This window comes from Pseudomonas sp. UYIF39, assembly GCF_029963765.1.
GTDB lineage: Bacteria > Pseudomonadota > Gammaproteobacteria > Pseudomonadales > Pseudomonadaceae > Aquipseudomonas.
This window is the reverse complement of the sequence record NZ_JALBYU010000004.1, coordinates 115,344-171,141: the sequence shown is the minus strand read 5'-3', so window position 1 is coordinate 171,141 and position 55,798 is coordinate 115,344. Positions and strand designations below refer to the sequence as shown.

General features: G+C 59.7%; 55 protein-coding genes and 1 pseudogene (1 of these 56 running past the window's edge). 34 read left to right on the top strand and 22 right to left on the bottom strand.

The features are described from left to right. The first annotated feature begins 51 nt into the window (after positions 1–51). The 5 genes from kdgD to MO767_RS07360 all read left to right on the top strand — a co-directional run bounded on the left by kdgD (position 52) and on the right by MO767_RS07360 (position 6,710). On the top strand, positions 52–963 hold the full coding sequence (gene kdgD, locus MO767_RS07380; protein ID WP_046045831.1) for a 5-dehydro-4-deoxyglucarate dehydratase: 912 nt from the start codon (positions 52–54) through the stop codon (positions 961–963). Positions 964–1,037: 74 nt separating this feature from the next. Next, entirely contained in the window at positions 1,038–2,483 is a 1,446-nt protein-coding gene (locus MO767_RS07375; protein WP_282479991.1) for an aldehyde dehydrogenase family protein, read from the top strand. A 166-nt stretch (positions 2,484–2,649) separates the two neighbouring features. Next, a complete protein-coding gene (locus MO767_RS07370) occupies positions 2,650–4,017 on the top strand; it encodes an MFS transporter (protein WP_282479990.1) in 1,368 nt (455 codons plus the stop codon). Between the two features lie 11 nt (positions 4,018–4,028). Then, positions 4,029–5,582: a galactarate dehydratase gene (gene garD / locus MO767_RS07365; RefSeq protein ID WP_282479989.1), complete on the top strand. Its 1,554-nt coding sequence runs from the start codon at positions 4,029–4,031 to the stop codon at positions 5,580–5,582. 186 nt (positions 5,583–5,768) lie between these two features. Beyond that, on the top strand, positions 5,769–6,710 hold the full coding sequence (locus tag MO767_RS07360) for an AEC family transporter (protein ID WP_282479988.1): 942 nt from the start codon (positions 5,769–5,771) through the stop codon (positions 6,708–6,710). Here MO767_RS07360 and MO767_RS07355 read toward each other — a convergent pair. The 6 genes from MO767_RS07355 to gatC form a co-directional block, all read right to left on the bottom strand. Next, entirely contained in the window at positions 6,707–7,087 is a 381-nt protein-coding gene (locus MO767_RS07355) for a carboxymuconolactone decarboxylase family protein (RefSeq protein ID WP_149630540.1), read from the bottom strand. The genes MO767_RS07360 and MO767_RS07355 overlap by 4 nt on opposite strands. Next, positions 7,084–8,145 carry a calcium/sodium antiporter gene (locus MO767_RS07350; RefSeq protein ID WP_282479987.1) on the bottom strand — a complete coding sequence of 354 codons (1,062 nt, stop codon included), beginning with the start codon at positions 8,143–8,145 and terminating at the stop codon, positions 7,084–7,086. Before MO767_RS07350 ends, MO767_RS07355 begins: the two co-directional genes overlap by 4 nt. A gap of 50 nt (positions 8,146–8,195) precedes the next feature. Beyond that, positions 8,196–8,570: a septal ring lytic transglycosylase RlpA family protein gene (locus MO767_RS07345; RefSeq protein ID WP_134422013.1), complete on the bottom strand. Its 375-nt coding sequence runs from the start codon at positions 8,568–8,570 to the stop codon at positions 8,196–8,198. A 137-nt stretch (positions 8,571–8,707) separates the two neighbouring features. Beyond that, complete coding sequence (gatB, locus tag MO767_RS07340) at positions 8,708–10,153, bottom strand: Asp-tRNA(Asn)/Glu-tRNA(Gln) amidotransferase subunit GatB (RefSeq protein ID WP_282479986.1); 1,446 nt, start codon at positions 10,151–10,153, stop codon at positions 8,708–8,710. A gap of 10 nt (positions 10,154–10,163) precedes the next feature. Beyond that, a complete protein-coding gene (gene gatA, locus MO767_RS07335) occupies positions 10,164–11,615 on the bottom strand; it encodes an Asp-tRNA(Asn)/Glu-tRNA(Gln) amidotransferase subunit GatA (protein WP_282479985.1) in 1,452 nt (483 codons plus the stop codon). A 16-nt stretch (positions 11,616–11,631) separates the two neighbouring features. After that, positions 11,632–11,919, bottom strand: a complete 288-nt coding sequence (gene gatC / locus MO767_RS07330) for an Asp-tRNA(Asn)/Glu-tRNA(Gln) amidotransferase subunit GatC (RefSeq protein ID WP_008026876.1) — start codon at positions 11,917–11,919, stop codon at positions 11,632–11,634. A gap of 214 nt (positions 11,920–12,133) precedes the next feature. Here gatC and mreB point away from each other — a divergent pair, with 214 nt between their 5' ends. The 8 genes from mreB (at position 12,134) to tldD (ending at position 23,340) form a co-directional block, all read left to right on the top strand. Continuing rightward, positions 12,134–13,171 carry a rod shape-determining protein MreB gene (mreB, locus tag MO767_RS07325; protein ID WP_002555108.1) on the top strand — a complete coding sequence of 346 codons (1,038 nt, stop codon included), beginning with the start codon at positions 12,134–12,136 and terminating at the stop codon, positions 13,169–13,171. A 142-nt stretch (positions 13,172–13,313) separates the two neighbouring features. After that, complete coding sequence (mreC, locus tag MO767_RS07320; RefSeq protein ID WP_282480099.1) at positions 13,314–14,429, top strand: rod shape-determining protein MreC; 1,116 nt, start codon at positions 13,314–13,316, stop codon at positions 14,427–14,429. Continuing rightward, positions 14,429–14,920 (top strand): rod shape-determining protein MreD, encoded by a 492-nt coding sequence (gene mreD / locus MO767_RS07315; protein ID WP_282479984.1) that lies wholly within the window; start codon positions 14,429–14,431, stop codon positions 14,918–14,920. Before mreC ends, mreD begins: the two co-directional genes overlap by 1 nt. A 42-nt stretch (positions 14,921–14,962) precedes the next feature. Next, positions 14,963–15,559 carry a Maf family protein gene (locus MO767_RS07310; protein ID WP_282479983.1) on the top strand — a complete coding sequence of 199 codons (597 nt, stop codon included), beginning with the start codon at positions 14,963–14,965 and terminating at the stop codon, positions 15,557–15,559. A 57-nt stretch (positions 15,560–15,616) separates the two neighbouring features. Then, positions 15,617–17,074, top strand: a complete 1,458-nt coding sequence (rng, locus tag MO767_RS07305; RefSeq protein ID WP_033058026.1) for a ribonuclease G — start codon at positions 15,617–15,619, stop codon at positions 17,072–17,074. Positions 17,075–17,148: 74 nt separating this feature from the next. Continuing rightward, positions 17,149–20,952, top strand: coding sequence for a YhdP family protein (locus MO767_RS07300; protein WP_282479982.1), 3,804 nt, complete (start codon positions 17,149–17,151; stop codon positions 20,950–20,952). A gap of 78 nt (positions 20,953–21,030) precedes the next feature. Then, entirely contained in the window at positions 21,031–21,879 is an 849-nt protein-coding gene (locus MO767_RS07295; RefSeq protein ID WP_282479981.1) for a carbon-nitrogen hydrolase family protein, read from the top strand. Positions 21,880–21,897: 18 nt separating this feature from the next. Beyond that, positions 21,898–23,340 (top strand): metalloprotease TldD, encoded by a 1,443-nt coding sequence (gene tldD, locus MO767_RS07290; protein ID WP_282479980.1) that lies wholly within the window; start codon positions 21,898–21,900, stop codon positions 23,338–23,340. Positions 23,341–23,388: 48 nt separating this feature from the next. Here the strand turns inward: tldD and yjgA are convergent, their stop codons facing one another. Further along, the gene (yjgA, locus tag MO767_RS07285; protein ID WP_282479979.1) at positions 23,389–23,913 is read right to left on the bottom strand and encodes a ribosome biogenesis factor YjgA; all 525 of its coding nucleotides are present in this window, start codon (positions 23,911–23,913) and stop codon (positions 23,389–23,391) included. A 108-nt stretch (positions 23,914–24,021) separates the two neighbouring features. On the opposite strand from yjgA, the gene pmbA reads away from it, so the two are divergent. The 5 genes and pseudogenes from pmbA (at position 24,022) to MO767_RS07260 (ending at position 28,912) form a co-directional block, all read left to right on the top strand. Continuing rightward, complete coding sequence (gene pmbA / locus MO767_RS07280) at positions 24,022–25,368, top strand: metalloprotease PmbA (protein ID WP_134422008.1); 1,347 nt, start codon at positions 24,022–24,024, stop codon at positions 25,366–25,368. A 315-nt stretch (positions 25,369–25,683) separates the two neighbouring features. Continuing rightward, positions 25,684–26,919 (top strand): annotated as a pseudogene (locus tag MO767_RS07275) (class II fumarate hydratase); the annotation flags it as partial. A 27-nt stretch (positions 26,920–26,946) separates the two neighbouring features. Then, the gene (locus MO767_RS07270; protein ID WP_282479978.1) at positions 26,947–27,375 is read left to right on the top strand and encodes a hypothetical protein; all 429 of its coding nucleotides are present in this window, start codon (positions 26,947–26,949) and stop codon (positions 27,373–27,375) included. 1 nt (position 27,376) lies between these two features. Then, the gene (locus MO767_RS07265; protein ID WP_282479977.1) at positions 27,377–27,988 is read left to right on the top strand and encodes a superoxide dismutase; all 612 of its coding nucleotides are present in this window, start codon (positions 27,377–27,379) and stop codon (positions 27,986–27,988) included. A 30-nt stretch (positions 27,989–28,018) separates the two neighbouring features. Further along, a complete protein-coding gene (locus MO767_RS07260) occupies positions 28,019–28,912 on the top strand; it encodes a ZIP family metal transporter (RefSeq protein WP_282479976.1) in 894 nt (297 codons plus the stop codon). Between the two features lie 7 nt (positions 28,913–28,919). On the opposite strand, the gene MO767_RS07255 is transcribed toward MO767_RS07260, so the two are convergent. The 10 genes from MO767_RS07255 to MO767_RS07210 all read right to left on the bottom strand — a co-directional run bounded on the left by MO767_RS07255 (position 28,920) and on the right by MO767_RS07210 (position 35,947). Next, positions 28,920–29,195, bottom strand: a complete 276-nt coding sequence (locus tag MO767_RS07255) for an HPr family phosphocarrier protein (RefSeq protein ID WP_282479975.1) — start codon at positions 29,193–29,195, stop codon at positions 28,920–28,922. A gap of 15 nt (positions 29,196–29,210) precedes the next feature. After that, positions 29,211–30,068, bottom strand: a complete 858-nt coding sequence (gene rapZ, locus MO767_RS07250; RefSeq protein ID WP_282479974.1) for an RNase adapter RapZ — start codon at positions 30,066–30,068, stop codon at positions 29,211–29,213. 2 nt (positions 30,069–30,070) lie between these two features. Beyond that, a complete protein-coding gene (gene ptsN / locus MO767_RS07245; protein ID WP_282479973.1) occupies positions 30,071–30,535 on the bottom strand; it encodes a PTS IIA-like nitrogen regulatory protein PtsN in 465 nt (154 codons plus the stop codon). A gap of 12 nt (positions 30,536–30,547) precedes the next feature. Further along, positions 30,548–30,856, bottom strand: a complete 309-nt coding sequence (gene raiA, locus MO767_RS07240; protein WP_007941242.1) for a ribosome-associated translation inhibitor RaiA — start codon at positions 30,854–30,856, stop codon at positions 30,548–30,550. A 74-nt stretch (positions 30,857–30,930) separates the two neighbouring features. Further along, a complete protein-coding gene (locus MO767_RS07235) occupies positions 30,931–32,424 on the bottom strand; it encodes an RNA polymerase factor sigma-54 (protein ID WP_046045855.1) in 1,494 nt (497 codons plus the stop codon). 184 nt (positions 32,425–32,608) lie between these two features. Continuing rightward, on the bottom strand, positions 32,609–33,334 hold the full coding sequence (gene lptB, locus MO767_RS07230) for an LPS export ABC transporter ATP-binding protein (RefSeq protein ID WP_090175473.1): 726 nt from the start codon (positions 33,332–33,334) through the stop codon (positions 32,609–32,611). Then, complete coding sequence (lptA, locus tag MO767_RS07225; protein WP_282479972.1) at positions 33,334–33,882, bottom strand: lipopolysaccharide transport periplasmic protein LptA; 549 nt, start codon at positions 33,880–33,882, stop codon at positions 33,334–33,336. Before lptA ends, lptB begins: the two co-directional genes overlap by 1 nt. Beyond that, positions 33,869–34,441 carry an LPS export ABC transporter periplasmic protein LptC gene (gene lptC / locus MO767_RS07220; RefSeq protein ID WP_282480098.1) on the bottom strand — a complete coding sequence of 191 codons (573 nt, stop codon included), beginning with the start codon at positions 34,439–34,441 and terminating at the stop codon, positions 33,869–33,871. The genes lptA and lptC overlap by 14 nt, the downstream gene beginning before the upstream one ends. Before the next feature lie 7 nt (positions 34,442–34,448). Continuing rightward, entirely contained in the window at positions 34,449–34,973 is a 525-nt protein-coding gene (locus tag MO767_RS07215) for an HAD family hydrolase (protein ID WP_282479971.1), read from the bottom strand. After that, on the bottom strand, positions 34,973–35,947 hold the full coding sequence (locus tag MO767_RS07210; RefSeq protein WP_282479970.1) for a KpsF/GutQ family sugar-phosphate isomerase: 975 nt from the start codon (positions 35,945–35,947) through the stop codon (positions 34,973–34,975). The genes MO767_RS07215 and MO767_RS07210 overlap by 1 nt, the downstream gene beginning before the upstream one ends. 275 nt (positions 35,948–36,222) lie before the next feature. Here MO767_RS07210 and MO767_RS07205 point away from each other — a divergent pair, with 275 nt between their 5' ends. The 10 genes from MO767_RS07205 (at position 36,223) to hisC (ending at position 44,189) form a co-directional block, all read left to right on the top strand. Next, positions 36,223–37,032, top strand: coding sequence for an ATP-binding cassette domain-containing protein (locus MO767_RS07205; protein ID WP_282479969.1), 810 nt, complete (start codon positions 36,223–36,225; stop codon positions 37,030–37,032). After that, on the top strand, positions 37,032–37,829 hold the full coding sequence (gene mlaE / locus MO767_RS07200; protein WP_282479968.1) for a lipid asymmetry maintenance ABC transporter permease subunit MlaE: 798 nt from the start codon (positions 37,032–37,034) through the stop codon (positions 37,827–37,829). The genes MO767_RS07205 and mlaE overlap by 1 nt, the downstream gene beginning before the upstream one ends. Continuing rightward, the gene (mlaD, locus tag MO767_RS07195) at positions 37,829–38,296 is read left to right on the top strand and encodes an outer membrane lipid asymmetry maintenance protein MlaD (protein ID WP_046045861.1); all 468 of its coding nucleotides are present in this window, start codon (positions 37,829–37,831) and stop codon (positions 38,294–38,296) included. Before mlaE ends, mlaD begins: the two co-directional genes overlap by 1 nt. 11 nt (positions 38,297–38,307) lie before the next feature. After that, a complete protein-coding gene (locus MO767_RS07190; RefSeq protein WP_282479967.1) occupies positions 38,308–38,964 on the top strand; it encodes an ABC transporter substrate-binding protein in 657 nt (218 codons plus the stop codon). Continuing rightward, positions 38,961–39,266: an STAS domain-containing protein gene (locus MO767_RS07185; protein WP_282479966.1), complete on the top strand. Its 306-nt coding sequence runs from the start codon at positions 38,961–38,963 to the stop codon at positions 39,264–39,266. Before MO767_RS07190 ends, MO767_RS07185 begins: the two co-directional genes overlap by 4 nt. A gap of 114 nt (positions 39,267–39,380) precedes the next feature. After that, positions 39,381–39,620, top strand: coding sequence for a BolA family protein (locus MO767_RS07180; protein ID WP_007912386.1), 240 nt, complete (start codon positions 39,381–39,383; stop codon positions 39,618–39,620). Positions 39,621–39,642: 22 nt separating this feature from the next. Beyond that, positions 39,643–40,908, top strand: coding sequence for a UDP-N-acetylglucosamine 1-carboxyvinyltransferase (murA, locus tag MO767_RS07175; RefSeq protein WP_046045865.1), 1,266 nt, complete (start codon positions 39,643–39,645; stop codon positions 40,906–40,908). Positions 40,909–41,036: 128 nt separating this feature from the next. Further along, positions 41,037–41,672: an ATP phosphoribosyltransferase gene (gene hisG, locus MO767_RS07170; protein ID WP_007901570.1), complete on the top strand. Its 636-nt coding sequence runs from the start codon at positions 41,037–41,039 to the stop codon at positions 41,670–41,672. Between the two features lie 124 nt (positions 41,673–41,796). Next, complete coding sequence (gene hisD / locus MO767_RS07165; protein ID WP_282479965.1) at positions 41,797–43,134, top strand: histidinol dehydrogenase; 1,338 nt, start codon at positions 41,797–41,799, stop codon at positions 43,132–43,134. Between the two features lie 2 nt (positions 43,135–43,136). Next, complete coding sequence (hisC, locus tag MO767_RS07160) at positions 43,137–44,189, top strand: histidinol-phosphate transaminase (RefSeq protein ID WP_282479964.1); 1,053 nt, start codon at positions 43,137–43,139, stop codon at positions 44,187–44,189. A 57-nt stretch (positions 44,190–44,246) separates the two neighbouring features. On the opposite strand, the gene algW is transcribed toward hisC, so the two are convergent. After that, positions 44,247–45,407 carry a Do family serine endopeptidase AlgW gene (algW, locus tag MO767_RS07155; RefSeq protein WP_129438464.1) on the bottom strand — a complete coding sequence of 387 codons (1,161 nt, stop codon included), beginning with the start codon at positions 45,405–45,407 and terminating at the stop codon, positions 44,247–44,249. 102 nt (positions 45,408–45,509) lie between these two features. Between algW and MO767_RS07150 the strand changes: the two genes are divergently transcribed. The 3 genes from MO767_RS07150 to cysN all read left to right on the top strand — a co-directional run bounded on the left by MO767_RS07150 (position 45,510) and on the right by cysN (position 49,228). Next, positions 45,510–46,268 (top strand): Nif3-like dinuclear metal center hexameric protein, encoded by a 759-nt coding sequence (locus MO767_RS07150; RefSeq protein WP_282479963.1) that lies wholly within the window; start codon positions 45,510–45,512, stop codon positions 46,266–46,268. 134 nt (positions 46,269–46,402) lie between these two features. Then, positions 46,403–47,320, top strand: a complete 918-nt coding sequence (gene cysD / locus MO767_RS07145; RefSeq protein ID WP_131061189.1) for a sulfate adenylyltransferase subunit CysD — start codon at positions 46,403–46,405, stop codon at positions 47,318–47,320. A 9-nt stretch (positions 47,321–47,329) separates the two neighbouring features. Continuing rightward, positions 47,330–49,228 (top strand): sulfate adenylyltransferase subunit CysN, encoded by a 1,899-nt coding sequence (gene cysN / locus MO767_RS07140; protein ID WP_282479962.1) that lies wholly within the window; start codon positions 47,330–47,332, stop codon positions 49,226–49,228. Between the two features lie 148 nt (positions 49,229–49,376). On the opposite strand, the gene MO767_RS07135 is transcribed toward cysN, so the two are convergent. From MO767_RS07135 to MO767_RS07125, 3 genes are read right to left on the bottom strand one after another with little or no spacing between them, the layout of a single operon-like run. Beyond that, a complete protein-coding gene (locus tag MO767_RS07135) occupies positions 49,377–50,285 on the bottom strand; it encodes an acyltransferase (protein WP_282479961.1) in 909 nt (302 codons plus the stop codon). Further along, positions 50,286–52,385, bottom strand: a complete 2,100-nt coding sequence (pta, locus tag MO767_RS07130; protein WP_282479960.1) for a phosphate acetyltransferase — start codon at positions 52,383–52,385, stop codon at positions 50,286–50,288. It lies immediately after the preceding gene. 60 nt (positions 52,386–52,445) lie between these two features. After that, positions 52,446–52,784: a DUF3565 domain-containing protein gene (locus MO767_RS07125; RefSeq protein WP_140681526.1), complete on the bottom strand. Its 339-nt coding sequence runs from the start codon at positions 52,782–52,784 to the stop codon at positions 52,446–52,448. Here MO767_RS07125 and MO767_RS07120 point away from each other — a divergent pair. The 3 genes from MO767_RS07120 (at position 52,753) to MO767_RS07110 (ending at position 55,104) form a co-directional block, all read left to right on the top strand. Beyond that, positions 52,753–53,238, top strand: a complete 486-nt coding sequence (locus MO767_RS07120) for a peptidylprolyl isomerase (RefSeq protein ID WP_223516524.1) — start codon at positions 52,753–52,755, stop codon at positions 53,236–53,238. The genes MO767_RS07125 and MO767_RS07120 overlap by 32 nt on opposite strands. A gap of 124 nt (positions 53,239–53,362) precedes the next feature. Then, positions 53,363–53,845: a glutathione peroxidase gene (locus tag MO767_RS07115; protein WP_282479959.1), complete on the top strand. Its 483-nt coding sequence runs from the start codon at positions 53,363–53,365 to the stop codon at positions 53,843–53,845. A 155-nt stretch (positions 53,846–54,000) separates the two neighbouring features. Next, a complete protein-coding gene (locus MO767_RS07110; RefSeq protein ID WP_282479958.1) occupies positions 54,001–55,104 on the top strand; it encodes an NADH:flavin oxidoreductase in 1,104 nt (367 codons plus the stop codon). Here the strand turns inward: MO767_RS07110 and MO767_RS07105 are convergent. After that, on the bottom strand, positions 55,073–55,798 hold the 3' portion of the coding sequence (locus tag MO767_RS07105; protein WP_282479957.1) for a glycosyltransferase family 1 protein. The gene runs 498 nt beyond the window's last position; the window shows 726 of its 1,224 coding nt (coding positions 499–1,224); its start codon lies off the right edge, out of view; the stop codon is at positions 55,073–55,075. The genes MO767_RS07110 and MO767_RS07105 overlap by 32 nt on opposite strands.

Below are 55,798 nucleotides of genomic sequence, written 5' to 3'. Positions count from 1 at the left end.
CTGAACGGTTTTCTCACACACACATACGTCGCTACCCAGGGTGTTCGAATAATGAATCCACAAGAACTGAAGTCCATCCTCTCTTCCGGTCTGTTGTCTTTCCCGGTTACCGATTTCAATGCTCAGGGCGATTTCCACCGCGCTGGCTACATCAAACGTCTCGAATGGCTGGCCCCATACGGCGCCTCGGCATTGTTCGCCGCGGGCGGCACCGGTGAGTTCTTCTCTCTGGCGGCCAGCGAATATTCGGAAATCATCAAGACTGCCGTCGACACCTGTGAAACCAGCGTGCCGATTCTGGCCGGCGTTGGCGGCTCGACTCGTCAAGCCATCGAATACGCACAGGAAGCCGAGCGCCTGGGCGCCAAAGGCCTGTTGCTGCTGCCGCACTACCTGACCGAAGCCAGCCAGGACGGCGTTGCCGCCCACGTTGAAGCCGTGTGCAAATCGGTAAAAATCGGCGTGGTGGTTTACAACCGCAACGTCTGCCGCCTGACCGCGCCGCTGCTGGAACGTCTGGCCGAGCGCTGCCCGAACCTGATCGGCTACAAGGATGGCCTGGGCGATATCGAGTTGATGGTGTCGATCCGTCGCCGCCTCGGTGATCGCTTCAGCTACCTGGGCGGTTTGCCGACAGCTGAAGTCTACGCCGCGGCTTACAAGGCTTTGGGCGTGCCGGTTTACTCCTCGGCGGTGTTCAACTTCATCCCGAAAACCGCGATGGATTTCTACCACGCCATTGCCCGCGAAGATCACGCCACCGTCGGCAAGATCATCGACGACTTCTTCCTGCCGTACCTGGACATCCGTAACCGCAAAGCGGGCTACGCGGTGAGCATCGTCAAGGCCGGGGCAAAAATTGTCGGCTATGACGCAGGTCCTGTGCGTGCGCCGCTGACCGATCTGACGGGCGAAGAGTACGAAATGCTCGCCGCGCTGATCGACAAGCAAGGTGCGCAGTAACACACCCGATTAACAAGGCTGCTGAGTATTCAGCGGCCTTTTGCGTAAGGTCTTTTTGTTTTGAGGGACAGCCCGTGACAAATGCAAAGCGTTTTGATAACTACATCAATGGTGAATGGGTTGCGGGTAGCGATTACTCCACCAATATCAACCCGTCCGAATTGACCGACACCATTGGCGAATACGCCAAAGCCGATCTGGCTCAGGTTCACGCCGCCATCGACGCCGCTCGCGCCGCGTTCCCGGCGTGGTCCACTTCGGGCATTCAGGCGCGTCACGATTCCCTGGATAAAGTTGGCACTGAAATCCTTGCTCGCCGCGAAGAACTCGGCACCTTGCTGGCTCGGGAAGAGGGCAAGACCCTGCCCGAAGCCATCGGCGAAGTGACCCGCGCCGGGAACATCTTCAAGTTTTTCGCCGGTGAAACCCTGCGTCTGTCCGGCGATTACTTGCCGTCGGTACGTCCGGGTGTGAACGTCGAAGTGACTCGCGAAGCGCTGGGTGTGGTCGGTCTGATTACGCCATGGAACTTCCCGATCGCCATCCCTGCGTGGAAAATCGCCCCGGCTCTGGCCTACGGCAACTGCGTCGTGCTGAAACCGGCGGATCTGGTGCCGGGTTGCGCCTGGGCGCTGGCCGAAATCATCTCCCGCGCAGGCTTCCCCGCCGGCGTGTTCAACCTGGTGATGGGCAGCGGTCGTGTGGTTGGCGATGCGCTGGTGCAGAGCCCGAAAGTCGACGGCATCAGCTTCACCGGTTCCGTGGGCGTCGGTCGTCAGATCGCCGTCAGCTGCGTGTCGCGTCAGGCCAAGGTTCAGCTGGAAATGGGCGGCAAGAACCCGCAGATCATTCTCGACGACGCCGACCTCAAGCAAGCGGTCGAGCTGTCGGTACAGAGCGCGTTCTACTCCACCGGCCAGCGTTGCACGGCTTCGAGCCGCTTCATCGTCACTGCCGGTATTCACGACAAATTCGTCGAAGCCGTGGCTGAGCGCATGAAGTCGATCAAGGTCGGTCACGCGTTGAAAACCGGCACCGACATTGGTCCGGTCGTCTCGCAAGCGCAGCTTGAACAGGACATGAAGTACATCGACATCGGCCAGTCCGAGGGTGCACGTCTGGTCAGCGGCGGCGGTCTGGTGACCTGCGATACCGAAGGCTATTACCTCGCGCCAACCCTGTTTGCCGACAGCGAAGCTGCGATGCGCATCAGCCGCGAAGAGATCTTCGGCCCGGTGGCCAACGTGGTTCGCGTCGCGGATTACGAGGCCGCGCTGGCCATGGCCAACGACACCGAGTTCGGTCTGTCGGCGGGCATCGCCACCACGTCGTTGAAGTACGCCAACCACTTCAAACGCCACTCCCAGGCCGGGATGGTGATGGTCAACCTGCCGACGGCGGGCGTGGATTACCACGTTCCATTCGGTGGGCGTAAAGGTTCATCCTATGGGTCTCGCGAGCAAGGTCGCTACGCGCAAGAGTTCTACACCGTGGTGAAGACCTCCTACATCGGTTCCTGATACACCGCCGTACCTGTGGGAGCTGGCTTGCCTGCGATAGCATCACCGCGTTGATTCTGACACTGCGCGGCGCCTGCATCGCGGGCAAGCCCGGCTCCCACAAAAGCCAGATCCGGCAAGAAATTGTTATTACCCGCATAAAAATAATCAGTGGGAGTACATCTACATGCAAGCGACCAAGCCGACCCACGTCCGCTATTTGATTTTGCTCATGCTTTTTCTGGTGACCACGATCAACTACGCCGACCGGGCTACCATCGCCATCGCGGGCTCCAGCCTGCAAAAAGACCTCGGCATCGACGCGGTCACTCTCGGTTATATCTTCTCCGCATTCGGTTGGGCCTACGTGGCCGGGCAAATTCCCGGTGGCTGGCTGCTGGACCGTTTCGGCTCGAAAAAAATCTACGCGCTCAGCATCTTCACCTGGTCGCTGTTCACCGTGTTGCAGGGCTATGTCGGTGAGTTCGGCATGTCCACGGCGGTGGTTGCGCTGTTCATGCTGCGCTTCCTGGTGGGCCTGGCCGAAGCGCCATCCTTCCCCGGTAACGCGCGCATCGTTGCGGCCTGGTTCCCGACCGCCGAACGCGGTACGGCGTCTGCGATTTTCAACTCGGCGCAATACTTCGCCACGGTGCTGTTTGCGCCGCTGATGGGGTGGATCGTTTACAGCTTCGGCTGGCAGCACGTGTTCATCGTCATGGGCGTGATCGGCATCATCTTCTCGGGGATCTGGCTGAAGGTTATCCACAGCCCGCGTCAGCATCCGATGATCAATGACGCCGAGTTCAAACACATCGCCGACAACGGCGGCATGGTCGACATGGACCAGGACAAGGGCAAAGGCAAAAAGGTCGATGGACCGAAGTGGGATTACATCCGCCAGTTGCTGACCAACCGCATGATGCTTGGTGTGTATCTGGGCCAGTACTGCATCAACGGTATCACCTACTTCTTCCTGACCTGGTTCCCGGTGTACCTGGTGCAAGAACGCGGCATGACCATCCTCAAGGCGGGTTTCATTGCCTCGTTGCCGGCGATCTGCGGCTTTATCGGTGGTGTGCTCGGAGGCGTGATTTCCGACTACCTGCTGCGCAAGGGACATTCCCTAACTTTCGCCCGCAAGGCGCCGATCATTGCTGGCTTGTTGGTCTCCAGCAGCATCGTGGCCTGTAACTACGTGGACGTTGAATGGATGGTCGTCGGCTTCATGGCCCTCGCATTCTTCGGTAAAGGCGTTGGCGCACTGGGCTGGGCGGTGGTGTCCGACACCTCGCCGAAGCAGATCGCCGGTTTGAGTGGCGGCCTGTTCAACATGTTCGGCAACATCGCTTCCATCACTACGCCGATCGTCATCGGTTACATCATCAGTTCCACCGGCTCGTTCAAATGGGCGCTGGTGTTTGTCGGTTGCAACGCACTGGTCGCGGTGTTCAGCTACCTGGTAATCGTTGGTCCGATCAAACGTGTGGTACTCAAGGAGCCGCCAGTCGGCGGTCCTGAAACCAATAACAAATTGTCTCAAGCGCATTCCTGAGGAGCGGCGTCATGCAGTTGATTGAACATTCCGACTCGCCGCGCTACATCCGCCTGCACGAGCGGGACAACGTCGTGATCGTGGTCAATGACCAAGGCGTGCCGGCCGGTACCGAATTTCCGGACGGCCTGGTCACCGTGGACTTCGTGCCACAGAGCCACAAGGTCACCCTGGAAGACATTCCCGAAGGCGGCCAGGTGATTCGTTACGGCCAGACCATCGGCTACGCGTTGCAGCCGATTCCGCGCGGCAGCTGGGTCAAGGAAGATCAACTGCGCATGCCCACCGCGCCGCCGCTGGACAGCTTGCCGCTGTCCACCGAAGTGCCGGCGGCGCAGGCACCGCTGGAAGGCTTCACGTTCGAGGGTTATCGCAACGCCGACGGCACCGTCGGCACGCGCAACATTCTCGGGATTACCACGACGGTTCAGTGCGTCACCGGCGTGCTGGACCATGCGGTCAAGCGCATCAAGGACGAGTTGCTGCCCAAGTATCCGCACGTCGATGACGTGGTCGCGTTGACCCACAGCTACGGCTGTGGGGTGGCGATTACCGCGACTGACGCGTACATCCCGATTCGTACGGTGCGCAATCTGGCGCGCAACCCGAACCTGGGTGGCGAGGCCTTGGTCATCAGCCTGGGCTGCGAGAAATTGCAGGCCGGACAGGTGATGCACGAGAACGACAGCTCGGTGGATTTGAGCGATCCGTGGTTGTACCGCTTGCAGGATTCCAGTCACGGTTTCACCGAGATGATCGAGCAGATCATGGCGTTGGCCGAGACCCGTTTGAAGAAGCTCGATCTGCGTCGCCGGGAAACCGTGCCGGCGTCCGAGTTGATTCTCGGTATGCAGTGCGGCGGTAGCGATGCGTTTTCCGGCATCACCGCCAACCCTGCGTTGGGTTATGCATCGGACCTGTTATTGCGAGCCGGCGCGACGGTGATGTTTTCCGAAGTCACCGAAGTGCGCGATGCGATTTACCTGCTGACTTCACGTGCGGAAACAGAAGAAGTCGCTCAGGAACTGGTGCGCGAGATGGACTGGTACGACCGTTACCTGGCCAAGGGCGAAGCGGATCGCAGCGCCAACACCACGCCGGGCAACAAGAAGGGCGGGTTGTCGAACATTGTCGAGAAGTCCCTGGGCTCGATCGTCAAATCCGGCAGCAGCGCGATCAACGGGGTGCTGGGTCCTGGTGAGCGGTTCAAGCGCAAAGGGCTGATCTTCTGTGCGACCCCGGCCAGTGATTTTGTCTGCGGGACGTTGCAACTGGCGGCGGGGATGAATCTGCACGTGTTCACCACCGGACGTGGCACGCCGTATGGGTTGGCGATGGCGCCGGTGGTGAAGGTGTCGACCCGGACCGAGCTGGCGCAGCGATGGCCAGACCTGATCGACATCGATGCCGGACGGATTGCGACCGGGCGGGCGTCGATTGAGGACCTTGGCTGGGAGTTGTTTCACTACTACCTGGATGTGGCCAGCGGCAAGAAGCAAACCTGGGCCGAGAAACACAAGCTGCATAACGACATCACCTTGTTCAACCCGGCGCCGATTACGTAGACCGAGTCGCCTGCATCGCGAGCAAGCTCGCTCCCACAGGGGATCTTCTTTGTTGCACAAATTGCGTGGACATCGAAGATCCCCTGTGGGAGTGAGCCTGCTCGCGAAAGCGGTCTACCAGACGGCGGAGTCCCTAGTGGCTTATCATTAGCCCCCTAACGACGCTCACCCAAGGTTATCCCCGGCATGCTGGCAATTTTCCTCGAAACCCTGAACATCACCGCGCCGGTGTTTGCCATGCTGTTTCTGGGGGCGCTGCTCAAGCGCATTGACTGGATCAACGACAACTTCATCCACACTGCGTCGGCCCTGGTGTTTAACGTCACCATGCCGGCGTTGCTGTTTCTGGGCATCCTGCATGCCGACCTGCATGCCGCGTTGCAACCGGCGCTGCTCATTTACTTCTCGCTCGCCACTCTGGCGTGTTTCGCCATCGCCTGGGGTTGGGCGATCTGGAAGTGCCCGCGGGAAGACCGGGGGATCTACACCCAGGGCGCCTTTCGCGGCAACAACGGGGTGATCGGCCTCGCATTGGCGGCGAGCATGTACGGCGACTACGGGATATCCCTCGGGGCGATTCTCGCGGCGTTGGTCATCCTGTTTTACAACACGCTCTCGACCATTGTGCTGGCGGTGTACAGCCCGGTGATCAAGTCCGACCCTTGGAGCATCTGCAAAAGCGTGATGGTCAATCCGCTGATCATCAGCGTGTTTGCAGCGGCGCCGTTTGCCTACTTCAAGATCAGCTTGCCGGGATGGCTGGAGACGTCCGGCCGATATCTGGCGCAAACCACCTTGCCATTGGCGCTGATCTGCATCGGCGGCACGTTGTCGCTGGCAGCGCTGCGCAAAAGCGGCAACATGGCGCTCAGCTCAAGTCTGGTGAAAATGATCGGCCTGCCGGTTCTGGCGACGCTGGGTGCGTGGCTCTGGGGCTTTCGTGGTGCGGAGTTGGGGATTCTGTTCCTGTACTTCGGCAGCCCGACCGCCGCGGCCAGTTTTGTCATGGCCCGTCAGGCCAATGGCAATCACGAACTGGCGGCGGCGATCATCGTGATCACCACGTTGATGGCGGCGGTCACCACCAACCTCGGGATCTTCCTGTTGCAGTGGGGCGGCTGGATCTAGTCGGCTTTCTGGTAGCTGTCGATCACTTCCTGCGCCGCCCGAAACGCATCGATGGCCGCCGGGACACCGGCATACACCGCGCAATGCAGCAGCGCTTCACGAATCTCTTCCACGGTGCAGCCATTGTTCAGCGCGCCACGCACGTGACCTTTCAATTCCTGCGGGCACTTCAACGCGGTCAGCGCGGCGAGGGTGATCAGGCTGCGGGTTTTCAATGGCAAACCTTCACGGTTCCAGACGCTGCCCCAGGCGTGCTCGTTGACGAAATCCTGCAGCGGTTGCGTGAACTCGGTGGCATTGCCCAGCGCGCGGTCGACGAAGGCGTCGCCCATCACTTGGCGACGGACTTCAACCCCAGGCTTTTTATCATCGGTCATGGCAAATCCTTATTGTGGTGTTGGCGACGCCAGGCGCGCAGCGACGTGAACAGCAAAAACGCCATCAGCGCCGGCAGGACAAAAAACAGCATCAGGTGTTCAAGCTTGCCGGCCAGCGGCATGCCGGTGGTAAACGACACCACGTGCAGACCGTAAGCCAAATACAAACCCAAAAACACCAGACCTTCGGCGCGGGTCACCCGGTAACCGGAATAGAACACCGGCAGGCACAACGCCGCGACACCGAGCATCACCGGCAAGTCAAAATCCAGGGCGTTGGGCGATACCGACAGCGGCGACGGCGCGACCAACGCGGTGAAGCCCAGCACGCCCAGGAGATTGAACAGGTTGCTGCCGATCACGTTGCCCACGGCGATGTCGCGCTCACCACGCCAGGCGGCGATCAACGAGGTGGCCAGTTCCGGCAGGGAGGTGCTGACGGCGACGATGGTCAGGCCGATGATCCGCTCCGACAACCCCAGATCGGTCGCGACCGAAACCGCCGCGCCCAGCAGCAAGTGCCCGGCGTAGACCAGCATCGCCAATCCCGCGACGATCATCAGCAGACTGCTGATCCATGGCGCTTGCGGGACTTCGTGGGTCATCGTTTGCGGGCGGGTCGAGTGCCGCGACTGGCGCAGCAGCAGGCCCAGATACAGCACCAGTGCCGCCAGCAGCATCACGCCATCGGCGCGGGTCAGTTCTTCGTTCCACGCCAATACGAACACCAGCAGGCTGGCGCCGATCATCAGCGGGATATCCAGGCGCACCAGTTGCCGTGAAACCCGCAGCGGGATGATCAGCGCCGAGAGACCGAGGGTGACGAGGATGTTGAAGATGCTACTGCCGATCACGCTGCCGACGGCGATGTCGGCGTTCTGCGCCAGGGTCGCCTGCAGGCTGACCGCCATCTGCGGTGCGCTGCTGCCGAGGGCGACGATGGTCAGGCCGATAATCAGCGGTCGTACATGCAGGCGCGCGGCGAGGCGCACGGCGGCGCGCACCATCAACTCGGCGCCGGCGATCAGCAACAGCAAGCCGCTGAGCAATTCAATCACGCTGATCAGGGGTAAATCGGCAAGTCCGAAAATGGTCAGCGCTCCGTCTATCAGTCGTCGAGGGCTTGCACGCGAACCTTCGCGGTGCCGCTACTGAGCATACCCAGTTGTTCGGCCGCTTCATGTGAAACATCGATCAGACGCCCACGGGTGTGCGGCCCGCGATCGTTGATGCGAACCACGCAGGACTTGTCGTTGTTCAGATTGGTGACCTTCACTCGCGTGCCAAAGGGCAACTGGCGATGGGCGGCGGTCAGGGAGTTCTTGTTGAAACGCTCGCCACTGGCGGTGCGTTTACCTTGGTGTTTGGCGCCGTAATACGAGGCAACACCGGTCTTGTCATAGCCGTGTGGATCGATGGTGTCGGTGCTGGCGCAACCGGCCAGCAGAGAGAGCAGGGCACAGGTACTGAGGAAGCGTTTCATTCGAAGGTTTCCACATACAAATGTGGGAGCGGGGGGGGGGGGGGGGGGGGGGGGGGCCCCCCCCCCCCCCCCCCCCCCCCCCCCCCCCCCGCTCCCACAGGGATTAGAGCCAGGCTTTAAATCTGGCTCCATTCTCATCAGCCTTCGAGCTTGCTTTTCAGCAGTTCGTTGACCTGTTGCGGGTTGGCCTTGCCTTTGGAGGCTTTCATGGCCTGGCCGACGAAGAAGCCGAACATCTTGCCGCGTTTGGCTTCGTCTGCCGCGCGATACTGTTCAACTTGTTCGGCATTGGCCGCGAGCATTTCGTCCAACACTGCCGAGATCGCGCCCGTGTCGGTCACTTGCTTCAGGCCGCGCTTGTCGATGATCTCGTCCGCGCTGCCTTCGCCGTTGGCCATGGCTTCAAACACAACCTTGGCGATCTTGCCGGAGATGGTGTTGTCGGTGATGCGCAGCAGCATGCCGCCCAGTTGCTCGGCCGAGACCGGCGACTGGTCGATGTCCAGGCCCTGTTTGTTCAACAGGCTGCCCAATTCAACCATCACCCAGTTGGCCGCCAGCTTGGCGTCGCCGCCGATGCTCACGACTTTCTCGAAGTAATCGGCTTGCTCGCGGCTGGTGGCCAGGACGCTGGCGTCATAGACCGACAGACCGAACTGCGCCTGGAAGCGCTCGCGTTTCTGCGGTGGCAATTCCGGCAGGGTGGCGCGCACGTCGTCGAGGAACGAGTCTTCGATGACCACCGGCAGCAGGTCCGGATCGGGGAAGTAACGGTAGTCGTTGGCTTCCTCTTTGCTGCGCATCGGACGGGTTTCGTCCTTGTTTGGATCGTACAGACGAGTCTGCTGGATCACCTTGCCGCCGTCTTCGATCAGTTCGATCTGACGCTGCACTTCGGTGTTGATCGCCTTCTCGATGAAACGGAACGAGTTGACGTTCTTGATCTCGCAGCGCGTGCCGAATTCAACCTGGCCTTTTGGACGGATCGACACGTTGCAGTCGCAACGCAGCGAACCTTCGGCCATGTTGCCGTCGCAAATGCCCAGGTAACGCACCAGCGCGTGAACCGTCTTGACGTAGGCCACGGCTTCCTTGGCGCTGCGCATGTCCGGTTCGGACACGATTTCCAGCAGCGGCGTGCCGGCGCGGTTCAGGTCGATGCCGGTGGCACCGTTGAATTCTTCGTGCAGGCTTTTACCGGCGTCTTCTTCCAGGTGCGCACGGGTCACGCCGACACGTTTGATCGTGCCGTCTTCCATGGCGATGTCCAGGTGGCCTTTGCCGACGATCGGCAATTCCATCTGGCTGATCTGGTAGCCCTTCGGCAGGTCCGGGTAGAAATAGTTTTTACGGGCGAACACGTTGTGCTGGCCGATCTCGGCATCGATGGCGAGACCGAACATCACCGCCATGCGCACTGCTTCCTGGTTCAGCACCGGCAATACGCCGGGCATACCGAGGTCAACCAGGCTGGCCTGGGTGTTCGGCTCGGAACCGAAAGTGGTGGAGCTACCGGAAAAGATTTTCGACCGGGTGGTGAGCTGGGTGTGAATCTCCAGCCCGATCACGACTTCCCATTGCATGTGTTTCTCCTCAGAAGCCGGTTGGGGTGCGGGTGTGCCAGTCAGTGTTCAGCTGATACTGGTGGGCAACGTTCAACAGGCGACCTTCCTGGAAATACGGGGCGAGCAATTGCACGCCGACCGGCAGGCCGTCGACAAAACCTGCCGGCATGGACAAGCCCGGCAGACCGGCGAGGTTGGCGGTGATGGTGTAGACGTCTTCCAGGTACGCAGCAACCGGGTCGCTGCTCTTGGCGCCAAGTTTCCAGGCCGGGTTTGGCGTGGTTGGGCCGAGGATGATGTCGACCTCATTGAAGGCAGCCATGAAGTCGTTCTTCACCAGACGGCGAATCTTCTGCGCCTTCAGGTAGTAAGCGTCGTAGTAACCGGCGGACAACGCGTAGGCGCCAACCATGATCCGGCGCTGAACTTCCGGGCCGAAACCTTCGCCACGGGAACGCTTGTACAGGTCTTCGAGGTTTTTTGGATCTGCGCAGCGATAGCCGAAACGTACGCCGTCGAAACGCGACAGGTTGGAAGACGCTTCTGCCGGGGCGATCACGTAGTACGCAGGGATCGCGTGTTGCATGTTCGGCAGGCTGATTTCCTTGACCACGGCACCGAGCTTTTCCAGCGCCTTGACGCTGTTGTGGATTAGCTCGGCAATGCGCGGGTCGAGACCGGCGCTGAAATACTCTTTAGGAACGCCGATGCGCAGGCCTTGCAGCGAACCGTTGAGGCTGGCGCTGTAATCCGGCACGGGCTCGTCGATGCTGGTGGAGTCTTGCGGGTCGAAACCGGCCATGCCTTGCAGCAGGATTGCGCAGTCTTCGGCAGTGCGCGCCAATGGGCCGCCCTGATCGAGACTGGAGGCGTAAGCGATCATGCCCCAGCGCGAAACGCGGCCGTACGTCGGTTTCAGACCGGTCAGGTTGGTAAACGCGGCCGGCTGGCGGATCGAGCCGCCAGTGTCGGTCGCCGTGGCGGCCGGCAACAGACGAGCGGCAACGGCCGCGGCCGAACCACCGGACGAACCGCCCGGCACGTGTTCCAGGTTCCACGGGTTTTTCACTGCGCCGTAGTAGCTCGACTCGTTGGCCGAACCCATGGCGAATTCGTCCATGTTGGTCTTGCCCAACGTCACGGCACCCGCGGCGGCCAGCTTGGCGACTACGGTGGCGTCGTACGGTGCTTTAAAGTTGTCGAGCATCTTCGAGCCGCAGCTGGTGCGGATACCCTGGGTGCAGAACAGGTCTTTGTGGGCGATCGGCGCACCGAGCAGGGCGCCGCTCTCACCATTGGCCCGGCGTGCGTCAGCGGCTTTCGCCTGCTGGAGCGCCAGGTCTTCGGTGAGGCTGATGAAACTGTTGAGCTGCGGATCGAGCTGGGCGATACGCGCCAGCAGGGTTTTGGTCAGCTCTTCGGAAGAAAACTTTTTATCGGCGAGACCGCGGGCGATCTCGGCCAGAGTCAAATGATGCATTGCAGGCTCTTTCCCTTTAGTCGATGACTTTCGGAACCAGGTACAGGCCGTTTTCGACCGCTGGTGCGATGGACTGATAGGCCTCGCGATGATTGGTCTCGGTCACGACGTCTGCACGCAGGCGCTGGCTGGCTTCCAGTGGGTGGGCGAGCGGCTCGATACCGTCGGTATTGACCGCCTGCATTTCGTCGACCAGCCCCAGAATGCTGTTCAGGGCCGAAGTGATGTGTGGAAGATCGGCATCATTAAGGCCAAGACAGGCCAGATGAGCGATTTTTTCCACGTCGGAGCGTTCAAGCGTCATGGGATTCTCCAGTGGAAGGAAAACAGAACGGATGCTATCCGTGTGTTAGATTGTCGGAACACTACCGCATTTCTACGGTCATAAGGCCGCGATTGTGGGGGTTGGTGCACAGAAAAGCGGCCAATTTAACATATTGGCGCCTTGCCCAAAATCCCTGTCGTTGTTAGAGTTTGCCGCACTTTTTTACCCACGCGTTGCCTAGGGTCCCTTTCCCATGTTCAAGAAACTGCGTGGCATGTTTTCCAGCGATCTTTCCATTGACCTGGGCACTGCCAACACCCTTATTTACGTGCGCGAGCGCGGTATCGTCCTGAATGAGCCCTCGGTTGTGGCTATTCGGACACACGGTAACCAGAAAAGTGTCGTTGCTGTCGGCACCGAGGCCAAGCGCATGCTCGGCCGTACGCCGGGCAACATTGCTGCCATTCGTCCGATGAAGGACGGCGTGATCGCCGACTTCAGCGTTTGCGAAAAGATGCTGCAGTACTTTATCAATAAGGTTCACGAAAACAGCTTCCTGCAGCCTAGCCCTCGTGTGCTGATCTGCGTTCCGTGCAAATCCACCCAGGTTGAGCGTCGTGCCATCCGTGAGTCGGCCCTCGGTGCCGGTGCCCGTGAAGTGTTCCTGATCGAAGAGCCAATGGCGGCTGCGATCGGTGCCGGCCTTCCGGTTGAAGAAGCTCGCGGCTCGATGGTTGTCGATATCGGTGGTGGTACCACTGAAATCGCGCTGATCTCCCTGAACGGTGTGGTTTACGCTGAATCCGTACGAGTTGGCGGCGACCGCTTCGACGAAGCGATCATCACCTACGTGCGTCGCAACTACGGCAGCCTGATCGGCGAATCCACTGCCGAGCGCATCAAGCAGGAAATCGGTACGGCCTACCCGGGCGGCGAAGTTCGCGAAGTCGACGTTCGTGGCCGTAACCTGGCTGAAGGCGTTCCACGCGCATTCACCCTGAACTCCAATGAAGTGCTGGAAGCTCTGCAAGAGTCCCTGGCCACCATCGTTCAGGCTGTGAAAAGTGCATTGGAGCAATCGCCTCCGGAACTGGCTTCCGATATCGCCGAGCGTGGTCTGGTACTGACCGGTGGCGGCGCCTTGCTGCGTGACCTCGACAAGTTGCTGGCCCAGGAAACCGGTCTGCCGGTAATCGTTGCCGAAGACCCGCTGACCTGTGTTGCTCGCGGCGGTGGCCGTGCATTGGAAATGATGGATAAACACACCATGGACCTGCTGTCGAGCGAGTGATCTCGCCCGACGCATCTATGCTGTTGGCGCGCAGGCAGCACTTTGCAGTGCTGCCTGTTGGCGTTTATCTTCTGTCAGTCTGCATCCAGGCCGGTTTGATGCCGTATGAATAAAGAGAACATTTGCCTGGGAGGAGCGGCTTATTAAACCGCTTTTCACCAAAGGGCCTTCACTGGGCGTGCGCTTGTTGGTGCTGGTCGTGCTATCGGTCGCGCTGATGGTGGTCGATGCCCGCTTCACACTGCTCAAGCCAGTGCGTAGCCAAATGTCGCTGGTACTGATGCAGTCTTACTGGATCACCGACCTGCCACAGCGGCTATGGCAGGGTGTGGCCAGCCAGTTTGGCAGCCGTACCGAGCTCGTCGCCGAAAACGAAAAACTCAAAACCGAAAACCTGCTGTTGCAGGGTCGCATGCAAAAGCTTGCCGCCCTCACCGAACAGAACGTTCGGCTGCGCGAGTTGCTCAACTCCTCCGCGCTGGTCAACGAGAAGGTCGAAGTGGCCGAACTGATCGGCATGGACCCCAACCCCTTCACCCATCGCATCATCATCAATAAAGGTGAGCGCGACGGTGTCATCCTCGGTCAGCCGGTGCTCGATGCCCGCGGCCTGATGGGCCAGGTGGTCGAGTTGATGCCGTACACCTCTCGTGTGCTGTTGCTGACCGACACCACTCACAGCATTCCGGTGCAGGTGAACCGCAACGGTCTGCGGGCGATTGCCAGCGGCACTGGCAATCCGGAACGCCTGGAGCTGCGTCACGTAGCCGATACCGCCGATATTAAAGAAGGCGATCTGTTGGTCAGCTCGGGTCTGGGGCAGCGGTTCCCGGCGGGTTACCCGGTAGCGACGGTCAGGGAAGTGATTCACGATTCCGGTCAGCCGTTCGCTATTGTGCGCGCCGTGCCGACCGCCGCCTTGAACCGCAGCCGTTACCTGTTGCTGGTGTTCACCGACGGCCGCACAGCCGAAGAGCGCGCCAACGAAGCTGCCCAGGCTCAAGAAGCCTTGGACCAGCACGGTGGTGGACCAATCATTCCAGCGACAGTACCGAAACCTGCCATCGTCCCGGCTGCTGTTGCTGCGCCCGTGACTCCGGTTGCGCCGACGGCTGCCCCTGCTGCCACAACCCCGCCCAAACCTGCGGTAACTCATCCTGCTGCTGCGAAACCTGCCGCCAGCAAGCCGCCCGCTGCCGCGAAGCCTGCAGCCAAACCGCCTGTCTCTGCGCCGGCTACCACTGGGGGACGAGAATAATGGTTGGTGCTACTGCCTCCCGAAACGACTGGATAGTCTGGCTGACATTCGCCATAGGCATGCTGCTCAGCGTTTCGCCGTTGCCACAATTCATGGAAATCCTCCGTCCGCTGTGGCTGGCCCTGCTGCTGGCGTTCTGGGCGTTGGCCATGCCGCAGAAAGTCGGGATGGTCACCGCGTGGTGCCTGGGCCTGGCTGAAGACGTGCTTTATGGCACGCTGCTGGGCCAGAACGCATTGATCCTGACGCTGATCACATACCTGGTGCTGGCGCTGCAACAACGTCTGCGCATGTTCCCGATGTGGCAACAGAGCCTGGTGATCCTGGTTATCTTCGGCCTCGCGCAACTTGTTCAGCTGTGGCTCAGCGCCCTGACCGGCAATCGCCAGCCGACGCTGGCGCTGGTCTTGCCAGCACTGGTCAGCGCATTGCTCTGGCCATGGGTCAGCTACGGTTTGCGCGGTTTGCGTCGACGCTACAAAATCAATTAATTCGGTCCGGCATTTGCCCGCACTAGACAGGGAGATGTCTTGATGAAAAAGCTATACCTCGCCTCAGGCTCGCCGCGTCGGCGTGAACTGCTCACGCAGATCGGCGTGCCGTTCTCCGCCATCAGTGCGGACATCGATGAAACCCCTTTAGAAAATGAATCCCCGTCGGCCTATGTCGAGCGCCTGGCGCGCGGCAAAGCCGAGGCCGGGCGCAGGGCTGTCGTGTCCGCCGCAGATTTTTGCGTGCTGGGCGCCGACACCGCCGTGGTACTGGACGGAAAAATTCTTGGCAAACCGGTTGATGAAGCGCAAGCGTGCGCCATGCTTATGATGTTGTCCGGGTGTGAACATGAAGTCCTGACGGCGATTGCGGTGCGAGAGGGTGAGCGTTGCGAGTCTCGGGTCGTGCGCAGTCTGGTGCGCTTTCGCAACATCAGTCGCGATGAAGCGATGGCCTACTGGGCCAGCGGCGAGCCGCAGGACAAGGCCGGCGGCTACGGCATTCAGGGGCTCGGCGCGGTGTTTGTCGCCGGGCTCAATGGCAGTTACTCGGCGGTGGTCGGGTTACCGCTGTGCGAAACCGCTGAGCTGCTTGGCCATTTCGGCATACCCTGTTGGCAAACCCTTAACGCGCGTTGAGCGTCGTACTGACAAGATGCGGCCATTATCGTGAACATGCCTGAACGAGACCCTGCCATGAGTGAAGAGATCCTGATCAACATCACGCCGATGGAATCGCGCGTGGCGGTGGTTGAAAACGGTGTTCTGCAAGAGGTCCACGTCGAGCGTACGCAAAAGCGCGGGATTGTCGGGAACATCTATAAAGGCAAAGTCGTCCGGGTATTGCCGGGCATGCAGGCGGCATTCGTCGACATTGGTCTGGACCGCGCCGCGTTCATTCATGCCTCGGAAATTTCCCTGCGCGAAGGCCCGGCGGTCGAGAGCATCAGCGCTCTGGTCCATGAAGGTCAGAGCCTGGTGGTGCAAGTGACCAAGGACCCGATCGGCTCCAAAGGCGCACGCCTGACGACTCAGTTGTCGATCCCGTCGCGGTATCTGGTGTATATGCCGCGTACCGCGCACGTTGGCATTTCGTTGAAGATCGAAGACGAAGCCGAGCGTGAACGTCTCAAGCAAGTGGTCACTGATTGCGTGGCCAAAGAAGGCATCCAAGAGGCCGGTGGCTTCATCCTGCGTACCGCTGCCGAAGGTGCCGGTGCCGATGAAATCCTCATGGACATCCGCTACCTGCGTCGGCTCTGGGATCAGATCAACGAGCAGATCAAAACCATCAGCGCGCCGAGTGTGATCTACGAAGACCTCGGCCTGGCGCTGCGCACCTTGCGTGATCTGGTGAGTCCGAAGATCGAGAAGATCCGCATCGACTCCCGGGAAACCTTCCAGAAAACCACACAGTTCGTCGCCGAGCTGATGCCGGAAATCGCCGATCGTCTTGAGCATTACCCTGGCGAACGGCCGATCTTCGACCTGTACGGCGTCGAAGACGAAATCCAGAAAGCCCTGGAGCGCAAAGTCCCGCTGAAGTCCGGCGGTTACCTGGTGGTCGATCCGGCGGAAGCCATGAGCACCATCGACGTTAACACCGGGGCGTTCGTCGGACATCGCAACCTCGAAGAAACCATCTTCAAGACCAACCTCGAAGCTGCGACCGCCATTGCTCGCCAGCTGCGCCTGCGCAACCTGGGCGGGATCATCATCATCGACTTCATCGACATGGAAGATGAGGAGCACCAGCGTCAGGTGCTGCGCACCCTTGAGAAGCAACTGGAGCGCGATCACGCCAAGACCAACATCATCGGCATCACCGAGTTGGGCCTGGTGCAGATGACTCGCAAACGCACCCGCGAAAGCCTTGAGCAAGTACTGTGCGAGCCGTGCAGCAGCTGTCAGGGCCGCGGCAAGCTCAAGACTCCGGAAACGGTTTGCTACGAGATTTTCCGCGAAATCCTCCGAGAGGCTCGCGCCTATCAGGCGGAAGGCTATCGTGTATTGGCAAACCAGAAAGTGGTCGACCGTTTGCTCGATGAAGAATCGGGCAATGTCGCCGAGCTCGAAGGTTTTATCGGGCGCACCATCCGGTTCCAGGTGGAAACCATGTATTCCCAGGAACAATACGACGTGGTGCTGCTCTGAATCGCTGTCTTTCAACCCTGCTAGAACGGCTGGCCTCAGCTTTTTGCAGTATTTTGCCATGGGAGCCAACTGACATGGAACGTCTGACACGCATTTTGGCCGCACTCACCCGCTGGGGTTTGGGGCTGTGCGCGTTGGTATTGGTGTTGATGGCGTTGTACGTCAGCCTCGGCCGAGAGCTGACACCGCTGGTGGCGGAGTACCGTGCCGAAGTCGAAGCCAAAGCCAGTGCCGCCTTGGGTATGCCGCTGAATATCGGCGAACTGGAAGGCAATTGGAGCGGTTTCGCTCCGATCATGCTGGCTCACGACGTGATGGTCGGCGAGGGCGCCAATGCCTTGCGTCTGGATCAGGTGCGCGCAGTGCCGGATCTGTGGGCCAGTCTGATGGCTCGTGAAGTGCGCATTGCTCACCTGGAACTCAGCGGCCTGAAGATCAGCCTCAAGGAAGGCGAGGACGGGGCTTGGGCGCTGGAAGGTTTACCTGTGCAGCAGGATCAGCCGCTGGATCCCGAGCAATTGCTCAATCGCATGCAGATGGTTCAGCAACTGTCGGTACTCGATAGCCAAGTCACTTTGCAGCCACTGCAAGAGCAGCCGCTGACCCTGACTTACGTCGGGCTGAATCTGAAAACTGGCGTCTCCCGCCAGCGACTTGACGCCCGTTTGACCCTGCCCGACGGACAACCGGTGGCCATCAGTCTGCGTACCCGTCTGCGCGCCAGCGAATGGAAAGACGGCGAGGCCGAAGCTTATTTGAGCCTGCCACAAAGCGACTGGTCGAAATGGTTGCCTGAGCGCCTGACCCAACAATGGAATTTTTCCGAGTTCAAGGCCGGCGGCGAACTTTGGGTGAACTGGAACAAGGGTGCCCTGCAAAGTGCAGCGATTCGCTTGAACGCGCCGCAACTCAAGGGCGCGTACGCCGAGCGCAAGCCGATCCAGATCAACAATCTGGCGCTCAATGGCTATTTCCAGCGCAGCTCCGAAGGCGTGCTGGTAACCCTGGATTCGCTGGCCATGAACTTTGGCGAGACCCGTTGGGAAACGCATCTGCAACTCAAGCAAAACGAGGCGACGGACAAGACTGAAGAGCTTTGGCATCTGCAAGCCGACCGCCTCGACCTCACCCCGATCACCCCGATTCTGAATGCCTTGGGGCCGCTGCCCGAGGGCGTTGCCACGGCCGTCGAGCGGCTCAAAGTGACCGGCGGCCTGCGCAACGTGCTGATCGACTTCCGGCCTAATGCCACCGACGGCAGCAAGTTCAGCTTTGCCGCCAACCTGGATCGGGTCGGCTTCGATGCCTATCACGGCGCTCCAGCGGCGCGAAATGTCAGTGGCAGCATCAGCGGTGATCTGGGCGGTGGCGAGTTGCGCATGGACAGCAAGGATTTTTCCCTGCACCTGGACCCGATTTTCGCCAAGCCATGGCAGTACATTCAGGCCAATGCCCGACTGACCTGGAAACTCGATAAAGAAGCCTTCACCTTGATCGCGCCGTACCTGAAGGTGCTGGGCGAGGAGGGCAAGATTGCCGGAGACTTCCTGATCCGCCTGCATTTCGACCACACCCAGGAAGACTACATGGACCTGCGGGTCGGTCTGGTGGACGGCGACGGGCGCTACACCGCCAAGTACTTGCCGACCATGCTAAGCCCGGGGCTGGACGAATGGCTGCGTACGGCGATTCTCAAAGGTGCGGTGGACGAAGGCTTCTTCCAGTACCAGGGTTCGCTGAACCACGGTGCCGCCGATACTGCCCGCAGCATCAGTCTGTTCTTCAAGGTTCACGACGCCGAACTGGCCTTCCAGCCAGGCTGGCCACATGTCAGCAAGGTCACGGGTGACGTGTTTGTTGAAGACAGCGGTGTGCGGATCCTGGCCAGCAAGGGTCAATTGCTCAATACCGAAGTCAGCGACATTTACGTCAATATTCCCCATGTGCCAGCAGGGCAAAACGTCCACCTGTTACTCGACGGTGAATTCGCTGGCGGGTTGGGCGATGGCTTGAAAATTCTCCAGGAAGCGCCGATCGGCACCGCAGCGACCTTTGCCGGTTGGGAAGGCGAGGGCGATCTGCAAGGCAAACTGAAACTGGATATTCCGCTGGTCAAAGGCGAGCAGCCGAAGATCCTCGTCGACTTCAAGACCGCCAAGGCCCGTCTGAAACTGGCCGAGCCAACCCTGGAGCTGACTCAGCTCAAAGGCGATTTCCGTTTCGACAGCAACAAGGGTTTGAGCGGGCAAAACATCACCGCGCGCGCCTTCGATAAACCTGTCGCTGCACAGATTTTCGCCGATGGTGGCCCCGGCAACCTCAAGACTCGCGTCGCCGCCTCGGGCCAGGTCGAGGTCAAGAAACTGACTGACTGGCTGAGTGTTACTCAGCCGTTGCCAGTGTCCGGTGTGATCCCTTATCAGCTGCAACTGAACCTTGATGGGGCCGACAGTCAATTGATGGTCAGCTCCAACCTCAAGGGCGTTGCAATCAATTTGCCGGCGCCGTTCGGCATGGAGTCCGACGTCGGCCGCGACACCACGTTCCGCATGACCCTGCAGGGGGCCGAGCGGCGCTACTGGGTGAACTACGGTGAGCTGGCGAACTTCACGTTTGCGGCACCGCCCGGCAATTTTGCCGACGGGCGCGGTGAGTTGTTCCTGGGGGGCGGCAATGCCGTGCTACCTGGCGCCAAAGGCCTGCGGGTGCGCGGTGTGCTGTCGGAACTGGACGTAGGCCCCTGGAAAGACCTGGTAGACAAGTACCCCGGCCGGGATCCGGGCGGCAACGCCAAACAGTTGCTCAGCGGTGCGGATTTCAAGATTGGCACGCTCAGCGGTGTCGGCACTACGCTCGATCAGGCTTCCGTACAGTTGAATCGAAAACCTGCCGCGTGGGCCTTGCAACTCGACAGCCAACAGGTGAAGGGAAGCGCCAGCATCCCCGATGCGAAAGCCGCGCCGATTGCGGTCAACCTGCAATACGTGCGTTTGCCTGCCCCAGACCCGACGGTCCTGGCCGACGAAAACTCGCCAGATCCGCTGGCCTCGGTGGATCCGACGAAGATCCCGGCACTGGATATCACCATCAATCAACTGTTCCAGGGCAAGGACCTCGTCGGGGCCTGGTATCTGAAAGTCCGTCCGACCGCCAAGGGCGTTGCGCTTAATACGCTGGATCTGGGCCTCAAGGGCATCCTCCTGCAGGGCAGTGGCGGTTGGGAAGGCACGCCCGGTTTCAGCAGCAGTTGGTACAAGGGCCGGATCAGCGGCAAGAATCTCGCCGATGTACTGAAGGGTTGGGGCTTTGCGCCGAGTGTCACCAGTGAAGATTTTCATATGGATGTCGATGGTCGCTGGCCCGGTTCGCCGGCCTGGCTGGCCACCAAGCGCTTCTCTGGAACCCTCGATGCTTCGCTGAATAAAGGTCAGTTTGTTGAAGTCGAGGGCAGCGCCCAGGCGTTGCGAGTGTTTGGCTTGCTGAACTTCAACTCCATCGGCCGCCGGTTGCGTCTGGACTTCTCCGACCTGTTTGGCAAAGGCTTGAGTTATGACCGGGTCAAAGGCCTGCTGGTCGCGACCAACGGTGTATACGTGACGCGTGAGCCGATCCGGCTGACCGGTCCGTCGAGCAACATCGAACTCAACGGTACGCTGGACCTGGTGGGCGATAAGGTCGATGCCAAGTTGCTGGTGACGTTGCCTGTGACCAACAACCTGCCGATAGCCGCGCTGATCGTCGGTGCACCGGCTATCGGCGGCGCGCTGTTCCTGATCGATAAGCTGATCGGTGACCGTGTGGCGCGTTTCGCCAGCGTCCAATACACCGTCAAGGGGCCATGGAAAGAGCCGAAAATCACCTTTGACAAGCCTTTTTGACAACGCCACCCCTATGGTCGATGGAGTAGCATGGCCGTAAGTTCCCTGTATGTGTTGATTCCAGATTAGGAAAAGGCCATGTCTTTTGCGGTGATTCAAATGGTCAGCCAGAGCGATGTGCTGGCCAATCTGGCCCAGGCTCGTCGGCTGCTCGAGCAAGCGGCGGCCGGTGGTGCCCGGCTTGCCGTACTGCCGGAAAACTTCGCCGCCATGGGCCGTCGCGACATTGCCGACATCGGCCGCGCCGAGGCATTGGGCGAAGGCCCGATCCTGCCATGGTTGAAACAGACCGCCCTCGACCTCAAGTTATGGATAGTAGCCGGCACGTTGCCGTTGCCGCCGGTGGATCAACCGACGGCCAAAGTGCATGCCTGCTCGCTGCTGGTGGATGACCACGGCGAAACCGTTGCACGGTATGACAAGTTGCACCTTTTCGACGTCGATGTGGCGGACAATCGCGGGCGTTATCGCGAATCCGATGACTATGCTTATGGCAGTGGGGTAGTCGTGGCGGACACGCCCGTCGGTCGAGTCGGGCTGACGGTGTGTTACGACCTGCGCTTCCCGGAGTTGTACAGCGAATTACGCGCTGCCGGGGCGGAGTTGATTACCGCACCGTCGGCCTTTACCGCGGTGACCGGCGCGGCGCATTGGGAGGTGTTGATTCGCGCGCGGGCCATCGAAACTCAATGTTATGTGCTCGCGGCTGCCCAGGGTGGGACGCATCCGGGGCCGCGAGAAACCTTTGGCCATGCCGCGATAATCGACCCGTGGGGACGTGTGCTGGCGCAACAGGATCAAGGCGAGGCCGTGCTGCTGGCCGAACGCGATAGCAGCGAACAGGCGTCCATCAGGGCGCGGATGCCGGTGTCCAGTCACCGGCGCTTTTTCTCGCAGGGCGCCCGGCGACCTGCCTCAGAACGATGAATTTAAGGCGTAAAGCATATGAGCGAGTTGTTGTCCTCAGTCAGTGAACACCTCCTGGCGCCTGGTGGCGTAACGATCGAGAGCCTGCAAGGTGTGCTCGGCGATCTGGCCGGCCCGGGCATCGATGCCGCCGACCTGTATTTCCAGGGGCAGATTTCCGAGTCCTGGGCGCTGGAAGACGGAATCGTCAAGGAAGGCAGCTTCAATCTCGACCAAGGTGTTGGCGTGCGAGCGCAATCGGGTGAGAAAACCGGCTTTGCCTACAGCAATGCCATTACCCTTGAAGCCCTCGGCGCCGCGGCCCGTGCGGCCCGTTCGATCTCCCGCGCCGGTCAGAACGGCACTGTGCAAGCCTTCACGACTCAGGATGTCGCCCAGCTGTACGGGCCGGACAACCCGCTGGAAGTCATGACCCGTGCCGAGAAGGTCGAACTGCTCAAGCGTATCGACGTCGCGACTCGCGCCCTCGACCCGCGTATTCAGCAATTGACCGTGAGCATGGCGGGTGTCTGGGAACGAATCCTTGTGGCTTCCACGGACGGCGGCCTGGCCGCCGATGTACGGCCGTTGGTGCGCTTTAACGTCAGTGTGATCGTCGAGCAGAACGGTCGCCGTGAGCGCGGCGGTCATGGCGGTGGCGGTCGTACCGATTACCGTTATTTCCTCAGCGATGACCGCGCCATGGGCTATGCCCGTGAAGCGCTGCGTCAGGCATTGGTGAATCTGGAAGCCATTCCTGCGCCGGCCGGTACGTTGCCAGTGGTGCTGGGGTCGGGCTGGTCCGGCGTGCTGCTGCACGAAGCGGTCGGCCACGGTCTGGAAGGCGACTTCAACCGCAAGGGCAGTTCGGCTTACAGCGGGCGCATGGGCGAGATGGTTGCGTCCAAGCTGTGCACCATCGTCGATGACGGCACGCTGGCCGGTCGTCGCGGTTCTCTGAGCGTCGATGATGAAGGCACCCCGACCGAGTGCACGACACTGATCGAAAACGGCGTACTCAAAGGCTACATGCAGGACAAACTCAACGCCCGCCTGATGGGCGTGGCCCGCACCGGTAACGGTCGTCGCGAATCCTACGCGCACCTGCCGATGCCGCGCATGACCAACACCTACATGCTGGCGGGCGAAAGCGACCCGGCAGAAATCATCGCCTCGGTGAAACGCGGCATCTACTGCGCCAACCTCGGCGGCGGTCAGGTGGATATCACCAGCGGCAAATTCGTATTCTCCACCAGCGAGGCGTACCTGATCGAAGACGGCAAAATCACTGCCCCGGTCAAAGGCGCGACGTTGATCGGCAACGGGCCGGAAGCCATGAGCAAGGTGTCGATGGTCGGTAACGATCTGGCGCTGGACAGCGGCGTGGGGACGTGTGGCAAGGATGGGCAGTCGGTGCCGGTGGGTGTCGGCCAGCCAACGCTGAAAATCGATGCGATCACTGTGGGTGGCACAGGATCTTGAGGAATGGAGCTTCGGGTGAACTGCAATGCAGCTCACCCGATTCGAGATTTAACGCAGACCGCGTTGAGTCTCGTCCAGCTCACGGATGTACTTGAAGATTTTACGGCTAGATGCCGGTGGCTTGTTGGTCGCCAGTTCGTGCTGGGCCTGACGGATCAGGGAGCGCAATTGCTGACGATCAGCCTCCGGGTAGTCGACCACGAACTTCTCCAGGACCGCATCGTCGCCCGCGATCAAGCGATCGCGCCAGCGTTCCAGGCCATGGAAACGTTCGTTGTACTGCCGGGTGGAGGCATCGAGTTGATCGAGCAAGCTCAGAATGGCGTCAGTGTCCTGGTCGCGCATCAGTTTGCCGATAAACATGAGGTGCCGTTTACGCGCGATATTCGCGGTGTGCTTGGGCGCATCGGCCAGTGCCCGGCGCATAGCGTCGGTCAACGGCAGTTTTGCCAGCAAGTCAGGCTTGAGCGTTGTAAGGCGCTCGCCGAGGTCAACCAGAGCATGCAGCTCGCGTTTAACCTGGGATTTGCTTTTTTCTCCCGTATCGAGGGAGTCGTCGTAAGAATCAACCATGGTGGCCGTCCGCAAAGAAACGCCGCCATGATAACCAGTCGGGGGCCGCTTGTCCGGCCCGGTCGCTCGAAGGCCCCAGCCGAAAGCAGAATTTGAGTGGAGAACAGCATGAGTGCAGTTGAAAGCGTCGGCCCACAAGCGTTGCCGGCACTGCAAGAACAAGTCGAGCAGATCATCGCTGAAGCCAAGCGCCAGGGCGCCAGTGCCTGTGAAGTGGCGGTGTCCCTGGAGCAGGGCCTGTCGACCTCGGTGCGTCAGCGTGAAGTCGAAACCGTCGAATTCAACCGCGATCAGGGCTTCGGCATCACCTTGTACGTCGGTCAGCGCAAGGGCTCGGCCAGCACGTCCGCCAGCGGTCCGGAGGCGATTCGTGAAACCGTCGCCGCCGCATTGGCCATCGCCAAGCACACGTCCGAAGACGAAGCTTCGGGCTTGGCAGACGCTGCGCTGATGGCCAAGGATCTGCAGGATTTCGACCTGTTCCACGAATGGGACATCACGCCGGAGCAAGCCATCGAGCAGGCGCTGGCCTGCGAAGCGGCGGCGTTTGCCACCGACAGCCGGATCAAGAACGCCGACGGCACGACCCTCAGCACCCATCAGGGCTGCCGTGTCTACGGCAACAGCCACGGTTTTATTGGCGGTTACGCGTCGACCCGTCACAGCCTGAGCTGCGTAATGATCGCCGAGGCCGACGGCCAGATGCAGCGCGATTACTGGTACGACGTGAACCGTCAGGGCAACTTGCTGGCCGACCCGGTGAGCATCGGCCAGCGTGCTGCTCAGCGGGCGGCGAGCCGTCTGGGTGCGCGTCCGGTACCGACCTGCGAAGTGCCGGTGCTGTTTTCCGCGGAACTGGCCGGTGGTTTGTTCGGCAGTTTCCTCTCGGCGATTTCCGGCGGCAGTCTGTATCGCAAATCCTCGTTCCTTGAAGGCACGCTAGGGCAGAAACTGTTCCCGGAATGGCTGACCATCGATGAGCGTCCGCACCTGATGCGCGCCATGGGCAGTTCGGCGTTCGATGGCGATGGTTTGGCAACATACGCCAAACCGTTCGTCGAGAAAGGCGAGTTGGTCTCGTACATTCTCGGCACGTACTCCGGCCGCAAGCTCGGGATGCCGAGCACCGCCAACGCGGGCGGTGTGCACAACCTGTTCGTCACCCATGGCGACGAAGACCAGGCAGCCTTGCTGCGCCGCATGGGCCGCGGCCTGCTGGTGACTGAATTGATGGGCCAGGGTCTGAACATGGTCACTGGCGATTACTCCCGTGGAGCGGCGGGTTACTGGGTCGAGAATGGTGAAATCCAGTTTGCGGTCCAGGAAGTGACCATCGCCGGCAACATGCGTGACATGTTCAAACAGATCGTTGCGGTCGGTAATGACCTGGAACTGCGCAGCAACATTCGCACAGGTTCGGTGCTGATCGAGCGGATGACAGTAGCCGGCAGCTAACGCTTAACCGTTACACAAAAAGGCGGGCCCCCCCTCGTGGGGGGGCGCGCCTTTTTTGTGCGTTGATTTTCTTGGGGTTGTGTTGGTTCTTATTATCAATTAATAATAAATCTCATTACCGAATGAGCCCGGATCATGAGTTCTGCCTTGCACGAGCAGCCTTACCTCGAAAGCTGGCGCTGGATGAGTCGCCAGATCCGTTGCGCGATGGACCCTGACGAGCCTCGCCTGATCGAACATTACCTGGCCGAAGGTCGGTATCTCGCCTGTTGCACGGCCACCTCTCACTGGACCATCGCCGAAACTTCTTTGCGCCTGTTACTCGACACCGTCGCCGCTGCCCGAGCCAACATCGAGCTCAAGCAAATCAGCGAATCCCAGGGCACAGCCATTGTCGATGCGGCGCTGGGCCTGCTCCAAAGCGACTTCATGCAGCATTTTCCGGTGGATATCTTCCAGACCGGTTCCGGCACCAGTTCCAATATGAACGCCAATGAAGTGATCGCCACCCTGGCCAGCCGCCTGCTCGGCGAGCCGGTGAACCCCAACGATCACGTCAATTGCGGCCAAAGCAGCAACGACATCATCCCGACCACCCTCCACGTCAGTGCTGCGTTGGCGTTGCACGAGCAATTGTTGCCGGCGCTGGTGCGTCTGGTTCAGGTGATCGAGCGCAAGGCCGAAGAGGTTCATCACCACGTCAAAACCGGCCGCACTCACTTGATGGACGCGATGCCGGTGCGCATGAGCCAGGTGCTCAACGGTTGGGCGCAGCAGCTCAAGGCCAACATCGGTCATCTGCAGGATCTGCTGCCGAGTCTGCAATCCCTGGCTCAGGGCGGCACGGCGGTGGGCACCGGCATCAATGCTCATCCGCAATTCGCGGCGCGTTTCAGTGAGCAACTGAGCAAGCTGACCCAAGTGCAATTCAAACCGGGCGAGGATCTGTTTGCGCTGATCGGCTCTCAGGACACGGCGGTCAGCGTGTCCGGTCAGCTCAAGGCCACGGCCGTTTCGCTGATGAAAATCGCCAACGACCTGCGCTGGATGAACTCCAGCCCGCTGGCCGGTCTTGGTGAAATCGAACTCGAAGCTTTGCAGCCGGGTTCTTCGATCATGCCTGGCAAGGTGAACCCGGTGATCCCGGAAGCGACCGCCATGGTCGCCGCTCAGGTCATCGGCAATGACACGGTCATCACCATTGCCGGTCAGTCGGGCAATTTCGAGCTGAATGTGATGCTGTCGATCATCGCCCAGAACCTGCTGAGCAGCATCGAGTTGCTGACCAACTCCAGCCATCTGCTGGGTGAAAAGGCCATCGCCAGCTTCAAGGTCAACGAATCCAGGCTGAAGGAAGCGCTGTCGCGTAACCCGATCCTGGTCACGGCACTCAACCCGATCATTGGTTACCAAAAAGCCGCGGAGATCGCCAAGAAGGCCTATCAACAGGGCCGGTCGGTGATCGATGTCGCTCTGGAACACACCGACCTGTCGCGCAGCCAGCTTGAGGTTTTGCTGGACCCTGAAAAACTTACCGCAGGCGGCGTGTAATCGCCGCAACCGCTTTGGAGGCTGACCATGGAGCACTGGAAACGCACGATCGAAAGGGCTAATCGATGTTTCATGCTGGGCGAACTGGTCGATGCCCGCGAGGCTTACTTGCAGGCATTGGCCCTGGCCCAGGTGTTGTTCGAGCGCTGGGCAGATGCCGACGAGGCGGTCGCGGCCTGCGTGATTTCCCACCACAACCTGGCGGATCTGCATTTGCGTCTGAACCAGCCTGAGGAGAGCGCCGAGTACCTGTGCACCATCCATCAGCGATTGTTGCAGACCATGCAGGATCCACGGCTGGCGCCGGCCCTGCGTGAAGCAGCGTTGCGCCAGAGCAGCAAAACCTACGTCGAGCTGCTGAATTTCATCAGCGAACACGGCAAATACCCGCGCACCCATCGTTTGCTGCATATCGACGCTGCCTCGCCTGCGCCTTTACATCATGGAGTTCATTGAAATGGCTTTTACCTTGCCTGCCTTGCCCTACGCCTACGATGCCCTGGAACCGCACATCGATGCGCAGACCATGGAAATCCATTACACCAAGCATCACCAGACCTACATCAACAACCTCAACGCTGCGGTGGAAGGCACCGAGTTTGCCGAGTGGACGGTGGAGAAACTGGTGTCTGCTGTCCAGCAACTGCCGGAAAAGCTGCGCGCGGCGGTGATTAATCAGGGCGGCGGGCATGCCAACCATTCGCTGTTCTGGGAAGTGATGGCGCCCAACGGCGGCGGCAATCCTGAAGGCTCCTTGGCTGAGGCGATCGATGAGCAACTGGGCGGCCTGAGCAGTTTCAAGGAAGCCTTCACCAAAGCCGCGCTGACTCGTTTCGGCAGCGGCTGGGCGTGGCTCAGTGTGACGCCGCAAAAGACACTGGTCGTTGAAAGCAGCGGTAATCAGGACAGTCCATTGATGAGCGGCAATACGCCAATCCTCGGCCTGGATGTCTGGGAGCACGCTTATTACCTGCAGTACCAGAACCGTCGCCCGGAATACATCAACGCGTTCTACAACGTGATCAATTGGCCTGAAGTCGCTACGCGCTATCAGGCTGCACTGGTTTAAGACTTCTGCAAAACCAATCCAAGGCTGGCTATGGGCACTGAAACACTGGCGATCGGAAGTGGACGAATGTTTCGTTACGCATTCGGATCGCTGTTACTGCTGGCAGGCATGACGTTATTGGTTGCCCAAGGCTTGGCGTGGCTGGACCTCGAACCGAAACTGCTGCGCGCGCTGCAAGGCGGGGCGATCTGCGCTTTGGGCACTGCCTTGGGCGCGGTGCCCGTGCTGGTCATTCGACGGATGCCCCAGACGGTCAGCGATACACTGCTCGGCTTCGGGGCCGGGGTAATGCTCGCGGCGACAGCGTTTTCGTTGATCGTTCCGGGGATCTCTGCCGCTGAAAACCTGGGGCTGACGCCTTGGGCGGCCAGCGGACTGATCAGTTTCGGCATCATGCTAGGTGCGTTCGGGCTATTTCTGGTGGATCGAAAGGTCTCCGGGGTCAGCCCGGAAATGTTGGTTGGCACTCTGGAACGGCCAGTGATTCCACCGCGAATCTGGTTGTTTGTGTTTGCGATCATTGCCCATAACATCCCCGAAGGCATGGCGGTTGGTGTGTCGGCGGGGGGTGGCATGCCCGACGCCGATAGCCTGGCCATGGGCATCGCCTTGCAGGATGTGCCGGAAGGTCTGGTGATCGCGCTGGTACTGGCCGGGGCAGGGATGTCGCGGGTCAAGGCGTTCCTGATCGGTGCTGCATCAGGGTTGGTCGAACCGGTATTTGCACTGCTGTGTGCCTGGCTGGTGAGCCTGGCCGAATTGTTGTTGCCCTTGGGGTTGGCACTGGCGGCCGGGGCAATGTTGCTGGTGGTCACCCATGAAGTCATTCCCGAGTCGCGCCGCAATGGTCACGACAAGCTTGCAAGTCTTGGGTTGCTGATCGGGTTTTGCTTGATGATGGTGATGGATACAGCGCTCGCTTAGGCGAGCGCTATTCGCCTTCGCCGAAGTAGTCGTTGATCAGATTCACCAATGCCTGCAGCGCCTCATCAGCTTGTTCACCTTCTGTATTCAGGTGGATTTTGGTGCCCTTGCCCGCAGCGAGCATCATCATTGCCATGATGCTTTTTCCGTCGACCGTGGATTCCGGCGTGCGTCCTACTCTGATCGTGCAATCCTTGAACTCACCGGCGACGCCAACGAATTTTGCAGAAGCGCGGGCATGCAGGCCCAGCTTGTTGATGATTTCAATTTCCAGAGCAGGCATCGCGGTGTGAATCCTTTAGCTGAGGTCGCGGTGGCGAACCTGGACGTTCTTCAGGGTTTTTTGCAGGGCCTGGCCCAGACGCTCGGTCAGGTAGACCGAGCGGTGATGGCCGCCGGTGCAGCCAATGGCAATGGTGACATAAGCACGGTTGCTGGCGGCAAAGCGGGGTAGCCACTTGAACAAGTAGGTGGAGATGTCCTGAAACATCTCTTCGACGTCCGGCTGTGCCGCCAGGTACTCGGCAACCGCTTGGTCGAGCCCGGATTGATCGCGCAACTCTGGCTTCCAGTAAGGGTTCGGCAGGCAGCGCACGTCGAACACCAGATCAGCGTCCACCGGCATGCCACGCTTGAAGCCGAAAGACTCCACCAGGAACGCCGTACCGGGTTCCGGCTGGTTCAGCAGGCGCAGCTTGATGGTGTCGCGCAGCTGATACAGGTTCAGGTTGGTGGTGTTTACTTTGAGATCGGCGAGGTCGGCAATCGGCCCGAGCAGGGCGGTCTCATCGTTGATGGCCTCAGCCAGCGAGCGATTGGCGTTGCTCAGCGGGTGACGACGGCGGGTTTCCGAGAAACGTTTGAGCAAGGTTTCTTCGTCGGCGTCCAGATAAAGCACATCACACTGGATATGCCGGCTGCGCACTTCTTCCAGCAGCTCGGGAAACCGCGACAAGTGACTCGGCAAGTTACGCGCATCGATCGATACGGCAACCAGCGGTTGCGCCAGCTCGGTGTGAATCAAAGCGCGTTCGGCCAGTTCCGGCAGCAGGCCGGCGGGCAGGTTGTCGATGCAGTAGTAGCCGTTGTCCTCGAGAACATCGAGTGCGGTACTTTTACCTGAGCCGGAGCGGCCACTGACGATGATCAAGCGCATGATTAATGACCGTTTTGCTCGTCCAGGACAACCTGATACAAGGCTTCATTGCTCGGGGCGCTGCGCAGTTTATCGCGCACTTCCTTGCGGTCGAGCATGCTGGCGATCTGGCGCAGTAACTCCAGGTGCGCATCGGTAGCGGCTTCCGGGACCAGCAGAACGAACAGCAGGTCAACCGGGGCGCCGTCGATGGCGTCGAAATCGATGGGTGCATCAAGGTGCATCAGGGCGCTGATGGGCAAGGTGCAGCCCTTCAGGCGGCAGTGGGGAATGGCGATGCCGTTGCCAAAACCGGTTGAGCCGAGTTTTTCACGGGCAATCAGAGCCTCGAAGACATCTTGCATCTCCAGATCCGGCACTTCTTTGTGGATAAGGTTGGCAATTTGTTCGAGGGCTTTCTTTTTACTGCCGCCCGGCACGTTCACGAGGGAACGGCCGGGGGTCAGGATGCTTTCAAGTCGGATCATGGGTTGGGAGTGTTAACGACCGGTCGCGCCCTGGAGGAGGCTTTGGGTCTTTTCCTTATGCTTTTTGAGTTGTTTATCCAGCTTGTCGGTCAGTGCGTCGATCGCTGCGTACATATCGGTATGCTCTGCGTTTGCGACCACTTCATTGCCGGGAATATGCAGCGTGGCTTCGATTTTCTGCTTGAGCTTTTCGACCGTCATGGTGACTTGCACATTGGTGATCTTGTCGAAATGCCTCTCTAATCGTTCGAGTTTTTCGCCGATGTAGGTGCGAAGAGGTTCGGTCACTTCCAGTTGGTGTCCACTGATGTTGACTTGCATACAGCTTCTCCTTCGTTGCCAGTGCATAAAGCGGCAGGCAGAAATGCCTGCCACTGGAACGCTGTGGCGTGGCTCTACATCAACCGCTTGCGTTCGCTCGAAGGCGCGATCCCGAGGGATTCGCGGTACTTGGCGACGGTGCGGCGAGCCACCTGAATGCCTTGTGCCTCCAGTAAACCAGCGATCTTGCTGTCACTCAACGGCTTTTTCTGATTTTCCGCGGCAACCAGTTTTTTGATGATCGCGCGGATCGCCGTGGACGAGCATTCACCGCCCTCGGAGGTGCTGACGTGGCTGGAAAAAAAGTATTTCAGTTCATATATGCCCCGTGGGGTATGCATGAATTTCTGCGTGGTCACCCGTGAAATCGTCGACTCGTGCATGCCCACCGCTTCGGCGATGTCATGCAGGACCAGCGGTTTCATGGCCTCGTCGCCGTACTCAAGAAAGCCGCGCTGATGCTCGACGATCTGAGTGGCTACTTTCATCAGGGTTTCGTTACGGCTTTGCAGGCTCTTGATGAACCAGCGGGCCTCTTGCAACTGATTGCGCATGAAGGTGTTGTCGGCGCTGGTGTCGGCGCGGCGCACGAAACCGGCGTATTGAGCATTGACCCGCAGGCGTGGCACGGATTCCTGGTTCAGCTCCACCAGCCAGCGCTCGTTGTCCTTGCGTACGATCACGTCGGGAACGACGTATTCGGCTTCGCTGGACTCGATTTGCGAGCCTGGGCGCGGGTTGAGGCTCTGCACCAGTTCAATCACTTGGCGCAGTTCGTCTTCCTTGAGCTTCATGCGACGCATCAACTGGCTGTAGTCGCGGCTGCCGAGCAGGTCGATGTAGTCGGTGACCAGGCGTTTGGCCTCGACCAGCCAAGGCGTCTTGGCGGGCAACTGGCGCAATTGCAGCAGCAGGCATTCGCCCAGGTTGCGGGCGCCGATGCCAGCGGGTTCGAATTGCTGGATGCGATGCAGGACGGCTTCGATTTCGTCCAGTTCGATGTCCAGTTCCGGGTCGAAGGCTTCGAGAATCTCCTCGAGGGTTTCGTCCAGGTAGCCCTGATTGTTGATGCAGTCGATCAGGGTCACGGCGATCAGGCGATCGGTGTCGGACATCGGGGCCAGGTTCAGTTGCCACAGCAGGTGGCTTTGCAGGCTTTCGCCGGCCGATGTCCGGGTGGTGAAGTCCCACTCGTCGTCATCGTTGCTCGGCAGGCTGCTGGCGCTGGTCTGGTAGACGTCTTCCCACGCGGTATCGACGGGCAGTTCGTTGGGGATGCGCTCGTTCCAGTCGCCTTCCTCGAGGTTATCAACCGTCGGGGCGGTTTCCTGGTAGGAGGGTTCCTGAATGTCGACGTTAGGTTGCTGTTCGGCTTTGTCGGCCAAGGGGTCGGCGTTATCGAAATCGTCGCCTTCTTCCTGGCGTTCGAGCATCGGATTGGACTCCAGGGCCTCCTGGATTTCCTGTTGCAGGTCCAGGGTCGACAATTGGAGCAAGCGGATGGCCTGTTGCAGCTGCGGTGTCATCGTCAGCTGCTGGCCCATTCTCAAGACTAGCGATGGTTTCATGGCAGGGGCTTAACACCTTATTCGCCGGCGCACATGCGCCATCCACTACAGGGCGCCGGAGCGCCAAACATAAGCAAATTATATGCCCGAAATTGCAGCGTTTGCCTAGAGCGCTGTAACAATAAAAAAATGTTGATTTCTTATCGAGACAAGCGCCCGAGCAACCAGCCAGACATCTCAGTGCTTACAGGCGGAACTCATGGCCCAGATACACTTCCTTGACCAGGTCGTTGGCCAGGATGGTGGCAGAGTCACCTTCGGCGATCAGCTGGCCATCGTTGACGATGTAGGCGGTTTCGCAGATATCCAGGGTTTCACGGACGTTGTGGTCAGTGATCAGCACACCAATGCCCTTGGCTTTGAGGTGATAGATGATCTGCTTGATGTCGCCCACCGAAATCGGGTCCACGCCGGCGAACGGTTCGTCGAGCAGGATGAATTTCGGGTTGGTAGCCAGTGCCCGGGCGATTTCCACACGGCGGCGTTCACCACCGGACAGGCTCATCCCGAGATTGTCGCGGATGTGGCTGATATGGAATTCCTGCAGCAGGCTTTCGAGCTCTTTGCGACGACCGTCCTTGTCGAGTTCCTTGCGGGTCTCGAGGATCGCCATGATGTTGTCGGCTACCGAGAGTTTGCGGAAGATCGATGCTTCTTGCGGAAGATAGCCGATACCGGCCTTCGCACGACCGTGCATAGGCTGGTGGCTGACATCCAGGTCGTCAATCAGTACGCGGCCCTGATCGGCCTGTACCAGACCGACAATCATGTAAAAGCAGGTGGTCTTGCCGGCGCCGTTGGGACCTAGCAGGCCGACGATCTGACCGCTGTCGATCGACAGGCTGACGTCACGCACGACCTGGCGGCTCTTGTAGCTCTTGGCCAGATGCTGAGCTTTCAGAGTTGCCATTACTGGGCCTTTTGCTCGTCGGTTTTCTTCTTGGGCTGGATCACCATGTCGATGCGCGGACGCGACTCGGTGACCTTGTTGCCCGTCGCGCGACCGGCGCTCGCAAGCTTTTTGACCGTGTCGTAGACGATTTTCTCGCCTTGGGTGACGTTGTTGTCCTTGTCGACAACTTTTGCCTTATCGATCAGCACGACGCGGTTTTGCGCTGCGTGGTACTGGATAGTCACGCCCCAGCCCTGAACAGGCTTGGTGTCGCCTGCCGTTTGCAATTGCTCGAAGTAGGCGAGGTTACCCACCGAGGTCACCACGTCAATGTCGCCGGTCGGCGTGCGGGTGATGGTCACGGTGTTGCCCTTAACGATCATCGAGCCCTGAGTGATGATCACGTCACCTTTATAGGTGGCAACGCCATTCTTGTCGTCCAGTTGGGCATCGTCGGCCTGAATGCGGATAGGCTGCATTTGATCGGTCGGCAGTGCCCAGGCGCTCACGCTTCCCAGTGCTGCGCTCAGGCCGAGCAAAATAGGGAGGGTTTTAACGAGCCTCATACTGTCCTCTTACGTTCGATAGCAGGTGTATCCTGCTTTCTTTCAAATACGCTTTCATTCCCTTGCCAGTCGACACACCACCAGCGCCGTCGATTCTAACGGGTTGCTCGGTCTGCGCATATTGCTGCTGCGGGAACACTGTCATGCGGGTGCTGGTAATCAGGGTCTTGCGGTTTTTCTCGTCGAAGCGCGTGATGCGCACCGAGTCAATCAGTTCGACCTGGGTGCCGTCGGGATTCACTTCGCCGTGCTCGCTCTGGACGTGCCACGGAAACTCGGTGCCGCGGAACATGTTCAGGTCGGGATTGGTCAGCAGTGTCACTTCGGTCGCTTTCAGGTGTTCAACCTTGTCGGACGTCATTTCATATTGCAATTTGCCGTCCGGCAGGTACTGCACGCTATGGGCGTTGATCGCGTAATAGTCAATCGCGGTTTCATCGACCTTCGCCATCGGCCGGTCGAGGAAACGCTCCGGGCTGATGTTCCAGTAGCCGACCGCCGCGAAAATCGCCGCGATGCAGCCGAATACTAGGATTTTGCGAATTTTTTTGCTCAGCATAGTTGGCTCACAGGTACGCGGCGTTTGCCGCATCAAGGCGGCCCTGCGCGCGCAGGATCAATTCGCAGAATTCGCGAGCGGCACCCTCGCCACCGCGGGCCTGGGTGATGCCGTGGGCGTGTTCACGCACGAAACTGGCAGCATTAGCCACCGCCATGCCCAGACCGACGCGACGAATCACCGGCAGGTCCGGCAGGTCGTCGCCGAGATAGGCGACTTGCTCATAGCTTAGGTTGAGTTGGGCAAGAAGCTCGTCGAGCACCACCAGTTTGTCTTCGCGTCCCTGGTACACGTGTGGAATACCGAGGTTCTTTGCTCGTCGCTCGACCACCGGGGTCTTGCGGCCGCTGATGATAGCCGTCTGCACGCCGGCTGCCATCAACATCTTGATGCCTTGGCCGTCGAGGGTGTTGAACGTCTTGAATTCGCTGCCGTCTTCGAGGAAGTACAGGCGTCCGTCGGTCAGTACGCCATCGACGTCAAAAACCGCCAGTTTGATATTCTTGCCGCGTTGCAGCAGGTTGGTGCTCATCACATTACTCCTGCACGCAGCAGATCGGACAGGTTGAAGGCGCCGATCGGACGGTCCTCCTTGTCCACCACTACCAGCGCGTTGATTCGATGGTCTTCCATGATTTTCAGGGCTTCGGCTGCCAGCATATCGGCCCGGGCGGTCTTTCCATGAACAGTCATGACCTCGTCGATGGTCGTATGGTGGATGTCGATGGTCCGGTCAAGGGTGCGGCGCAAGTCGCCGTCGGTGAAGATCCCGGCCAGTTTGCCGTCGGCCTCCACAATCGCGGTCATGCCCAGGCCCTTGCGGGTCATTTCCATCAAGGCGTCCTTGAGTAGCGTGCCACGTTGCACCTGGGGCAGTTCTGCGCCGGCGTGCATGACGGTTTCCACTTTCAGCAGCAGGCGTCGGCCAAGCGCGCCGCCGGGGTGGGAAAAGGCGAAATCTTCAGCGGTAAAACCGCGGGCTTCCAGCAGCGCAACGGCCAGGGCGTCGCCAATGACCAGTGCGGCAGTGGTCGACGAGGTCGGCGCCAGGTTAAGCGGGCACGCTTCGTGCTCGACGTGCACATTGAGGTTGACCTCGGCAGCCTTCGCCAGCGGTGAATCAGGGTTGCCGGTCATGCTGATCAATTGAATGCCCAGACGTTTGATCAGTGGCAGCAGGGTGACGATTTCATTGGTGGAGCCGGAGTTCGACAGCGCCAGGATGATGTCGTCGCGGGTGATCATGCCCATGTCGCCGTGGCTGGCTTCGGCCGGGTGCACGAAAAAGGCTGTGGTGCCGGTGCTGGCCAGGGTGGCGGCAATCTTGTTGCCGATGTGCCCGGATTTGCCCATGCCGACCACGACCACGCGGCCTTTGCTGGCCAGAATCATCTCGCAAGCGCGTACGAAATCTGCGTCGATACGGGGCAACAAGCCTTGTACGGCTTCCAGTTCGAGGCGGATGGTGCGTTGGGCAGATTGAATCAGGTCGCTGGATTGGCTCATGTCAGAAATCGTATAGCCTGATGAAAAGGCGGCGATTATAACGGTAATGATCGAAACCCTCACGCAAGTTCGTCGCGCTTTGTCATTCCTGGTTACCTAATCCCCCTGAATGGAAGCTTTTAGACTGTCATGTTCCTCAACATGGCCCGGCTTGGGCCTTGGGCGCTTGGCCTTTGCAGTGATATAGTTCGCCGCCAGTTCGGCCTGCCCAGGAGGTTGTGCTTTCGCGAGAAAGCCAGGCGTCCGAGTGAGAGGCTGCATCGCAAGGAGTTTAGATGAGTGCCGATAAAGCCTACGCGGTCGAGCTGAAGGGACTGACCTTCAAGCGCGGTGCGCGCAGCATTTTCAATAACGTTGATATACGTATTCCGCGCGGCAAGGTCACCGGCATCATGGGGCCTTCCGGGTGTGGCAAGACCACGCTGTTGCGGCTGATGGGCGCACAGTTGCGGCCCACCAAAGGCGAAGTCTGGGTCAACGGGCAGAACCTGCCGAAGCTATCGCGCAGTGACCTGTTCGATGCGCGCAAGCACATGGGCGTACTGTTTCAGAGCGGTGCTCTGTTTACCGATCTCGATGTGTTCGAGAACGTCGCCTTTCCGCTGCGCGTTCATACCGAACTGCCGGAAGAAATGATCCGGGACATTGTCCTGCTCAAATTGCAGGCCGTGGGCTTGCGTGGCGCCATCGATCTGATGCCTGACGAGTTGTCCGGCGGCATGAAGCGTCGTGTCGCGCTGGCCCGTGCAATCGCCCTCGACCCGCAGATTCTCATGTATGACGAGCCATTTGTCGGCCAGGACCCCATCGCCATGGGCGTGCTGGTGCGTCTGATCCGCCTGCTCAACGATGCGCTGGGCATCACCAGTATCGTGGTATCCCACGACCTGGCCGAGACCGCGAGCATCGCCGATTACATCTATGTCGTCGGCGAAGGCCAGGTATTGGGGCAGGGCACTCCCGAGGAGCTGATGAACTCGCAGGAGCCACGCATCCGTCAATTCATGACAGGCGAGCCTGACGGTCCGGTCGCCTATCACTTTCCAGCGACGGATTACCGCGCAGATCTTCTGGGGCAGCGTTGATGCGCAAGATTTCACTAATAGAACGGGTTCGCCGGTTCGGACACGCTGGCATTGACGTGCTGGGGGTGTTCGGCCGTTCGGCGATATTCCTGTTTCATGCCTTGCTTGGCCGTGGCGGCATTGGCGGCGGTTTTGGCTTGCTGATCAAGCAACTGCATTCGGTGGGCGTAATGTCCCTGGTGATCATCGTGGTCTCCGGGGTATTCATTGGCATGGTGCTGGCGCTGCAAGGCTTCAACATTCTATCCAGCTACGGTTCGGAGCAGGCGGTCGGCCAGATGGTTGCGCTGACGCTGTTGCGTGAACTGGGCCCCGTGGTCACGGCATTGCTGTTCGCCGGGCGCGCCGGTTCGGCATTGACTGCCGAAATCGGCAACATGAAGTCCACCGAGCAGCTGTCCAGTCTGGAAATGATTGGTGTCGACCCGCTCAAGTACATCATTGCCCCGCGCCTGTGGGCCGGCTTCATTTCCCTGCCGGTGCTGGCGATGATCTTCAGCGTGGTGGGAATCTGGGGTGGTTCGTGGGTGGCCGTCGACTGGCTGGGTGTCTATGAAGGTTCCTACTGGTCCAACATGCAGAACAGCGTGACCTTTGCAGACGATGTGCTCAACGGCATCATCAAAAGCATCGTTTTCGCCTTTGTCGTGACCTGGATCGCCGTATTCCAAGGCTATGACTGCGAGCCCACTTCCGAGGGGATCAGTCGTGCCACTACCAAGACCGTGGTGTATGCCTCTTTGGCTGTACTCGGCCTGGACTTTATTCTGACCGCCTTGATGTTTGGAGATTTCTGATGCAAAACCGCACCCTGGAAATCGGTGTCGGCCTTTTCTTGCTGGCTGGCATCCTGGCTTTGCTGTTACTGGCGTTGCGCGTGAGTGGCCTGTCCCCGAGCGCAACCACCGACACTTATAAACTTTATGCGTATTTCGACAATATCGCCGGTTTGACGGTCAGAGCTAAAGTGACCATGGCCGGTGTGACCATCGGCAAGGTCACGGCGATCGATCTGGACCGCGACAGTTTCACCGGTCGAGTGACCATGCAGCTGGAAAAGCGCGTAGATAACCTGCCGACTGACTCCACTGCATCTATCCTGACCGCTGGCCTGTTGGGCGAGAAGTACATCGGTCTCAGCGTGGGCGGCGAAGAAGGCTTGCTCAAGGATGGTGGAACCATCCACGACACGCAGTCGTCGCTGGTACTCGAAGACCTGATCGGTAAATTTCTGCTCAATACCGTTAGTAAAGACGCCAAATGAGGAGCTTTTGAATGATCTCTACCTTGCGACGTGGCCTGTTGGTAATACTCGCGGCCCTGCCTTTGATGGCTAACGCCGTGGCGGCGCCTTCCGCGCACGAACTGGTAAAGGACACCACCAATCGGTTACTTGCCGATCTGGCGACCAATAAAGAGAAGTACAAGCAGGATCCGAAAGACTTTTATGCCGCACTGGACAGCATCGTCGGACCTGTTGTGGATGCCGAGGGCATTTCCAAGAGCATCATGACGGTTAAATACTCGCGCAAAGCCACGCCTGCGCAAATGAAGACCTTTGAAGAAAACTTCAAAAAGGGTCTGTTCCAGTTCTATGGCAACGCTTTGCTCGAATACAACAACCAGGGGATCGTCGTAGACCCTGCCAAGGATGAGTCGGGAGACCGTACAAGCGTTGGCATGACCGTCAAGGGCACCAATGGCGCGGTCTATCCTGTGTCTTACACACTCGAAAAGATCAATGGCGAGTGGAAGTTGCGCAACGTAATCATTAACGGCATTAACATTGGCAAGCTGTTCCGTGATCAGTTCGCTGATGCGATGCAGCGCAATGGCAACGACCTGGACAAGACCATCAATGGTTGGGCTGGGGAAGTCGCCAAAGCCAAGGAAGCGAGTCAGAAGCAAACAACCGAGACGCAAGCTCAATGAGTGTGTCGGCCATTCGCATGAGCGAATCCGGCGAGCTGACGCTTAGCGGCATGCTGGATTACCGCACTGGCCCCCACTTGCGCAAGCAGGGGCAGGCGCTGATCAAATCCAGCAAGGCCGCTGCACTGGTGGTCGATTGCTCGGCAGTGTTGAAGTCCAGCAGTGTCGGCTTGTCGCTGCTGCTGTGCTTCATGCGTGATGCAGAGGCGGCCGGCAAGGCGCTGAGCATCCGCGGGATGCCAGAAGACATGCGCGAAATCGCTCAGGTCAGCGAATTGACCGAGCTGTTGGCGCATCCCTAACCGCATCTATAAAGAAGCCCCCCCGTCAGAGTCCTGCTTCGCGGGGTTCGCAGGCGCGGGGCTTTTTTGTATGATGTCCGACCCGCGCGCACAGGGCGCCGATTGAGGTTGAGCATGCAGGCCGTAGAAGTGAAGAGCTTCCTTGAAGGAAAGCTGCCAGGAACCCTAGTAGAAGTCGAGGGCGAAGGCTGCAACTTTCAGCTGAACGTGATTAGCGATGAACTGGCGGCGTTGAGCCCGGTGAAGCGTCAGCAGCAGATCTATGCCCATTTGAACCCATGGATCACCGATGGCAGCATCCATGCGGTCACTATGAAATTTTTCAGCAGCGCGGCCTGGGCCGAGCGCACCTGAGCCCAAGGGCGTCGAGATTCTTATGGATAAATTGATAATTACCGGTGGCGTTCGTCTTGATGGCGAAATCCGCATCTCCGGGGCAAAGAACTCTGCCCTGCCGATCCTGGCTGCAACCCTGCTGTGCGATGGCCCGGTAACCGTGGCCAACCTGCCGCACCTGCACGACATCACCACCATGATCGAGCTGTTCGGTCGTATGGGCATCGAGCCGGTGATCGACGAGAAACTCAGCGTCGAAATCGACCCGCGCACCATCAAGACCCTGATCGCTCCGTACGAACTGGTGAAAACCATGCGTGCGTCGATCCTGGTGCTGGGCCCGATGGTTGCCCGTTTCGGTGAAGCCGAAGTCGCACTGCCTGGCGGTTGCGCCATTGGTTCGCGTCCGGTTGACCTGCACATTCGTGGCCTCGAAGCCATGGGCGCGGTCATCGACGTCGAAGGCGGCTACATCAAGGCCAAGGCGCCTGAAGGTGGCCTGCGCGGTGCGCACTTCTTCTTCGATACCGTCAGTGTGACCGGTACCGAAAACATCATGATGGCGGCCGCTCTGGCCAAGGGCCGCAGCGTTCTGGCAAACGCCGCTCGCGAGCCTGAAGTCATTGACCTGGCGAACTTCCTGATCGCCATGGGCGCCAAGATCACTGGCGCCGGCACTGACACCATCACCATCGATGGCGTCGAGCGTCTGCACCCGACCACTTACAAAGTGATGCCTGACCGTATCGAGACCGGCACTTACCTGGTCGCAGCTGCCGTGACCGGCGGTCGTGTGAAGGTCAAGGACACCGATCCGACCATCCTCGAAGCCGTTCTTGAGAAACTCAAGGAATCGGGTGCCGAAATCACCTGTGGCGAAGACTGGATCGAGCTGAACATGCATGGCAAGCGGCCAAAAGCCGTTAACGTGCGCACCGCTCCATACCCGGCATTCCCGACCGACATGCAAGCGCAGTTCATCTCCCTCAACGCCATTGCCGAAGGCACCGGTGCCGTGATCGAGACGATCTTCGAAAACCGCTTCATGCACGTTTACGAACTGCACCGCATGGGTGCCAAGATCCAGGTCGAAGGCAACACTGCGATCGTCACCGGTACCGAAAAGCTCAAGGGCGCGCCAGTCATGGCCACCGACCTGCGTGCTTCGGCCAGCCTGGTGATCTCGGCGTTGATCGCTGAAGGTGACACCTTGATCGACCGCATCTACCACATCGACCGTGGTTACGAGTGCATCGAAGAGAAACTGCAGATGCTCGGCGCCAAAATCCGCCGCGTACCGGGCTAGTTTCTGCTGCATGGGCGCAGGGACGCGCCCGTTGATTTCGTTTCAAGTCGAGCCTGTTTCAGGCTCGATGTGTGTTCGGCGCCATTTGCGACCGGGCATCAGTAGCCTGATAAGGACTGACGTTTCCCATGTTGACCATCGCACTGTCCAAGGGCCGCATCCTTGACGACACCCTGCCGCTTCTGGCTGAAGCGGGCATCGTGCCGACCGAGAATCCGGACAAGAGCCGCAAGCTGATCATCCCCACGACTCAGGCCGATGTGCGTCTGCTGATCGTACGCGCCACCGATGTGCCGACTTACGTCGAACATGGTGCCGCGGACCTGGGCGTCGCCGGTAAAGATGTGCTGATGGAATATGGTGGCCAAGGCCTGTACGAGCCATTGGACCTGCGAATTGCCCTCTGCAAGCTGATGACCGCCGGCCGTGTCGGCGATGTCGAGCCCAAGGGCCGCCTGCGTGTGGCGACCAAATTCGTCAACGTTGCCAAGCGCTACTACGCCGAACAGGGCCGTCAGGTCGACATCATCAAGCTCTATGGCTCGATGGAACTGGCGCCGCTGATCGGTCTGGCAGACAAGATCATCGACGTGGTCGACACCGGCAACACCCTGCGCGCCAATGGTCTGGAACCCCAGGATTTCATTGCCGACATCAGCTCCCGGCTGATCGTGAACAAAGCTTCGATGAAAATGCAGCACGCCCGTATCCAGGCGTTGATCGACACCCTGCGCAAGGCAGTGGAGTCTCGACACCGCGGCTGATTTACCTGCGCGACGTTAAGTCGCGCCCGTCTATCCGCCTCATAGCCAGAATTCTCAGGTGCCCAAGCGGATCGATGGTAGCTTCGGGTACCTGAGTTTTCGCCATTCCTATGAGGCTCTCGCTATGACCGCACCGACTGCAATTCGCCGACTCAACGCTGCTGACCCGGATTTCGCACATCATCTGGATCATCTGCTGAGCTGGGAAAGTGTGTCTGACGACTCGGTCAATCAGCGGGTGCTGGACATCATCAAGGCCGTGCGCGAGCGTGGCGATGCGGCACTGGTGGAATTCACCCAAAAGTTCGACGGCCTGCAGGTCGCGTCCATGGCGGACCTGATCCTGCCTCGTGAGCGCCTGGAACTGGCCCTGACCCGAATCACCGTGCCTCAGCGTGAAGCGCTGGAAAAAGCCGCGTCCCGAGTACGCAGCTACCACGAGAGACAGAAGCAGGACTCCTGGAGCTACACCGAAGCCGACGGCACCGTGCTGGGCCAGAAAGTTACTCCGCTGGATCGCGCCGGCCTGTATGTACCGGGTGGCAAGGCGTCTTATCCGTCCTCGGTGCTGATGAACGCGATTCCGGCCAAGGTGGCCGGTGTGACCGAAGTGGTCATGGTGGTGCCGACGCCTCGTGGCGAAATCAACGAGCTGGTGCTGGCCGCAGCCTGCATCGCCGGCGTCGACCGCGTGTTCACCATCGGTGGCGCCCAAGCGGTTGCCGCGCTGGCTTACGGCACCGAAAGCGTGCCGAAAGTCGACAAGGTAGTCGGTCCGGGCAACATCTATGTCGCCACCGCCAAGCGCCACGTGTTCGGCCAGGTCGGCATCGATATGATCGCCGGCCCATCCGAAATCCTCGTGGTCTGCGACGGCCAGACTGATCCGGACTGGATCGCCATGGACCTGTTCTCCCAAGCCGAACACGACGAAGACGCCCAGGCCATCCTGGTCAGCCCGGACGCCGAGTTCCTCGACAAGGTCGCCGCCAGCATCGCCAAACTGCTGCCGACCATGGAACGCGCCGAGATCATCGAAACGTCGATCAATGGCCGTGGTGCGCTGATCAAGGTCCGCGACATGGACCAAGCCATCGAAGTGGCCAACCGCATCGCACCGGAACACCTAGAGTTGTCCGTTGCTGATCCGCAGGCCTGGCTGCCGAAGATTCGCCACGCTGGCGCGATCTTCATGGGCCGTCACACCTCCGAAGCCTTGGGTGACTACTGCGCAGGTCCCAACCACGTGTTGCCAACCTCCGGCACCGCGCGTTTCTCCTCGCCGCTGGGTGTGTACGACTTCCAGAAGCGTTCGTCGATCATCTTCTGCTCCGAGCAGGGTGCGTCGGAACTGGGCAAAACCGCTTCCGTGCTGGCCCGTGGCGAGTCGCTGACCGCTCACGCGCGCAGTGCCGAATACCGCATCGTTGACGAAGACTCTCTACAAGGGCAGGGGAACTGAATATGAGTAAATTCTGGAGCCCGTTCGTCAAGAATCTGGTGCCTTACGTGCCGGGCGAGCAGCCGAAACTGGCGAAGCTGGTGAAGCTCAACACCAACGAAAACCCGTACGGACCATCGCCAAAAGCCTTGGCGGCGATGCAGACCGAACTGAATGACAATTTGCGTCTGTACCCGGACCCGAACAGTGATGTGCTCAAGCAAGCAGTCGCCAAGTACTACGGCGTGCAGAGCAATCAGGTGTTTCTCGGCAATGGTTCCGATGAAGTCCTGGCGCACATCTTTCACGGTTTGCTGCAACACGATCAGCCGCTGCTGTTCCCGGACATCAGCTACAGCTTCTATCCGGTTTACTGCGGGTTGTACGGCATCGCCTTCGACGCGGTGCCGCTGGACGAGCAGTTCCAGATCAACCCGGCGGACTACGCCAAGCCGAACGGCGGGATCATCTTCCCGAATCCGAACGCACCGACTGGCTGCCTGTTGGCGCTGGATGCCGTGGAACAAATCCTCAAGGCCAGCCCGGATTCAGTGGTCGTGGTGGATGAGGCTTACATCGATTTTGGCGGTGAGACGGCGATCAGCCTGGTGGACCGTTATCCGAATCTGCTGGTGACCCAGACCCTGTCCAAGTCCCGTTCGCTGGCCGGCCTGCGGGTGGGGTTGGCGGTGGGGCATCCGGACCTGATCGAGGCGCTGGAGCGCATCAAGAACAGCTTCAACTCCTATCCGATTGATCGCCTCGCGAATGTCGGTGCAGCCGCAGCGTTTGAAGATCGTGAGTACTTCGACAAGACCTGCCGGTTGGTCATCGAGAATCGTGAGTGGGTCGTTGCGCAATTGGAAGGAAAGGGCTTTGAAGTCCTGCCGTCGGCGGCAAACTTCATTTTCGCCCGTCACCCACAGCACGATGCGGCCGGGTTGGCTGCGAAGTTGCGCGAGCAGGGTGTGATCGTTCGGCACTTCAAGCAGGAGCGGATTGCCCAGTTCCTGCGGATTTCGATTGGCACACCGGAGCAGAATCAGGCGTTGATCGACGGCCTGGGCGAGCTCTAAACCACCGCAAAACCTGTTGGAGCAAGCTCGCTCCCACAGGTTTTTTGTGGGGGCTACTTACTCTTCTTCCTTCTCTTTGACCGGCGCAGGTGGCGGACGCAAACCGATCTCGGCAGTGAGCTTGAGCTCTTTGCCGTTGCGCATCACCTGAATCGTGACCTTGTCGGTCGGTTTGATCCGCGCGACCTGGTTCATCGAACGACGACCATCGCCGGCCGGTTCGCCGTCGATGCTGAGGATCACGTCACCCAGTTGCAGGCCGGCCTTCTGCGCCGGGCCGTCACGGAAAATCCCCGCGACCACAATGCCCGGGCGCCCCGACAGGCCAAACGATTCCGCCAGTTCCTGGCTCAATGGCTGCACTTCGATACCGAGCCAGCCGCGAATCACCTGGCCGTGCTCGATAATCGACTTCATCACTTCCATGGCCAGTTTCACCGGGATTGCGAAACCGATGCCTTGCGAACCGCCGGACTTGGAGAAGATCGCCGTGTTGATGCCGGTCAGGTTGCCGTTTGCATCCACCAGCGCACCGCCGGAGTTGCCGGGGTTGATCGCAGCATCGGTCTGGATGAAGTCTTCGTAGTTGTTCAGGCCCAGCTGATTGCGCCCGGTGGCGCTGATGATACCCATGGTCACGGTCTGGCCGACGCCGAACGGGTTGCCGATGGCCAGGGCCACGTCGCCGATGCGGATGTTGTCGGAACGCCCGACGGTGATCGATGGGAGATTCTTCAAGTCGATCTTCAGGACCGCAAGGTCGGTTTCCGGGTCGCTGCCGATCACCCGGGCCAGGGTTTCACGACCGTCCTTGAGCGCCACCACGATCTGGTCGGCACCGGTGGTCACGTGGTTGTTGGTCAGCAGGTAACCTTCCGGGCTCATGATCACGCCGGAGCCGAGGCTCGATTCCATGCGCTTCTGTTTCGGCGAGTTGTCGCCGAAGAAGCGGCGGAACTGCGGATCCTCGAACAGCGGATGGTTCGGTTTGTTGATGACTTTGGTGGTGTACAGGTTGACCACCGACGGTGCGGCGGTGGTCACCGCGTCGGCATAGGACACGGGGCCTTGTTGCATGGTGGTGGTTTGCGGGGCTTGCTGCATGTTGACGTCAAGGCTTGGGAGCCCGACCCACTGCGGGTAACGCTGGATGATTAACAGAGCAATAAGCACGCCGGCCAACAGCGGCCAGCCGGAAAAACGCAGCGCCTTGAGCATTAAGCACGTCCTGAGAGGTTGCAGGCGGTATGAGACCGCCCATAATGTCGCGCATTATACGAGGCGAAGCGTGCCTCTGAACGGGATATTTAGGAGTCTTTTATGGCCGTCGCCCTGAGCACCCTGGTCGAAGAAGCCGACCGTTACCTTAACAGTGCAAAGATTGCCGATTACTGCCCCAACGGGTTGCAGGTCGAAGGCCGGCCGCAGGTCATGCGCATCGTCAGTGGCGTCACCGCCAGCCAGGCGTTGCTCGACGCCGCTGTGGAAGCCAGCGCCGATTTGGTGCTGGTGCATCACGGCTATTTCTGGAAAGGCGAGAATCCGTGCATCACCGGAATGAAGCAACGTCGGTTGAAAACCCTGCTCAAGCACGATATCAGCCTGTTGTCCTACCATCTGCCGCTGGATCTGCACCCTGAAGTCGGCAATAACGTGCAACTGGCACGTCAGCTCGATATCACTGTGGAAGGCCCATTGGATCCGGACAATCTCAAAGTTGTCGGCCTGGTCGGTTCATTGAGCGAGCCGGTGACGGCCCGCGATTTTGCCCGTCGCGTACAAGAAGTCATGGGCCGCGAGCCCTTGCTGATCGAAGGCAGCGAGATGATTCGCCGCGTTGGCTGGTGCACCGGTGGCGGTCAGGGGTACATCGATCAGGCCGTGCTGGCCGGCGTCGACTTGTACCTCAGCGGTGAGGCGTCCGAGCAGACCTTCCACAGCGCCCGGGAAAACGACATCAGCTTCATCGCCGCCGGCCACCACGCCACCGAGCGCTACGGCGTTCAGGCGCTGGGGGATTATCTGGCGCGGCGTTTTGCCGTTGAGCACATCTTCATTGATTGCCCGAACCCCATCTGACGGCCCAAACGAGGGGGTATATTCATATGCCCTTTCGATCTAGCTTGCGTCCTGATTAGAAGAGGACGCTGTGCTAGGATCCCCGCTCGAACACGGCCCGCTGGCCGTCCATAAGATCGTTTTCGTGAGTAGCCATGGTCGACAAACTGACGCATCTGAAACAGCTGGAGGCCGAAAGCATCCACATCATCCGCGAGGTCGCCGCCGAGTTCGATAACCCGGTGATGCTGTACTCCGTCGGTAAAGACTCCGCCGTGATGCTGCACCTTGCGCGCAAGGCATTCTTCCCTGGCAAACTGCCGTTTCCGGTGATGCACGTCGACACCCGGTGGAAGTTCAAGGAAATGTACGCGTTCCGCGACCGCATGGTCGAAGAACTCGGCCTTGACCTGATCGTGCACGTGAACCCCGATGGCGTCGCGCAGGGCATCAACCCGCTGACCCACGGCAGCGCCAAGCACACCGATATCATGAAAACCGAAGGCCTCAAGCAGGCCCTCGACAAATACGGTTTCGATGCCGCTTTCGGTGGTGCCCGTCGCGACGAAGAGAAGTCCCGTGCCAAAGAGCGCGTGTATTCCTTCCGCGATACCAAGCACCGCTGGGACCCGAAAAACCAGCGTCCCGAGTTGTGGAACGTCTACAACGGCAAGGTCAACAAGGGCGAATCGATCCGTGTTTTCCCGTTGTCGAACTGGACCGAACTGGACATCTGGCAGTACATCTACCTCGAAGGCATCCCGATTGTGCCGCTGTATTTCGCCGCCGAGCGCGACGTTATCGAGATGAATGGCACCTGGATCATGATCGACGACGAACGCCTGCTCAATCACCTGAGCGACGAAGACAAGGCGCGCATCGTCAAGAAGAAGGTCCGCTTCCGTACGCTCGGTGACTACCCGCTTACCGGTGCGGTCGAGTCCGAGGCCACCAGCCTGACCGACATCATTCAGGAAATGCTCCTGACGCGAACTTCCGAACGCCAGGGCCGGGTCATCGACCACGATGGCGCAGGCTCGATGGAAGAAAAGAAACGTCAGGGTTATTTTTAAGGGGTTGTCATGTCGCACGCATCTGATTTGATCAGCGAGGACATCCTCGCCTACCTGGGCCAGCACGAACGCAAGGAAATGCTGCGCTTTCTGACCTGTGGCAACGTTGACGACGGCAAGAGCACCCTGATCGGGCGCCTGCTGCACGACTCCAAGATGATCTACGAAGATCACCTGGAAGCCATCACCCGCGACTCGAAAAAAGTCGGCACCACCGGCGATGACATCGACTTGGCATTGCTGGTCGACGGCCTGCAGGCCGAGCGGGAGCAGGGCATCACCATTGATGTTGCCTACCGCTACTTCTCCACCGCCAAACGCAAATTCATCATCGCCGACACCCCCGGCCATGAGCAGTACACCCGCAACATGGCCACCGGTGCGTCCACCTGTGACCTGGCGATCATCCTGATCGACGCCCGTTACGGCGTGCAGACCCAGACCCGTCGCCACAGCTTCATCGCCTCGTTGCTGGGCATCAAACACATCGTGGTGGCCGTCAACAAGATGGACATCAATGGCTTTGACCAAAGCGTCTTCGAGTCGATCAAGGCCGATTACCTGAAGTTCGCCGAAGGCATCGCGTTCAAGCCGACCACCATGGCGTTCGTACCGATGTCGGCCCTCAAGGGCGACAACGTGGTGAACAAGTCCGAGCGCTCGCCGTGGTACACCGGCCAGTCGCTGATGGAAATTCTCGAGACCGTCGAGATCGCCAACGACCGCAACTACACCGACCTGCGTTTCCCGGTGCAGTACGTCAACCGTCCGAACCTGAACTTCCGTGGTTTCGCCGGCACCCTGGCCAGCGGCGTCGTGCACAAGGGCGACGAAGTCGTTGTGCTGCCGTCGGGCAAGAGCAGCCGCGTGAAATCCATCGTCACCTTCGAAGGTGAGCTGGAGCACGCCGGTCCTGGTCAAGCGGTGACGCTGACCATGGAAGACGAGATCGACATCTCCCGCGGTGACTTGCTGGTGCACGCCGACAACCAGCCGCAAGTGACCGACGCTTTCGACGCCATGTTGGTGTGGATGGCCGAAGAGCCGATGCTGCCGGGCAAGAAATACGACATCAAGCGCGCCACGAGTTACGTGCCGGGTTCGATCACCAGCATCGTTAACCGCGTTGACGTGAACACCCTGGAAGAAGGTCCGGCCAGTTCGCTGAACCTGAACGAGATCGGTCGGGTCAAGATCAGCCTCGATGCGGCCATCGCGCTGGACGGCTACGCGAGCAACCGCACCACCGGTTCGTTCATCGTCGTCGATCGTTTGACCAATGGCACCGTCGCGGCCGGCATGATCATCGCCCAGCCGTTGAGCCATGGCACCAGCACGCATCACGGCAAACTGGCGCACGTCGCCACCGAAGAGCGCGCCCAGCGCTTCGGCCAGCAACCGGCCACCGTGTTGTTCAGCGGCTTGTCGGGCGCCGGCAAAAGCACCCTGGCTTACGCGGTTGAACGCAAGCTGTTCGACATGGGCCGTGCGGTGTTTGTGCTCGATGGCCAGAACCTGCGTCACGACCTGAACAAAGGTCTGCCACAGGATCGCGCCGGGCGTACCGAGAACTGGCGTCGTGCCGCGCACGTTGCGCGTCAGTTCAACGAAGCCGGTCTGCTGACACTGGCAGCGTTTGTTGCACCGAGTGCCGAAGGTCGTGAGCAGGCCAGGGAACTGATCGGCAAGGAGCGTCTGCTGACGGTCTACGTCCAGGCCTCTCCGACCGTCTGTGCCGAGCGTGACCCACAAGGTCTGTACGCGGCGGCCGGGGATAACATCCCGGGCGATTCCTTCCCGTACGACGTGCCGCTGGACGCCGACCTCGTGGTCGACACCCAGTCGCTGTCGCTGGAAGAAAGCGTCAAGCAAGTGCTGGATCTGCTGCGCAAGCGTGGCGCGATCTAAGCGTTAGCCGTAAATAAAAAACCCGCCGATGAGTGATCATCGGCGGGTTTTTTTGTGTCCTTGAGATCGCTATCGCGAGCAAGCTCAGTGTTCACTGAAGATCAACTGTGGGAGCGAGCTTCCTCGCGATAGGGCCGGAACAGGCGACTCAAGACTTGGCCGGATACTCGCGATGCATCTGCGCAAGCAGCGCGTCCTTGTCCTGCCACAACTGGTTGATCCAGCCCTGAAACTGCAATCGATACTCGCCGTCCTGGTCGTAGTTCTTGCCGATGAACTGCGGCGGAATCTTCAGTTCCTGAAAGTGCACCACCACGTCCTTCACGTTCCCACAGAGCAAATCCCAGTAACCGGGACGTCCGGCCGGGTAGTGAATGGTCACGTTGACGATGGCTTCCAGCTGCTCACCCATGGCATCCAGCACAAATGCAATGCCGCCAGCCCTGGGCTTGAGCAGATGCTTGAACGGCGATTTCTGCTGGGCATGCTTGCCTTCGGTGAAGCGCGTGCCTTCGACGAAGTTGAAAATCCCCACCGGGTTATGGCGGAACTTGTCGCAAGTCTTGCGGGTGGTTTCCAGGTCTTTGCCTTTCTTCTCCGGGTGCTTCTCCAGGTAGGCCTTGGAGTAGCGCTTCATGAACGGAAAGCCGAGTGCCCACCACGCCAGACCAATCACCGGCACCCAGATCAGTTCCTGTTTGAGGAAGAACTTCAGCGGGCGAATCTTCCGGTTCAGCACGTATTGCAACACCATGATGTCGACCCAGCTCTGGTGGTTGCTGGTGATCAGGTACGAGTGCTGATAGTCCAGCCTTTCCAGACCGCTGAGTTTCCAGCGTGTGTGCCCGAGCAAGTCCATCCACGCTTTGTTGTTGCTGATCCAGGCTTCGTGGATATGGCTCATCAGCCAATCGGTAAAACGCTGGGCGGTGGGGAAGGGCAATAGCAGCTTGAAAATCGCCACGATGAACAACGGTGTGCAGCAGGCAATCGTGTTCAGCGCCAACAGCAGCGAGGCAATCACGCCTCGCAGCGGTGCAGGTAGGGAATCCAGCATTTAAAGATCCAAAGGTCGGTTGGCAGCTTGAATCGCGGTCAACGCGATGGTGTAGACGATGTCGTCGACTTGCGCGCCGCGCGGCAGGTCGTTCACCGGTTTGCGCAGGCCTTGCAGCATCGGCCCGAGGCTGACGCAGTCGGCGCTGCGCTGCACGGCTTTGTGGGTGGTGTTGCCGGTGTTCAGGTCGGGGAACACGAACACTGTGGCGCGACCGGCGACCTGGCTGTTCGGCGCCAGTTGCCGGGCAACGGTTTCGTTGGCGGCGGCGTCGTATTGCAATGGGCCGTCGATCAGCAGCGAGTTTTGTTGTTCGTGGGCGAGCAATGTCGCTTCGCGCACCTTCTCGACTTCTTCGCCGCTGGCCGATTCACCGCTGGAGTAGCTGATCATCGCCACGCGCGGGGTGATGCCGAAGGCGGCTGCCGAGTCGGCGCTTTGCAGCGCGATCTCGGCCAGTTCGCTGGCGCTCGGGTGCGGGTTCATCACGCAGTCGCCATAGACCAGCACTTCTTCAGGAAACAGCATGAAGAACACCGACGACACTAGCGTGCAACCCGGCGCCGTTTTAATCAGCTGCAGGGCCGGGCGGATGGTGTTGGCGGTGGAGTGAATGACCCCGGACACCAATCCGTCGACCTCATCCAGCGCCAGCATCATGGTGCCGATCACCACGGTGTCTTCCAGTTGCTGTTCAGCCATCGGCGCGTTGAGGCTTTTGGTTTTGCGCAGGGCGACCATTGGCTCGACGTAGCGCTCGCGAATCAGGTCCGGGTCGAGAATTTCCAGCCCCGGCGGTAACTCGATGCCTTGGGCGCGGGCGACGGCTTCGACGTCTGCCGGTTTCGCCAGCAACACGCATCGGGCGATACCACGCGCCTGACAGATGGCCGCGGCTTGCACCGTCAGTGGCTCGCTGCCTTCAGGCAGAACGATGCGCTTGTTGGCAGCCTGGGCGCGCTGAATCAATTGATAACGGAACACGGCGGGTGACAGGCGCATTTCCCGTGGCGTGCCGCAGCGTTGGTGCAGCCACTTGGCGTCGAGGTGGCTGGCAACGAAATCCGTGATGATCTCCGCACGTTCGCGGTCGTCGATCGGGATTTCCTTGTTCAAACCGTTCAACTGGTTGGCGGTCTCGTAGGAGCCGGTGCTCACCGACAACACCGGCAAGCCTGCCTGCAACGCGCCACGGCAGAGGTCCATGATGCGCGGGTCGGGCAAGGTGTCGCTGGTCAGCAACAGCCCGGCCAGCGGCACGCCATTCATGGCGGCGAGGCTGACGGCGAGGATGATGTCGTCGCGATCGCCGGGCGTTACCACCAACACGCCGGGCTTGAGCAGCTCCACGGTGTTGCGCATGGTGCGGGCGCAGATGATGATTTTGGTCATGCGCCGGGTCTCGTAATCCCCGGCATTGAGAATTTGCGCGCCCATCAGATCGGCGACGTCGCGGGTGCGCGGGGCGTTCAATTCCGGCTGGAACGGGATGCAACCCAGCAGACGGAAATCGCCACTGCGCAGCAATGGCGAATGCTCTTTCAAGCGCGAGGCAAAGGCCTCCATGCTCTCGTCGGTTTTGACCTTGTTGAGGATCACGCCGAGGACTTTCGGGTCTTTGGGGCCGCCGAACAATTGCGCCTGCAATTCCACTCGGCCGGAGAGTTCGGTCAGCACTTCGTTTTCCGGTGCCGAGACCAGGATTACTTCGGCGTCGAGGCTCTTGGCCAAATGCAGATTGACCCGTGCGGCGTAACTGGCGCTGCGGGTCGGGACCATGCCTTCGACAATCAGCACATCCTTGCCGACTGCCGCCTGCTGATAGAGGGTGATGATTTCTTCGAGCAACTCGTCCAGCTGACCGTCGCCGAGCATGCGCTCGACATGGGCCAGGCCGAGCGGCTGAGGCGGTTTCAAACCGTGAGTGCGCGCCACCAGTTCAGTGGACCGTTCAGGCCCGGTGTCACCCGGATGCGGCTGGGCAATCGGTTTGAAAAAGCCGACTTTGAGGCCAGCCCGCTCAAGGGTACGCACCAGCCCGAGGCTGATGGAGGTCAGACCCACACCAAAATCGGTGGGCGCGATAAAAAAAGTTTGCATGCGGATTCTCTAAAGGTGCATGGCAATGGTGAACGCCTATGACTGGCCTTCTACCGAAATTCAGTCGCCAAGGTTAGCGCTAACCGAGCCTTGTGCGCACCAACCGCAATCAAAGGGCTGGCCTATTTTTTCAATACGTTGCGCGGGGTCCAGCACCCAGGCGCGCGATTGCCACGGTGGCTGGTGGCGCAGGTGCTGGGTGTGACCGCAGGAAAGCTCGGCCACCCAGTGCCCGTCCTCATCTTGATGGAAGCCTGTGACCGTCGAGCCTTTCGCCGTCACCCGTCTGTCCGGGTTGTGTTCGCTTTCGGGCGATTGCTTCGCTAAACTTGGCCATTCTTCATTCTTATGCAAAAGGTCTCGCCCCATGCTGATCGCCGCCAATAAGGCTGTCTCCATCGACTATACCCTGACCAACGACGCTGGTGAGGTCATCGACAGCTCCGCCGGCGGCGCGCCGCTGGTCTATCTGCAAGGCGCAGGTAACATCATCCCAGGCCTGGAAAAGGCACTGGAAGGCAAAACAGTCGGTGACGAACTGACGGTTGCCGTAGAACCTGAAGACGCCTACGGCGAATACGCTGCCGAACTGGTCAGCACGTTGAGCCGCAGCATGTTCGAAGGCGTCGACGAGCTGGAAGTGGGCATGCAGTTCCACGCATCCGCTCCGGACGGCCAGATGCAGATCGTCACCATTCGCGATCTGGACGGCGACGAAGTTACCGTCGACGGTAACCACCCGTTGGCGGGTCAGCGCCTGAATTTCCAGGTCAAGATCATCGACATTCGTGACGCCAGCCAGGAAGAAATTGCTCATGGCCACGTCCATGGCGAAGGTGGCCATCACCACTGATTTTCTGCGCTAAGCTTTCGAGAACTGGAGAGGCGCCCGAGGGGCGCCTTTTTAGTCCGCGGCTGTCCCTGGTGACACCGCCAAGTGGCTGTTTCGAGAAGAACACGGGAATTTGGAGTTCGTCATGAGTGCTTTTCACGACCTTAAATTGACAGCCCTGGATGGTCAGGAGCTACCGCTGGCGCCTTTCAAGGGGCGCGTCGTGCTGGTGGTCAACGTTGCCTCCAAATGCGGCTTGACCCCACAGTACGCGGCGCTGGAAAACCTTTACCAGCAATACAAGGACAAAGGTTTCAGCGTACTCGGCCTGCCGTGCAACCAGTTTGCCGGACAGGAACCGGGTACCGAACAAGAGATCCAGGATTTCTGCAGCCTCAACTATGGCGTGACCTTTCCGTTGTCCAGCAAGCTGGAAGTCAACGGTCACGATCGTCATCAGCTGTACCGTCTGCTGGCGGGCGAGGGTGCTGAATTCCCGGGTGACATTACCTGGAACTTCGAAAAATTCCTGCTGGGCAAGGATGGTCGCGTGCTGGCGCGGTTCTCGCCGCGCACGGCGCCGGATGATCCGTCTGTCGTTCAGGCGATCGAAAAAGCGCTGAGCTGAACCAAAAAATCGCAGCCACCGAGCTGCGATTTTTTATGCCTGCCTTTTGAACCTTAATCACCGCAATCAATAGTGCTGTGCAGCGCTTGTCGCTCCGCATATTATCGTCGTCATAAAACCTCTGTCCCGTCGATACCGTTTTCGTGGAGCGCCCCATGCCCGTCAAAGCCCTGTTCAAACCGTTCCACCTCGGCACCCTCGAACTGCCGACCCGCGTCGTCATGGCGCCGATGACCCGTTCGTTTTCGCCGGGTGGCGTTCCCAATTCCAAAGTGATCGAGTACTACCGTCGTCGCGCCGCTGCGGGTGTGGGTCTGATCATCACCGAAGGCACCACCATCGGCCACAAGGCTTCCAACGGTTACCCGAACGTGCCGCATTTCTACGGCGAAGCGGCGTTGGCCGGATGGAAAAAAGTAGTCGACGCGGTTCATGCTGAAGGCGGCAAGATCGTTCCTCAGCTGTGGCATGTCGGCAGCGTGCGCCGCATCGGCACCGAGCCGGACGCCAGCGTGCCGGGTTACGGTCCGTCGGAGAAGTTGAAGGACGGTCAGGTCGTGGTTCACGGCATGACCCAGCAAGATATCCAGGACGTGATCGCCGCATTTGCCCAGGCCGCCAAAGATGCCCTGAGCATCGGCATGGACGGCGTGGAAATTCACGGTGCCCACGGCTACCTCGTGGACCAGTTCTTTTGGGAAGGCAGCAACCAGCGCACCGACGAATACGGCGGCAGCCTGGCAAATCGTTCGCGTTTCGCCATCGAGCTGATTCAAGCGGTGCGTGCAGCAGTCGGCGAGGGTTTCCCGATCATCTTCCGTTTCTCTCAATGGAAGCAGCAGGATTACACCGCGCGACTGGTGCAAACACCGCAAGCGTTGGCTGAGTTCCTCAAGCCGTTGTCCGACGCCGGCGTGGACATTTTCCACTGCTCGACGCGCCGTTTCTGGGAGCCGGAGTTCGACGGTTCCGAGCTGAACCTGGCCGGCTGGACCCGTAAGCTCACCGGTAAACCGACCATCACCGTGGGCAGCGTCGGCCTGGACGGGGAGTTCCTGCAGTTCATGGTCAACACCGACAAGATCGCGCAGCCGGCCAGCCTGGAAAAACTGCTGGAGCGTTTGAACAATGATGAGTTCGATCTGGTGGCGGTAGGTCGTGCGCTGCTGGTGGACCCGGACTGGGCGCAGAAAGTGCGTGACGGCCGTGAAGAAGACATCCTGCCGTTCAGCCGTGAGGCGTTGATGACCCTGGTTTGAGCCGAGGATCAATGCCTGAGGCAAGCGGGGTCTGACAAGCCCCGCGCAACTGCCCTTCAAACTGCTCGATAATCGCTGCCCAGCCCTGGCGACTCGCATGCTGACGCGCATTAAGCCGCACGCAACGCAAAGTTTCGCGCTCCTCCAACAGCCAACACGCTGCATCGCTGAACGCCTCTTCGTCCCCCGGCATCGCCAGTACGCCGTTGTAGCCATGGCGAATGTGCTGAGCCGCGGCTGCCTGATCGTAGGCCACCACACCCAGTCCCGAGGCCAGCGCCTCAAGCACGACATTACCGAAGGTTTCGGTCAGGCTTGGAAACAGAAATACATCCCCCGACGCATAGTGACTGGCCAAGTCTTCGCCGCGTTGTGAACCACAGAAAATCGCCTCGGGCAGTTCTTTCTCCAGGACCACTCGTTGCGGACCGTCGCCGATCACGATCAACTTCAGGTTTTTCTGTGGATAAGTCGTACGCAGTCTTTCGAAGCAGCGCTTAAGCAAGCCGAGATTTTTCTCCGATGCCAGGCGACCTACATGGATGACGGCAATGTCACTGTCGGCCAAACCCCACTGCTCGCGTAGCGACGTCAGCCGCTTGGTCGGGTGAAACAATTGGCTGTCCACCCCACGCGACAGCAACGCCAGGCGCTCGAAATGCCGGCGCTCCAGTTCCATTCTTTGACTCACGCT

Bases quoted from the DNA above. Each gene is read 5' to 3' on its own strand.
- gatA (WP_282479985.1), bottom strand. From the start codon at position 11,615: ATGCATCATTTGACTCTGGCCGAGATCGCCCGCGGTCTCGCCGATAAA.
- mlaD (WP_046045861.1), top strand. From the start codon at position 37,829: ATGCAAAACCGCACCCTGGAAATCGGTGTCGGCCTTTTCTTGCTGGCT.
- pta (WP_282479960.1), bottom strand. From the start codon at position 52,385: ATGCAAACTTTTTTTATCGCGCCCACCGATTTTGGTGTGGGTCTGACC.
- lptA (WP_282479972.1), bottom strand. From the start codon at position 33,882: ATGAGGCTCGTTAAAACCCTCCCTATTTTGCTCGGCCTGAGCGCAGCA.
- lptB (WP_090175473.1), bottom strand. From the start codon at position 33,334: ATGGCAACTCTGAAAGCTCAGCATCTGGCCAAGAGCTACAAGAGCCGC.
- MO767_RS07255 (WP_282479975.1), bottom strand. From the start codon at position 29,195: ATGCCTGCTCTGGAAATTGAAATCATCAACAAGCTGGGCCTGCATGCC.
- MO767_RS07265 (WP_282479977.1), top strand. From the start codon at position 27,377: ATGGCTTTTACCTTGCCTGCCTTGCCCTACGCCTACGATGCCCTGGAA.
- algW (WP_129438464.1), bottom strand. From the start codon at position 45,407: ATGCTCAAGGCGCTGCGTTTTTCCGGCTGGCCGCTGTTGGCCGGCGTG.
- MO767_RS07190 (WP_282479967.1), top strand. From the start codon at position 38,308: ATGATCTCTACCTTGCGACGTGGCCTGTTGGTAATACTCGCGGCCCTG.
- MO767_RS07270 (WP_282479978.1), top strand. From the start codon at position 26,947: ATGGAGCACTGGAAACGCACGATCGAAAGGGCTAATCGATGTTTCATG.
- MO767_RS07235 (WP_046045855.1), bottom strand. From the start codon at position 32,424: ATGAAACCATCGCTAGTCTTGAGAATGGGCCAGCAGCTGACGATGACA.
- MO767_RS07185 (WP_282479966.1), top strand. From the start codon at position 38,961: ATGAGTGTGTCGGCCATTCGCATGAGCGAATCCGGCGAGCTGACGCTT.
- kdgD (WP_046045831.1), top strand. From the start codon at position 52: ATGAATCCACAAGAACTGAAGTCCATCCTCTCTTCCGGTCTGTTGTCT.
- rng (WP_033058026.1), top strand. From the start codon at position 15,617: ATGAGTGAAGAGATCCTGATCAACATCACGCCGATGGAATCGCGCGTG.
- yjgA (WP_282479979.1), bottom strand. From the start codon at position 23,913: ATGGTTGATTCTTACGACGACTCCCTCGATACGGGAGAAAAAAGCAAA.
- MO767_RS07150 (WP_282479963.1), top strand. From the start codon at position 45,510: ATGGCCGTCGCCCTGAGCACCCTGGTCGAAGAAGCCGACCGTTACCTT.
- hisD (WP_282479965.1), top strand. From the start codon at position 41,797: ATGACCGCACCGACTGCAATTCGCCGACTCAACGCTGCTGACCCGGAT.
- garD (WP_282479989.1), top strand. From the start codon at position 4,029: ATGCAGTTGATTGAACATTCCGACTCGCCGCGCTACATCCGCCTGCAC.
- MO767_RS07120 (WP_223516524.1), top strand. From the start codon at position 52,753: ATGCTGATCGCCGCCAATAAGGCTGTCTCCATCGACTATACCCTGACC.
- MO767_RS07370 (WP_282479990.1), top strand. From the start codon at position 2,650: ATGCAAGCGACCAAGCCGACCCACGTCCGCTATTTGATTTTGCTCATG.
- tldD (WP_282479980.1), top strand. From the start codon at position 21,898: ATGAGCGAGTTGTTGTCCTCAGTCAGTGAACACCTCCTGGCGCCTGGT.
- MO767_RS07205 (WP_282479969.1), top strand. From the start codon at position 36,223: ATGAGTGCCGATAAAGCCTACGCGGTCGAGCTGAAGGGACTGACCTTC.
- cysN (WP_282479962.1), top strand. From the start codon at position 47,330: ATGTCGCACGCATCTGATTTGATCAGCGAGGACATCCTCGCCTACCTG.
- MO767_RS07210 (WP_282479970.1), bottom strand. From the start codon at position 35,947: ATGAGCCAATCCAGCGACCTGATTCAATCTGCCCAACGCACCATCCGC.
- MO767_RS07345 (WP_134422013.1), bottom strand. From the start codon at position 8,570: ATGAAACGCTTCCTCAGTACCTGTGCCCTGCTCTCTCTGCTGGCCGGT.
- cysD (WP_131061189.1), top strand. From the start codon at position 46,403: ATGGTCGACAAACTGACGCATCTGAAACAGCTGGAGGCCGAAAGCATC.
- MO767_RS07180 (WP_007912386.1), top strand. From the start codon at position 39,381: ATGCAGGCCGTAGAAGTGAAGAGCTTCCTTGAAGGAAAGCTGCCAGGA.
- MO767_RS07135 (WP_282479961.1), bottom strand. From the start codon at position 50,285: ATGCTGGATTCCCTACCTGCACCGCTGCGAGGCGTGATTGCCTCGCTG.
- hisG (WP_007901570.1), top strand. From the start codon at position 41,037: ATGTTGACCATCGCACTGTCCAAGGGCCGCATCCTTGACGACACCCTG.
- murA (WP_046045865.1), top strand. From the start codon at position 39,643: ATGGATAAATTGATAATTACCGGTGGCGTTCGTCTTGATGGCGAAATC.
- gatC (WP_008026876.1), bottom strand. From the start codon at position 11,919: ATGACGCTTGAACGCTCCGACGTGGAAAAAATCGCTCATCTGGCCTGT.
- mreD (WP_282479984.1), top strand. From the start codon at position 14,429: ATGGTTGGTGCTACTGCCTCCCGAAACGACTGGATAGTCTGGCTGACA.
- MO767_RS07310 (WP_282479983.1), top strand. From the start codon at position 14,963: ATGAAAAAGCTATACCTCGCCTCAGGCTCGCCGCGTCGGCGTGAACTG.
- rapZ (WP_282479974.1), bottom strand. From the start codon at position 30,068: ATGCGCTTGATCATCGTCAGTGGCCGCTCCGGCTCAGGTAAAAGTACC.
- MO767_RS07355 (WP_149630540.1), bottom strand. From the start codon at position 7,087: ATGACCGATGATAAAAAGCCTGGGGTTGAAGTCCGTCGCCAAGTGATG.
- MO767_RS07360 (WP_282479988.1), top strand. From the start codon at position 5,769: ATGCTGGCAATTTTCCTCGAAACCCTGAACATCACCGCGCCGGTGTTT.
- gatB (WP_282479986.1), bottom strand. From the start codon at position 10,153: ATGCAATGGGAAGTCGTGATCGGGCTGGAGATTCACACCCAGCTCACC.
- mlaE (WP_282479968.1), top strand. From the start codon at position 37,032: ATGCGCAAGATTTCACTAATAGAACGGGTTCGCCGGTTCGGACACGCT.
- lptC (WP_282480098.1), bottom strand. From the start codon at position 34,441: ATGCTGAGCAAAAAAATTCGCAAAATCCTAGTATTCGGCTGCATCGCG.
- hisC (WP_282479964.1), top strand. From the start codon at position 43,137: ATGAGTAAATTCTGGAGCCCGTTCGTCAAGAATCTGGTGCCTTACGTG.
- MO767_RS07115 (WP_282479959.1), top strand. From the start codon at position 53,363: ATGAGTGCTTTTCACGACCTTAAATTGACAGCCCTGGATGGTCAGGAG.
- MO767_RS07300 (WP_282479982.1), top strand. From the start codon at position 17,149: ATGGAACGTCTGACACGCATTTTGGCCGCACTCACCCGCTGGGGTTTG.
- ptsN (WP_282479973.1), bottom strand. From the start codon at position 30,535: ATGATCCGACTTGAAAGCATCCTGACCCCCGGCCGTTCCCTCGTGAAC.
- mreB (WP_002555108.1), top strand. From the start codon at position 12,134: ATGTTCAAGAAACTGCGTGGCATGTTTTCCAGCGATCTTTCCATTGAC.
- pmbA (WP_134422008.1), top strand. From the start codon at position 24,022: ATGAGTGCAGTTGAAAGCGTCGGCCCACAAGCGTTGCCGGCACTGCAA.
- MO767_RS07295 (WP_282479981.1), top strand. From the start codon at position 21,031: ATGTCTTTTGCGGTGATTCAAATGGTCAGCCAGAGCGATGTGCTGGCC.
- MO767_RS07260 (WP_282479976.1), top strand. From the start codon at position 28,019: ATGGGCACTGAAACACTGGCGATCGGAAGTGGACGAATGTTTCGTTAC.
- MO767_RS07215 (WP_282479971.1), bottom strand. From the start codon at position 34,973: ATGAGCACCAACCTGCTGCAACGCGGCAAGAATATCAAACTGGCGGTT.
- MO767_RS07125 (WP_140681526.1), bottom strand. From the start codon at position 52,784: ATGGAGACAGCCTTATTGGCGGCGATCAGCATGGGGCGAGACCTTTTG.
- MO767_RS07110 (WP_282479958.1), top strand. From the start codon at position 54,001: ATGCCCGTCAAAGCCCTGTTCAAACCGTTCCACCTCGGCACCCTCGAA.
- raiA (WP_007941242.1), bottom strand. From the start codon at position 30,856: ATGCAAGTCAACATCAGTGGACACCAACTGGAAGTGACCGAACCTCTT.